This window comes from Enterobacter cloacae complex sp. IR5450 (genome assembly GCF_049238665.1).
Classification (GTDB): Bacteria; Pseudomonadota; Gammaproteobacteria; order Enterobacterales; family Enterobacteriaceae; genus Enterobacter; species Enterobacter hormaechei_C.
In genome coordinates, this window is record NZ_JBMKIC010000010.1 from 57,408 (window position 1) to 114,140 (window position 56,733).

Below are 56,733 nucleotides of genomic sequence, written 5' to 3' on the forward strand. Positions count from 1 at the left end.
ATGATTTTTGTGCTGCTGGTGACCGGGGTCATCATCTGGCGTCCGTATTTTGCGCACTATTTCCCGATTCAGGTAGTGCGTTATGCGCTGCTGATCCACGCGACCTCGGCCATTATTCTGATCCACGCCATTCTGATCCATATGTATATGGCCTTCTGGGTGAAAGGATCGATTAAAGGCATGATTGAAGGGAAGGTGAGCCGCCGCTGGGCGCAAAAACACCATCCGCGCTGGTACCGGGACGTTGAGCGTCTTGAAGCGCAAAAAGAGAGTTCGGAAGGGTTGAAGTAAACCTTGCGCCGTCGGCATTGTCCGGCGGCGCTGCGCTTGTGCTGGCCTGCTTCCCCGTATCAAAATCGCTCTGCAATATACCGGAAGGGATATTTTGTAGGCTTCACTTTGCCGATCTTGCGTTTCGGTAAATCCACTTTGTCTACGTGAATTTCTTTATAGGGGATCTGTGAAAGCAGATGCGAAATAATATTCAGCCGCACCCGTTTTTTATCTTCTGAGCGCGCCACAAACCACGGCGCCCAGGCGGTGTCGGTCGCTTTAAACATCGCGTCACGGGCGAGGGTATATTCATCCCACAGATTAAAAGATTTTATGTCCATTGGAGACAGCTTCCAGATCTTGCGACCATCATTAATGCGATCGCGCAGGCGGCGTTCCTGCTCTTTTGGCGTTACTTCAAGCCAGTATTTCAACAATATGATCCCGGCATCGACCATCGCTTTTTCCATTACCGGCGTTCCATCAAGAAATTTTTCGGTCTGCTCTTCAGTACAGAAACCCATTACTTTTTCCACCCCCGCGCGGTTGTACCAGCTGCGGTCAAAAATAACGATTTCCCCGGCAGAGGGCAGATGAGGAACGTAACGCTGAAAATAGAGCTGACTTTTCTCTTTATCGGTGGGGGCCGGTAACGCAACAACGCGAAACACCCGGGGGCTGACGCGTTCGGTGATGGCTTTGATGACGCCGCCTTTACCGGCGCCGTCTCGCCCTTCAAAAACAATACAGACTTTTAACCCTTTGGCGACCACCCATTGCTGGAGCTTAACCAGTTCAACATGGAGGCGGCGCAGCTCTTGCTCGTACGTTTTGGTTTTGAGCGGCGCGTTTTTAACGACATCATCAACAACACGGGTTTTCTTCTTACTGACCATGGCGGGTCTCCCTATGGGTCCGGTCGCGGGATCGAGGCCGTACTAAGCGTGTAATCGGCCTGAATGAATGGATTAATGTGTCAGAAAGCTGATTTGAACTGGTTCACCATACAAGTTTAATCAATAATGCACGCTGCGTATTTTTTAACAGTGGTCGCGGTATGAAAAAGACAATTTTTTCGTTAGCACTGGCTACCTTTGGTCTGGGGATGGCTGAATTTGGCATCATGGGCGTGCTGACAGAACTGGCCCATGATACGGGCATTTCGATTCCCTCTGCCGGAAATATGATTTCGTTTTACGCTTTTGGCGTGGTGATCGGCGCGCCGATTGTGGCGCTGTTCTCCAGCAAATTTTCGCTGAAAACAACGCTGCTGTTTCTGGTGGCGATGTGCGTCGTTGGTAACACACTCTTTACCTTCTCTGACTCCTACGTGGGGCTGGCGGCGGGGCGCTTAATCTCTGGTTTTCCGCATGGCGCGATTTTCGGCGTGGGGGCGATAATCCTGTCAAAAATCGCACCGCCGGGTAAAGTGACGGTCGCTGTGGCCGGGATGATTGCCGGGATGACCGTTGCCAACCTGCTTGGCGTACCACTCGGGACGTGGCTGGGACATGAATTTAACTGGCGTTACACCTTCTTTTTGATTGCGGTCTTTGACGCGCTGGTGATCCTGTCTGTTCTGCTGTGGGTGCCAGACATTCACGACACGACAACCACCCGGCTGACAGAACAATTCCATTTCCTGAAGAAACCGGAACCGTGGTTGATTTTTGCCGCTACGATGTTTGGCAATGCCGGGGTGTTTGCCTGGTTTAGCTTCGTGAAGCCGTTTATGGTCAACGTGTCAGGCTTTTCCGAGGGCGTGATGACCGCGATCATGATGCTGATGGGGCTGGGCATGGTGCTGGGAAATGTCTTCAGCGGCAAGCTGTCGTCGCGCTTTAGCCCGCTGCGCATTGCTGCCACCACCGACCTGGTGATTGTGGCTTCGCTGCTGGCGTTGTTCGCCTTTGGCGAGCTTAAAACAGCTTCACTGGTAATGGGATTCGTGTGCTGCGCCGGGCTGTTTGCGCTCTCTGCGCCGCTGCAAATACTGCTGCTGCAAAATGCGAAAGGCGGCGAGATGCTGGGGGCCGCAGGCGGACAAATGGCGTTTAACCTCGGCAGCGCAATTGGCGCGTATTTCGGTGGAATGATGATTACGCTCGGCTTTAGCTGGAGTTATGTCACGCTGCCGGCAGCGATCTTATCCTTCTCAGCGATGACCTCTCTGTTGATGTATGGTTATTTATGTGCCAAAAAGCGTCAGGCCAACGCAGGAGCGCTGGCCTGATTCCACATGTTGCCCGCTGGTCGCGGGTGGTGGAGTGGACTACACGAATTTCGCCAGCGGGTCAGCGGCGGCAAAAGCAACCGCTTTGTCTGCTGCTGGCGGGTAAATCAGTTCGTTGGTGATGGCAACTTTGATCTTTTTGCCTTCCTCGCGCACGGATTTAATGCGCTGGTCCCAGCCCTCGGTGTATACCGCGCCCCAGCTACCCAAATCCAGACAGGTAACGTAGTTCACCTGACGGTAAGGGTACGGCTCCACATTTAACAGGCTGGCCGCCGCGTTGTGTCCGGCGAATTTCCCCAACTGGATCGCGTGCTGGCAGGTCATCAGCGCCGTGTTGCCCACATCGTCCGTTTTGGCATGCGCCATATCACCCGTCGCGTAAACCTCCGGATGCGCAGGAACCTGCAATGTGTCGGTGACGATAAGGCGTCCCTGAGTGTCGCGTTCCCCGTCAATTTGCAGGCTGAGGGGGTTAGCTTCTACCCCTGCCGTCCACACTACAGTGGCGCTGGCAATGCGTTCTCCGTTTTTCAGCGTTACGCCGCTGGCATCGATGGCTTCAACTTCACTGTTTAAACGCCATTCAACGCCCAGCGCGCTGCTTGCTTCTTCAATGGTGTTTCTCAGCGCCTCGCTGTAACGCCCGCCAATGGTTGCACCCCTTCCAACTACGATTATATTAGTCTTTGTATTGGCGCCGAAGCGAGTGCGGAGCCGGGCAGGGAGTTCCGTTGCCAGCTCGATGCCGGTAAAGCCGCCGCCACACACGACCACGGTATTACGCTCCGGGGTGGAGGGGCGCGAAACCAGCGAATCAAGATGTTGCTCGAATAACCTGGCGGAGTCGAGTTGGTCGATATCAAAGGCGTATTCAGCCAGACCGGCAACAGGAGGACGTTTAGTCTGGCTACCGGTTGCGAGGATCAGACGTTCCCAGGCGACGTCAGCAATCGCGCCGTTTGAATCGCGATACAAAACGGTTTTAGACGAGGTGTCAATACGTTGTGCTTCGCCCGCAATAAAGGTAATGCCCAGCTCAGCAAACAGTTCGGTCAGAGGTGCGACCATCATCGACACGTTCTCTTCATAAAAGCGTGGGCGAACGCGCAATTCCGCAACAGGGGCCAGCACGGCAATGCTGAGGCTATTGTTACCCTCCAGAGCAGAAAGGCGCGCGGCGCTGACCGCAGCCCACATACCGGAAAACCCACTACCCACAATTAAAATCTGCTTTTTCATACTCGATCCTTTAGTGCGTCAGGCTGTATGTCTGACATAACTGCCACTATACTTGTCGGAGTTAACTACGACAACTTCTTTCTGAGTTAAAAATCGTTATAATGCAGCGAACAATGACCCGGAGTGAGCCATGGCGTTTTACAGTTCTGGTGTGGAATATGGCATTCATAGCCTGATGTGTATGGTGGATGCAAAAGGCAATGAACGTGAGATGAGCGTCCGGGAGATGGCGGCCTTGCAGGGCGTGCCCTACGACTATCTTGGAAAAATCTTCACCCGTTTATCACGCGCGGGGCTGGTCATCAGCACCGAGGGTAAAGGGGGAGGCTTCCGGCTGGCGCGTCCGGCAGAGCTGATCAGCGTGCTGGACGTGGCGCACGCCATCGACGGCGAGAAGAATATGTTTGAGTGTCGGGAAGTGCGTCAGCGCCTGGCGGTGTTTGATGAAACGCCACCTGCCTGGGTCTGTGACGGCCCGTGTGGGGTGCGCTCGGTCATGGACAGCGCGCAGCAGCGGATGGAAGAGGAGTTAGGGCGCCATACTATCCTGGATCTGGCGCGGAAAATGTATCGAAAAGCGCCGGACACGTTCCAGATCGAGGTTCAGGAGTGGATTTCCGATCGCCGTTCGTCCACGTGAAAAGCCGGGCAGGGCAAAGCCGCTACCCGGCCGCCGCGGTTAAGAACGTAAATCAATCACCATACGGCCACGGATCTGGCCCTGTTCCATCTCTTTAAAGATAGCGTTGATATCTTCCAATGGGCGCATCGTGACTTTCGGAACCACCTTACCTTCAGCCGCAAACTGGAAGGCTTCGAGCAGATCCTGACGGGTACCCACCAGAGAGCCCACCACCTGAATCCCATCCAGGACCAGACGTGGAATATCCAGGCTCATCGCTTCCGGCGGCAGGCCAACAGCCACCACGCGGCCTCCGGCGCGAACCGCGTCAACGGCAGAGTTGAAGGCCGCTTTCGCTACTGCCGTCACCACCGCCGCATGCGCACCGCCGGTTTTCTCCTGAATCACTTTTGCCGCATCTTCACTGCGAGAGTTCACGGTTAAGTCTGCGCCCATGCTGGCAGCGAGCTTCAGCTGCTCGTCATTCACGTCAATGGCGATAACCTTCGCATTGAAGACATTTTTGGCGTATTGCAGCGCGAGGTTGCCCAGACCGCCCAGGCCATAGATCGCAATCCACTGGCCGGGTTTGATGTCAGAGACTTTTACCGCTTTGTAGGTGGTGACCCCGGCGCAGGTGATGCTGCTGGCCGCCGCGGAGTCCAGCCCGTCCGGGACTTTAACCGCGTAATCCGCGGTTACGATGCACTCTTCCGCCATGCCGCCGTCAACGGAGTAACCCGCGTTTTTCACGTCACGGCACAGCGTTTCGTTGCCGGTATTACAATATTCACAGTGGCCACAGCCTTCAAAGAACCACGCCACGCTTGCACGGTCGCCTACTTTTAGCGACGTGACGCCAGGACCAATCTCTTTGACGATACCAATCCCTTCGTGGCCGAGGATCACCCCGGTTTTGTCGCCAAAATCGCCATTCTTAACATGGAGATCGGTATGGCACACGCCACAGCACTCCATCTTCAGCAGCGCTTCACCATGTTTAAGCGCGCGTAAGGTTTTCTCTGTAACATTAACCTGATGATCCTGAGTGACAACAGCAGCCTTCATGTGTTTCTCCTTTCATGATGAGTATCTGCATAGCAGGTGTAATACCCATTAAGGATTAATACTTTGACGCTGTAATGCAAGGCAACCGCAACATAATGTCATCATTTAGCTCAGTTTCAGATTAAGAATACGGCGATCCTCTAATAATCAGTAGGGAAAAACACTGACGTAAAAAAGACCCGGCGTAATGACCGCCGGGTACAGGCTTACAGTTGGGCTTCTATCTCCTCAATCTCTTTTCGCCATTGCGCCTGCAACTGCGGTTTTTGATGTTTGGGCTTACGCGCCAAATCTTCTTCCAGCAACGTTTCCAGGGCGACAAGGCGTTCGAGCAGATCGTCTGACGCTGAAGAGGGTGCCTTCAATGCGGCGTTCGATGCCTCAGGTACAGCCGGACCGGCGTCCTCACGCAGGCGCTCAAAGACCGCCTCCGCATCGTGCCATTCGCTCAGCCTGCCGTCCTCAATCAGCCAGAAGCGGTTACAGCACTGGCTAATTAACTGACGATCGTGGCTCACCAGCAGCACTCCGCCTTCAAACTGTTGCAGCGTTTCCGCCAGCGCCTCTTTGCCCTCCATATCCAGGTGGTTGGTCGGTTCATCCAGCATCAGCAGGCTATAACGGGCAAGGGTCAGGCCGACGAACAGCAGGCGCGAACGTTCCCCGCCGCTCAGCGTACTGACTTTTTGCCCGTGCCGCGCCCACGGGAAGCCGGCACTGATGAGCGCCATTTTACGGGTCTGCGGATCTGGCGCGAAAGGCTCCAGCGCATCAAGCAGCGCCGTATCGTCTGGCAACTGATGCAGCGTCTGGTCGTAGTAGCCGGGTGAAACGCGCGGATGACGCTTAAGCCGCTCGTCCGAGATCTCGTCGCGAAAATGTCGCCAGATAAGCTTCAGCAGCGACGATTTTCCGCAGCCGTTACGACCCACAATCGCCACGCGATCGCCGCTCTTCAGCCGCGCGCTGACGAGGGTAAACAGGTCTGGCAGACCCGGCGCCGGGGGGACGCCGAGGTCGGTTATTTCCAGCAGGCGGTCGGCCCGAAGCGCGTCCCCGCGCAGGGTTAAGGTCCACGGGCTTCCCGCCGTCAGTTCCGTCTGGTTTTCTTTAAGCCGTTCGACCTGTTTTTCCATCTGCTTAGCCTTACGGGAGAGATCTTCGTTGTCGTAGACCTTGCCCCAGGTCGCGAGGCGTTTGGCGCTGGCCGTGACGCGGTCGATCTCTTTTTGCTCTGCCTTATGCCGCAGCGCATCGCTTTCGTCTTTCGCCTCCAGCGCCTGACGGGCGGCAGTGCAGGGAAGGGCGAAGTAGTGCAGTGTTTTATCGCGCAGGATCCAGCTGCCGTTGGTTATCGCGTCCAGCAGTTGCCTGTCGTGTGAAACCAGCACAAAGCTGCCGGACCAGCTCTGTAAAAACTGCTCCAGCCACAGCAGGGTCGGCAGGTCGAGGTGGTTGCTCGGTTCGTCCAGAAGCAGCAGATCCGGATCGCTTATCAACGCCCGCGCCAGCAGCAACCGCGTATGCTGACCGCCGCTCAGCGTGGCGGATTGCAGCGCCGTTTCCTGCGTCGTAAAGCCCATTCCGGCCAGCAGTGTCTCGGCCTTCCAGCGAAGACTGTCGCGCTCACCGGTCGGCAGCTGCGCCAGCACCGCATCCAGCATGGTCAGGGGATAAAGGGTCTCCGGCAGATGTTGTTCCACGCGCGCCAGCAGGCAATGTCCAGCCAGTGAAACGGTTCCGGCAGCAGGGGACTGCGTCCCGTCGAGGATTTTCAGCAGCGTACTTTTTCCGCAGCCGTTATCACCCAGCAGGCCAATGCGGTCGCCTTTTTTCAACGTAAAGGAGAGAGAGTCGAAGAGCGTGCCAAACGCGGTATCAACACGTAAAGAATGTGCAGTGAGTAGAGTGCTCATTGTTGCTTACCCAGGAGTTACAGGCATGTTTATGCCTCGTCAAACATCGCTGACGATAACTCAGTAAGCCCGAGAGAAGGGATTTCAAGGGTTAGTGTCTTCGCTCAAGCGGAAGTTATCGCAGCACGATACCGATAACGCTTGAGCTGGTGCGATCACCAAATGTATGTGAAACATTGAAAATTTCACAGTACAGCATAATTGGCCTCCTTATATATTCAGTAGGTTAATGGATGAAGGGAGTGTAGCGGGGGAAAATGGGTTTGGCTAGTGGGAAGTGCCGTATATTCCCCTCACCCTAACCCTCTCCCCAAAGGGGCGAGGGGACTGTCCGGTGCGGTTTTCACCCTCTCCCCTTTGGGGAGAGGGCTGGGTGAGGGGCGATGCTTAAATCGAAGTACGACGATAGCTACGGTATTCCGGCATCCAGAAATTATCATCAATCGCTTGCTGCAACGCATCGGCAGAGGTTTTCACCGCGACGCCTTGCTGCTGCGCCATTTTGCCTACCGCGAAGGCAATTGCGCGGGACACTTTATGAATGTCTTTCAGCTCCGGCAGTACCAGGCCTTCACCGTTATTCACCAGTGGTGAGTGACCTGCCAGCGTTTCGCTCGCGGACATCAGCATTTCGTCGGTGATGCGGGACGCGCCGGAAGCGATCACTCCCAAACCAATACCCGGGAAGATATAGGAGTTATTGCACTGCGCAATGGGGTAGAGCTTGTCCTTCCACACCACCGGATCGAACGGACTGCCGGTCGCGACCAGCGCATTGCCTTCGGTCCAGGCGATGATATCCTGCGGCGTCGCCTCCACGCGTGAGGTCGGGTTCGATAGCGGCATCACGATAGGTCGTTCGCAGTGCTTATGCATCTCGCGAATAATCTCCTCCGTGAAGAGGCCGGTCTGCCCGGATACGCCGATCAGAATATCCGGCTTCACGTTGCGCACCACGTCAAGAAGCGAGAGCACTTCGTTATCCGTATCCCAGTTTTTCAGGTTCTCGCGCTTCTGCACCAGTTTGGTCTGGAACGGGAGCAGGTTTGGCATACCGTCGGTCAGCAGGCCAAAACGGTCCACCATAAAGACGCGGGAGCGGGCGAGCTCTTCGCTTAAGCCTTCGCGCTGGGTCTGGGCAATAATTTGCTCGGCGATGCCGCAGCCCGCGGAGCCTGCACCCAGGAAGACAATTTTCTGATAGCTAAGCTGGCTGCCTGCCGCACGGCTCGCAGCAATCAGCGTACCGACGGTCACTGCCGCAGTGCCCTGAATGTCATCGTTGAACGAGCAGATCTCATCGCGGTAGCGGTTCAGCAGCGGCATGGCGTTTTTCTGTGCGAAGTCTTCGAACTGCAACAGCACGTCCGGCCAGCGGTGCTTCACGGCCTGGATGAAATCATCCACAAACTGATAGTACTCGTCGTCGGTAATGCGCGGGTGACGCCACCCCATGTACAGCGGATCGTTCAGCAGTTGCTGGTTGTTGGTCCCCACGTCCAGGACCACCGGCAGGGTGTAGGCCGGGCTGATCCCGCCGCAGGCGGTGTACAGCGAGAGCTTACCGATGGGAATACCCATCCCGCCAATGCCCTGGTCGCCAAGGCCCAGAATACGTTCGCCATCGGTTACCACGATCACCTTGATGTTGTGGTTCGGCACGTTTTGCAGAATGTCATCCATGTTGTGACGGTTCTGATAAGAGATGAACACGCCGCGGGAACGACGGTAGATCTCCGAGAAGCGTTCACATGCCGCGCCGACGGTTGGGGTGTAAATGACGGGCATCATCTCTTCGAGATGGTTCTGCACCAGGCGGTAGAAGAGGGTTTCGTTGGTGTCCTGGATATTACGCAGGTAGATGTGCTTATCGATTTCGGTTTTAAAACCCTGATACTGGATCCAGGCGCGTTCCGCCTGTTCTTCAATGGTTTCAACCACTTCAGGCAGCAGGCCCAGCAGGTTAAAGCTGCTGCGCTCTTCCATGCTAAAGGCGCTGCCTTTGTTCAGAAGGGGAAACTCCAGTAAAACCGGACCGGCGTAAGGAATATAAAGGGAACGATGTTTTTTCAGTTTGTTGTCCATGTCACTCACTCTTTTTAAGAAGATCCGTCCCTGACACTGCTGTTTGTCATCTTTCTGGCCTGTGCTACGGGGTGCGGTCGGTTGGTATTATAAAGGAGCTGAATATTAATTACCGCAACACATAAACAAAAACACCATCGGGATTACCGATGGTGTTGTGAATATCGTGCCGGAACTTACTTGCCGGAAGGGCGTTTTCTGCCGGTAGCGTGGGTAACCTGCGTTTCGCTACCCTCCTCAATAACCACTTTACGCTTGTTAGAGAGCTTGTAGTTCAGTCCCAGAATGTGGCGTGCCTGACGGTTCGATTTCATTTTAACTCCTCAATCCCGTTGATAGTTTTAAGGACAAGTTTGCTCACGCAAACGAAATGTAACCCCTTAGGTTGCTGATCCAGCTTAGCAGGTTTTTACAAAGGTGCATTTTGCCCGCTGACCACATAGTTGATGGTTTGCTGGTAGATGTCACTGAGGATGTCATTGTCTGTGGCTTCCACCCACTTGGTCAGTTCCATCAAAATGTCATCTTCGGTAACAACACCGTGCTCTGCCTGAAGACCCTGCGCAATCGCGTTAACGAGTTCGGGTTGTGCTGCTGTGGTATGTGCCGGGTAATAAGTAAACATGCTGCCTCCGTGTCGTTGTCTGTTTAATGTTACGGCGTGCAAAATCGTAATTCACATTCAGATTGGCAAATATTTTCGTCGTTGTGGTTCAGATTCGTCCTGGAAATAAAAATATCATCTCTCCTGGCACACAAATAAAATTCAGGGTTTCCAGCGGCGTAAATTTGTCGTTTTTTCATAAGGCATGGGCGTCGGCCAGGAGATCAATTCCACAATGCTGCCCCAGGTGGTCTGTCCATAGCAGAAAGCATTCCCTTCACCTTGCTCATCCGGAAACGTGAGCGGCTTTGGCGCGGTAAACATCTCCCCGCCGGCAGCGGTGAAAGCGGCTATCGCCTTATCAAAATCATCAACATAAACAGCAAAATGCTGGAGGCCAAAGTCGCTGGCGCGGGCGGGCATTCCCTGTTCAGGGCCATGCATTTCGAAAAGTTCAATGCCGGGTCCATGGGGCATAACAAGCATGCGAATGGCGTGAATTTTTGTGCCGGGAAATAATTTTAAGGTGTGCTGCTGGGCGGCCTGATCAATATTATCGGTTTCCGCATCGACAGAATGATATAAAACCTGTGCGCCGAAAGCGCGTTCAAAAAATAGGGTGGCTTTTTCAATGTCGGGCACCGTAATACCGATATGGTCGATGCCCCTTACTGACGATGGCATAGTAAACTCCTGCTATAAAAAATTTAAATATAGCAGGAGATAATCAGGATATTACCACTTCATTTCGCCGGTATTCACTTTGGCACTCAATTCCAGCGAACTGGCTTCCGCCAGATTCGGCCACTGTTTTTTCATCGTGCTAATGACGCCGGTTGACGCTTTATGTGTCATGAGGGCCTGTTCAAACTGATGTAGATAGCGACGGGTAAAGTCCATAGCGCCGGTACCCGCTGGCGGTGTCCCAAGGTAGTGGCCCGGAATAACGTGTTCGGGCTTAAGGGCTGCCATGCTATCCAGCGTCTGCTGCCACTGTTTGCGGCTTTCCGGCGTTTGGGTATCCGCCGTCCAGACGTGAATACCCCACGAGACGCCCGTGCCGCCGAGGATGGTTTTTGCGGATGGGATCCAGACGTACGCCGCATAGCTCTCAGGCTCTTCAATATTCACTCTTTCACCATCAATCATAAAGGTGGTTGAGGCAAGCACTTGCGGCACGTAGAGCTGTGACGGCGCGCCGTCTTTCATCTGTGGCCCCCAGAAGGCGAGCTTCGCGTCTTTTGTGGCCCTGATATGGTCCACCACCTGTTGCGTGGCGACAACTTTGGCATTAGGGAAGGCTTTCACCAGCGGTTGCAGGCCGAAATAGAAATCCGGATCGCCGGAGGTGATCACGATTTTGTTCAGCGTTTTACCGCTGTGGCGAATTTTTTCCACCAGCGCTTCGCCATCTTTCACGCTGAACTGGGCGTCAAACAGTACCGCCTCTTTCGGGCCAGACACCAGCGTGGAAGAAACGGCAAAAATGCCTTTTTCCTGCGGGTTGTACGTATCAACGGTCAACGGCGCGGCAAAGACGGCCGGAGTGAAAAGGGTTGTCAGCAAAGCAAGGTGGGCGATAGTCATGGTCATGTCTCTGTTCTTCAGGAAAGTCTCTATTGTACGGATCTCTTCATTTGCCAGAATTCCTGAAACAGGACATGCTTAGTTTCATAAATCGAGCAAATGGAGGTCAAAATGGATCGCGTTATTGCCGCCCAGGTGTACAACCGCATCTGTGAGCTGGGGAGTTTAAGCGCGGCGGCGCGGGCGCTGGGGATCTCCCGTCCGATGGTGAGCCGTTATCTGGAGCAAATGGAGAAGTGGGCCGGGGCGCGGCTGGTGAACCGCTCCACCCGCAAGCTGACGCTGACGGCGGCGGGGGAGAAGGTCCTGCAAAAGACCCGCACGCTCTCGCAAATTTCTCAGGAAATTGAAGATCAGTCAGTGAAGGATTTACCCTCAGGCACGCTTCGTGTCGCCTGCGCGCACTTTACGGCGATGCATATTATCGTTCCGGTGCTGCCCGATCTGTTGCAGCGTTACCCTCAGCTGCGCATTGAGCTGGATGTTAACAATCATCCGGTAAGTCTGGTGGGCGAGCGAATTGACGTGGCGATCCGCATCACCGATAACCCTGAACCGGGCATGATCGCCCGCCGACTGGGAGAGTGTCGGTCCGTACTTTGCGCCTCGCCGCACTACCTTGCCAGTCGGGGCGTTCCAGAGCAGCTGGAGGATTTATCCCGGCACAACTGCCTGCATTACAGCTTTTTTGCCGGTCAGTCGTGGCGTTTTTTGACGCCAGAAGGGGAGTCGGTCACGACGGCGGTCAGCGGCAATCTCAGCGCCAGTATCTCGTCATTGCTGATGGAGGCGGCGATAAACCACTGTGGTATTGCCATGCTGCCCGAGCGCGAGGCCGACGCGGCGCTACGGCAGGGCAGCCTGGTGCCGGTGCTCGGCGCCTTTACGCCAAAACCGATCGGTATTTTTGGTATTTATCAGTCGCGAGACTATCAGCCTGCGGCGCAGCGTGTGTTCCTGGATGCACTTGCAAACCACCTTGCCACGCGCTCGGACTAGTCTGTCTTCCCTGCAAAATGGATTATGCGTCCTATACTTATCCCTTTGTAAGCCAAAAGGAGAGCAAGAATGACGATTCATAAGCACGGTTCAGCACACTGGTCTGGCGACATCAAACGCGGCAAAGGGACGGTCTCAACAGAGAGTGGCGTCCTTAACCAGCAACCTTACGGCTTTAACACCCGCTTCGAGGGCGAAAAAGGGACTAACCCGGAAGAGCTGATTGGCGCAGCGCACGCGGCCTGTTTCTCTATGGCCCTGTCGCTAATGCTGGGCGAAGCGGGTTATAACGCCGATTCCATCGATACCACGGCGGATGTCTCGCTGGATAAAACCGACAGCGGTTTTGCCATCAGCAAAGTGGCGCTACAAAGCAAGGTGACGGTACCGGGTATCGATCCGCAGCAGTTCGACGGCATTATTCAGAAAGCGAAGGCGGGTTGTCCGGTATCGCAGCTGCTGAAAGCCGAAATCACGCTGGATTACAAACTGAACTGATATCAGGCCGGGCAAATGCCCGGCTAACCTTTCACTGCCGCAGGGAAAACCTCGGCAAGCCACGCAATAAACACTCTCAGGCGATGCGTTAAATGCCGACTCTGGGGATAGACCACGTGAAAAGGATACGCCTTAGGACGCCAGTCGCTCAGGATCTCTACCAGCGCGCCCGTTTCCAGATGCGCTCTCGCAGCATAGCCAAACGTCTGAATAATCCCTAAACCCGCCAGCGCCGCGGCCAGATGTGCGTTGCTTTCATTGACCCCAAGGTGGTGCGGAACGCTGATCTCCAGGGGCTCACCCCGGTCAAGGAAGCGGAACGGAAATGCGCGTCCGGTAACCGGGGAAAGGTAGCTAATCAGCTTATGGCCGTTGCGCAGCTCCTGCGGATAGGCAGGGATGCCGTGAGCTTTAAGATAGCCCGGCGCCGCGCAGGCGATCATCCCGGCATCACCGATATGCCGCGCGATAAGCGAAGAGTCATCCAGCGGGCCGCCGCGGATCACGCAGTCCACGTTTCCGCTGATTAAATCTACCGGACGATCGGCTACCCCCAGGTTAATGCGCAGATCCGGGTAGCGCTGAAAAAAATCCGGCAGCAGGGGGATCAGCACGTCCCGGGCGGTTGAGCCCCCCACGTCAATACGCAAATGGCCTTTGGGCGTGCAGCACGATGCGCGAAAGGCGGTATCAATGTCCTCTATATCAATTAATACCCGTAGCGCTTTCTCGTAGTATTCCATGCCTTCTGCCGTCGTGACCACCCGGCGCGTCGTGCGATGCAGCAGCCGTGTTTCCAGGTGCGCTTCAAGTGATTTTACCAGCTTGCTCAGCGTGGCTATCGGCATGTTCAGGGAGTCTGCCGCTCGGGTAAAGCTTCCGGATTCAACCACCCGCGTAAAGGCGCGCATTGCCATTAGCTGATCCACACAGATCTCCTCTGATTATTTCCTGCTGTGAAAATTCATTTTCATTTTTGCCCGTTTATCGCTAATCCCGCAAGGTCTAAAGTCTGCCTGACGCGGGCAAACGCTCCTCTTTTACATCACAACAAAAGGTTATGAGTATGAATACAACGCTTGCAGGAAAAATCGCTCTGGTGACCGGTGGCAGCACCGGTATTGGTCTCGCAACGGCACAGGAGCTGGCGGCGCAGGGAGCGAAGGTCTATATCACCGGACGTCGTCAGGCCGAACTGGATGCTGCCCGGGCAGACATTGGCGCCGCGGCGGTAGCTATCCGCGCGGACGTCTCCAGAATGGCCGATCTGGATGCGGTTTACGCGCAGATTGCTAAAGAAGAAGGACGACTCGATATTCTGTTCGCCAACGCCGGGGGCGGCGACATGCTGCCGCTGGGCGCTATCACCGAAGAGCAGTTTGACCGGATTTTTGCCACCAACGTGCGCGGCGTGCTGTTCACCGTCCAGAAAGCGCTGCCGCTGCTCTCATCTGGTTCATCCATTATCCTCACCGGGTCGACAGTTTCGATTAAGGGGACGGCGAATTTTAGCGTCTACAGCGCCAGTAAAGCCGCCGTGCGTAACTTTGCCCGCTCCTGGGCGCTGGACTTACAGGGCCGCGGGATACGCGTCAACGTCGTCAGCCCTGGCCCCGTGAAAACGCCCGGTCTTGGCGATCTGGTTCCCGAAGAACAGCGTCAGGGATTATACGATGCGCTGGCGGCCCAGGTACCGCTGGGTCGCCTGGGCGCGCCGGGCGAAGTCGGGAAAGCCGTGGCGTTTCTGGCGTCCGATGCCGCCAGCTTTATTAACGCCACGGAGCTGTTTGTCGATGGCGGGATGGCGCAAATCTAGCGGTTACGCCAGCAGCGTACGTTTCGGCCTTCGGCTGTGGGCTGAAGCGGCTGCGGCCGTTCACATCCCTGCATCGCCAGCGGGCAGCGGTCGCGGAAGTAGCAGCCATCGGGCAGGTGGCGATTACCGGGAAGATCGGTTTTGCGTAATGCCAGATCTTCGTCCAGCGGTTCTCCGGTACGGGGAACGGAGTCAAGCAGCAGCTGCGTATACGGATGCCGCGGCTGACTCAGCACCTGGTCCGCCGGACCCAGCTCCACGATCTGCCCCAGATACATCACTGCCACCCGGTCGCTCATGTGCCGGACCACCGAGACGTTGTGCGAGATCAGTACGTAGGTCAGATTTCGCTGCTGTTGCAGGGCAACCAGCAAATTGAGGATCTGCGCCTGGACAGAAATATCCAGCGCGCTGGTGGGTTCATCCAGCACGATGATGTCCGGATCTGAAGAGAGCGCCCGGGCAATAGCGATGCGCTGGCGCTGTCCGCCCGAAAACGCATGCGGCAGGCGGTCAAGATATTCTGCTCGAATGCCCACCTGCTGCGCCAGCGTCTGAGCCAGCTGACGACGCTCCCGTTCGCTGCGGCGTTGCTGTATCCACACCGGCTCGGTAATGATGCGCCAGACGGGTAAACGCGGATCGAGGGACGAGAGCGGGTCCTGAAATACCATCTGCATACCGCCTGCCGCATTTGCGCGCTGACAGGCACCTGTACTCGGTTTGAGCATGCCCATCAGCAGTTGCGCCAGCGTGCTCTTTCCACAGCCGGATTCCCCCACAACGCCCAGCGTTTCGCCGCGATGGATCCGGAGATCCATGCCGTTGAGGGCGTGTACCTGCTCCGTCACGCGCCCCAGCCAGTTTTTGCGCGCAGGAAAATTCACATGCACGCTATCCAGTTCCAGCAGTACCTCAGACATGGCGTCTCTCCTGTTGTGGGTACCAGCAGGCAGCCTGTTGGCCTTCTGCGCCCGTGGAAATTAAGCGCGGCGTTTCGCTGCATTTCGCCCCGGCAGCAAAACAGCGTTCGCGAAAGGCACATCCGCTCGGGAGGTGGCTGAGGTTAGGCACCGTGCCGGGAATGGCCGGGAGGATCTCGCGCGGTTCACCATTTTCCGGGGCACACCGCAGCAGGCCAATCGAATAGGGGTGTACAGGATGGTGGATCAAAGTCTGCGTGCTGCCGCTTTCGATCACGCTGCCCGCGTACATAACGTACATCCGGTCACAAAGCTGCGACACCACCGCCATATCGTGACTGATAAACAGCACCGACGTCCCGCTGGCGCGCGCTTTGTGTTTCAGTAGCCGCAGCACCTGACGCTGAACGGTCACGTCCAGCGCGGTGGTCGGCTCATCGGCAATGATCAGCTCCGGCTCGCAGGAGAAGGCAAGGGCGATCATCACCCGCTGGCGCATGCCGCCGGAAAGCTCAAACGGATAGCGTTCCATCACCTGTGCCGCATCCGGGATTTGCATCTCGCCCAGCAGGGCGATCGCCTTCTGCTGCGCGTTGCGGCGGGAAAGCGACTGATGCTGGCGGATCACCTCCACCATTTGCCTGCCAATCCGGCGCGTAGGGTTAAGCGCCGTCATCGGCTCCTGAAAAATCATCGCCACCCTGGCGCCGCGCCACTGACGAAGCTGTTTTTCCGACGCGTTCAGGACATCTTCCCCGAGCAAGGTGACCCGGCCATGGTGAACATGGTAACTGCCTTCCGGCAGCAGGCGCATCGCCAGCATCGCGGTGACCGATTTTCCCGAGCCGGATTCGCCCACCACGCCGACAATTTCACCCCGGCCAATCTCCAGCGAGACGTGGTTGAGCGCGTGGACGTCACCGCGAAAAATGGGGAAGCTCAGATGCAAATCTTCAATCGATAATACGGAATCACTCATGACTGCTTCCCTCCTGATTTGGGATCCAGCAGGTCGCGAAGACCATCGCCAAACAGATTAAACCCAACCGCCGTGATCAGAATTGCCGCCCCCGGAAACGCGCAGTACCACCACTGGTCAAGCACGTAGTTACGCCCCACGGCCACCATCGCGCCCCATTCGGCGGTCGGCTGCTGCGCGCCTAATCCAATAAAGCCCAGCGTGGCGGCCATCAGGATGGCGCTGCCGATATCCAGCGACGCCTGTACGATCAGCGGCGGAAGGGCGTTACGCAGAATATGCCAGCTGATCAGGTGCCAGCGCGATGCGCCAAAGGTGCGGGCGGCCTGCACGTAGGTGAACTGGCGCACCAACAGCGTTTGCCCGCGTGCCAGCCGCACGTAAAACGGAATGCGTACAATCGCAATCGCCAGCATCGCGTTAAACAGGCTTGGGCCGAGCGCGGCGGCCAGCGCCATCGTCAACACCAGCGAGGGGATGGAGAGCATAATGTCCATGATACGCATAATGATGGCGTCGCCGCGTCCGCCGAGTACGCCGGACAAACAGCCGAGCAGAGAACCGATGCCGCCCGCAATCACCACCACCGCCAGCCCCGCCGTGATGGACTGCTGGCTGCCCACCAGCACGCGGCTGAACAGATCCCGGCCCACCTCATCGGTGCCAAACCAGTGCTGGGCTGAAGGCGCCTGCAATCGCGCGGTCAGATCCAGCGCATTCGGATCGTGCGGGACTATCCACGGCGAGACCATCATCATCAGCAGCATCACGATCATAATCACCCCGCCGATCAGCGTGAGCGGGCTTTTGCGTAACATCCAGAATAGCTTTGCCCAGTTAATGCGCTGTTTAGCGGTGCTGACAGGGACGGGCGTTTCCTGAGTTAACATCATTCGGCACCTCCGCGCCCGATTCGCGGGTCGATCCACAGATACAGCAGATCCACCACCAGATTGACGAAGACATAGGCCAGCGATACCACGACCGCGAAGCCCATGACGGCAGGGAAGTCCAGCGCCTGAATGGAGGTCACCACCCAGGCTCCCATTCCCGGCCAGGCAAACACGGTTTCGGTAAGGACTGCGCCGTACAGCAGATCGCCCAGCGCCAGCCCGAGCACGGTAATGGAGGGGATCATGGCGTTGGGTAAGGCGTAGCGCAGCACGATGTACCACCCCGGCAACCCGCTCGCGCGGGCGGTACGAATATAATCCTCGCTCAGTTGCTCCAGCATCGCGGAACGTACCTGACGCGCCACAATACCCAGATGCACAAAGGCCAGGGTCAGGGAGGGTAGAATCAGGTGCTGTAGGGCGTTGAAAAACACCTCGCCGTTGCCTTCCAGCAGAGCGTCCAGCAGATAAAAACCGGTAACGTGGGCGGGCGGATCGAGCCAGTCGTCCAGCCTGCCGCCGCCGGGCAGAATTTGCAGTTGCCCGTAGAACAGAACGATAACACCCAGTCCCAGCCAGAAGGCAGGCGTCGAGATGCCCGTCATCGCCATCAGTCGCACCAGGTGATCCAGCCAGCGGTTACGGTACACCGCCGATAAAATGCCCAGCGGCACGCCAATCACCAGGGCCAGCAGCAAAGAGCAGAAGGCCAGTTCCAGCGTGGCGGGGAAAAAGGCTTTCAAATCTTCCGCAACGGGGCGACCGGTGCGAATGGATGTGCCCAGATCGCCATGCGCCAGCGCCTCTACATAGCGGCCAAACTGAATATAGAGCGGTTGATCCAGCCCCAGCTGCTGGCGGATGCCCTGCACGATTTCATCGCTGGCGCGGTCACCGGCCAGCAGGCGGGCCGGATCGCCGGGGATCAGGTGTGAAATAATATAAGTAATAATACAGACACCGGCCACCACCAGGATTAACCCCCAGCAGCGCTGGCGCACAATGCTCCAGAACGTCATACACTTCCCCCCGGCGTGGGCCGTTACTTACTCATGGTGGCGATGTTAAAGACCTGCTCAAGCATCGGATTAAAGGTGAAGCCTTTGACCTCTTTGTTCATCGCCAGCTGATAGTTCTTCTGGAACAGATAAACGTAAGCCGCCTCGTCAATCACCACTTTCTGCGCCTGCTGGTAATCTTTGGTGCGCTCCGCCTGATCGGTGGTTTTCAGTGCCGCCTGCAACAGCGCATCGACCTCTTTGTTCTCATAGAATGAGCGGTTACCCGGCAGCCCTTTTTTGTCCGATTCGAACCAGTAATTCATGAACATGTACGGGTCAGCGAAGTCCGGGCTCCAGTTACCAATCGCAATGTCATAATCACCTTTGCCGACGCGGTCGCGCATGGTGGCGTTCGCCAGTTTCTCGAGCTTGACGTTAATCCCCAGCTTGCCCAGGCTCGCCTGCGTGGAGAGGGCGATAGGCTCCCAGTTCGGGTCGTTATCGGAGTAGAGGAACGTCAGGCTGGCCGGTTTATCGTTGACTTTCTCCAGCGCCGCTTTGGCTTTGGCCTCGTCAAAGCTGTACTGCATGGCGTTCGCATCAAAGCCCCACATGCCCTCCGGGATCGGGCCGCGCATCTGCTTGCCGTTCCTGCTGAGAATGCCTTTCACCATCCCCTGATAATCGGTCGCCCAGGAGACCGCGCGGCGCAAATCCACCTGATCCATCGGAGGCTTACTGTTGTTTAGATAGAGGTAGGTCACCCGCAGGGACGGGTATTCCGCCACGGCCACTTTGCCTTCCTGCTTCAGAGCGGCAAGCTGATCCACCGGCAGGGCGTCGGCGATATCCAGATCGCCACGGGAAAGTTGCAGGCGACGCGAGGCGCTTTCACCGATAATCTTGACCGAGACGCGCTTGAAATGCGGCTTTTCACCCGACCAGTGTGGGTTGGGCACCATCACCAGCTGCTGACCTTTCCGCCAGCTTTTCAGCATAAACGGTCCGGAACCCGCGGTGTTTTGCGCCAGGAAACCGCGTGCGTCGTCGGCGGTATTGGCTTTCAGCACCGCCGGGTTGACGATCGACGCGCCGTCATTGGCCAGCGTGTAGAGGAACGGGGCGAACGGCTGGCTGAGGGTGAATTTCACCGTATGCTCATCCACCGCGTCCACTTTCAAATCTTTCGGGAACGCTTCGGAAGGTCCCTGGTTAATTTTCAGCAGACGTTCAAACGACAGCTTGACCGCTTCGGCGGTCACCGGCGTGCCGTCGGAGAATTTTGCATTATCTGCCAGGGTGAACGTCCACTCTTTCTGGTCGTCAGACGCCTTCCAGCCCGTCGACAGATCGCCTTCCACCTCCGTGGTGCCAGGCTTGTATTTCACCAGACGCTGGTACGAGGGGTAGGTCACCGTCCAGTCGTTGTTATCGATAGTGACCGCCGGATCCAGCGTTTGCGGATCGGCAGCTTTCCCAATCACCAGCATATCTTTTGGCACCGCCGCCAGCGCGAGAGGGGCGCTCAGGGCGAGCGTAGCGGCAATCAGGGTTGTAAGCAGCGTTGTTTTCATGGCGGGGCTCCAGAATTACAGTGAGTGTGTGGTCGGATAACAGGCGAACTGGTCATCTAACAGCGGGTAGCTGGCGGCATTCGGCAGCTCAAAATGCCACCATTCGCTGCTGATGCCCACAAAACCGCCGCCGTACATAACGGCGTTCAGGAGCAGACGATTTCGCTGCGCCTCAGGCGGAACGGAAGGGTGCCAGGCATGAGAACGGTCGTGCATTTCGTCAAAACCGGCGCCCATATCCAGCACGTTGTCGTGTTCATCCATCAGCGTGACGTCAATGGCGGTGCCCCGGCTGTGGTTAGAGCCAATTGCGACATCCACCACGTATTCCGGATTGGGGCAGGCATCCCAGAGTTGCGACTGCGCCTGCTGGGGGCGGTAGGCGTCGTAAACCACCAGCTTCAGACCGGCCAGCGCGGCGATGCCGATCGCTTTCGCCAGCGCGGTGGCGGCATCCGTATGCAACAGGCACGCGGCGTGCTGGTAGATCGGGCGGCCAGTGATGTTATCGGCGGTCGCGTATTTCAGATCGATATGCAGCGTGGGAAAGGTTTTCGCCACATCAATCAGTTGACTCTCTTCAGGCATAGCTCCGCTCCTTTAGCGTTCAAATTGACCAAACTCTTGTTGTAGTTGTCGGTTGATTGCCAGACGTTCCGGCAGCGCATCCCCCAGCGCCTCCACAACGCCCGACAGCAGCAGGTTGAACAGACAGCTCACCGGCGCCAGCGAATCCCAGAAATGGCCGGTATCGGTCTTCACCTGGAGTAAATCAATCGGGTAATCCCGCGCCCACGGGCACCAGATATCGGTGATCAGCGCCATCGCCAGGCCTTTTTCGCTCGCCACGCGGCAGTACTGGCGGGCAATGGCGGAGTAGGCGCGGGTATCCGTCAGCACGATATACGGGTTCGCAAAGCCGGAGTTAAGCGACTCCACCCAGCTACCGGAGAGCCCTTCTGAATAGCTCACCCGCGGGCGCAGATACTCCAGATGGCTGAAGAACGCATTGGCGATCCCGCGCGTGGACTGGATCCCCAGCACGAAAACGGCGTCGGCATGGGTAAGTTGCTGGACCACCTGCCTGAACGTTTCGCTTTGCGCCAGCTGGTAGACATGGGCAATGGCGTCCACCTCCAGCGACAGGGAGTTCTGAAGGCGATCCGACAGCGGCTGTTGCTGCTTCCAGGAGTCGAGACGCTCGTTAATGCCCCAGGGCTGGTGGGGATCGCGCAGGCTTTTTTTGGCGTCGTCCAGGTTGCGGTAGCCCAGCTTGCGCAGAAAGCGTCCGACGGTGATCCCGCTGGTGGCCGTGGCCAGCGCCACGCTCTCTGCCGTTTCAAAGGGGATCTGCCCGACGTGCGCCAGCATCCAGCTTGCCACCCGCTTTTCGCTTGGGGTGAGCTGGCTAAAGGTCGCTTCGATACGGCTCAACACCTCAGGTTTGGTCGTCATACCGCCTCGCTGTTAACTGGCTGTCAAAGGCCGGGTTTCTGTTACCGGATTAACAATGCAGGACGCGTGCCATGTTCACATTGCGGCGAAAACGCGCTGTGCAGCAAAGTTAATGCAATATTTGTTTAACAGGTGATCAACATTTGTGCAGCGTAGTTCACTTTTGGTGCAGTGTGCAGGCTGAAGGGTATCTATTTGGTGAATACGTCAGCCTCTTCACATTTTTTGGTAAGATGAAAGCTCTGGGAAAAAAGAGGGAGCCTTACATGGCGAATTTGCCCTGGCGGGTCAGCGTGCGCCTGATGGCTCTCGCAAAAAAAATAGTGATGGTCATCGGGATCATTGTGCTCGTTCTGCTTTCGGTGCGGGTTTATCTTTCGCAGCAGGGGCCAGCCCTGCATCACTGGCACACCTGGCGGGCTGATGAAATGTCTGTGCAGGAGATGGATAACGCGACCTTCGCAGCGTATGTCGCGCGGGAAAACGCCATCTTCACCGCTCTCGACGCTGAGGTGACGGCGAAAGTCACCCCCGCAGAGCGCACGCCGCTGAACCGTTATTACCGCCAGAGCCTGGTGTGGCCAGGACACTTTTCCCCGGATGCAAACCGGTCGTTCGTGCTGATGCCTGCCGGAAAGCCGCGCGGGGGGGTGGTATTGCTGCACGGTCTGACGGATTCGCCCTACAGCGTCAGGCATCTGGCAGAGAATTATCAACAGCACGGCTTTGTGGCCGTAGTGCCTCGTTTGCCCGGACACGGCACGGCACCGGGCGCGCTGACAGACGTTGACTGGGAGGCGTGGCTGGCGGCAACGCGCCTCGCGGTTCGTGAAGCGACACGCCTGACGGGGAACGATCTCCCCCTGCATCTGGTGGGCTACTCCAACGGCGGGGCGCTGGCGATGAAATATGCCCTCGACGCCCTTGATGCGCCTGCACTGCGTCAACCTGAGCAGATCGTTTTGCTCTCACCGATGATTGGCGTCACGGCGTTTGCGCGCTTTGCCGGATTCGCGGGGCTACCGGCTATGTTACCGGCGTTTGCCAAAGCCGCGTGGCTCAACATTTCGCCAGAATATAATCCTTATAAATACAATTCGTTCCCGGTGAATGCGGCACGTCAGTCCTGGCTGCTTACCCAGGCGCTGCATGAGCAGATAAATCGCGGTGTTCATGATCACAAACTGGCGCAGCTTCCGCCGATACTTGCTTTCCAGTCGGTCATGGATTCAACGGTCAGTACCCGCGCCGTGGTCAGCGGGCTGTTTGACCAGCTTCCGGCAAACGGCAGCGAACTGGTGGTTTTTGATATCAACCAGGCCGGGAGTTTCCGTCCACTGTTCAGGCCATCATCCTGGACGGCGGTGGCTGACCTGCTGCCGGAGGCAAAAAGACGTTACAGTGTCACAATTGTGACCAATGCCAGCCCCGACAGGTTTGATATGGTGGCAAAGAAAACGCCAGCGGGCAGCACCCGGGAAACGGTGATGCCGCTGTCGGTCGCGTATCCGCAGGAGGTTTATTCCCTGTCACATGTTGCCATTCCGTTCCCGCAGGATGACGATCTTTATGGCCGCCATCCTGCGGTGAAAAACCGCTACGGTATCAGCCTCGGGACGATAGCCCTGTGGGGAGAAACATCGGTTCTGAGCGTCGGCAAAGATGCGCTGATGCGCGTGACGTCGAATCCGTTCTACGACTATATGCAGACGCGGATCGACAGCCGTATCGGTGATAATTAAGCCCAACGTGGAATAGATTAGGTCACACCGGGGAACTGTGTTAAACAGTACCGTTCAGGCGTATACCCCATACCGGACCCCGTTTCTGTGCTGACAACTCTCATTTATCGAAGCCAGCTGAGCTTAACCTGCACCTCTGCAGCGTTAAGCGCGCTGGTTGAACAGGCCAGGATCCGTAACACGGAGCAGGGCATCTCAGGCATTCTTCTCTCCCGTGGACGTGACGTTCTGCAAATTCTCGAAGGCACGGAACAGCGCGTCGTCGCGCTTTTTAACTCCATCCGTGCGGATGACCGGCATACCGGCGTAGTGGAACTGATGCGCGATTACGGCCCGCGCAGACGTTTCGAAGACGTGGGAATGCTGCTGTTTGACCTGGACGTTCAGACCCCGAAAGCGGTTCTGGCGTCGGTTCTGCATTACAGCAAGCTGGAAAGCTATCTGACTTCTGAGGATCGGGTCTTCAAATTCATTCAGACCTTTATCACCGGTAAAACCGCTATCCCACCCGCTTCGGACTATGAGCCCGATAAATGGACGCTTTCGCGAGAGCGCGCGCCGTTTGGTAAAGGGTTAGGTCTGCTGGCGGGACAGCCCTGCCAGTTTGCGCTGCAACCCATTGTCGAGCCGTCCGAAGGCAAGATCAGTTCTCTCGAAGCGCTTATACGCGGAAACGACGGCGGCAGCCCGGAGCATTTCTTCCGTAGTCTCGATCGTGAACTGATTTACGAAGTCGACCTGCAAACCAAAGCCTGGACCTTTGCGCTGGCGCAAAAGCTCGGCATCGGCAGCCACAAACTGGCGGTGAACCTGCTGCCAATGTCGCTGGTTAACGTGCCGGGCGCGGTAGAGTTCCTGGTAACGCAGATCAAAAAGCACAATCTACAGCCGGAGCAGGTGATCATTGAAGTCACTGAGAACGAGATGATTTCAGGCTTCAACCAGTTTAACAGCGCGATTAAACAGCTGCGGGCGGAAGGGGTTGGGCTGGCGATAGATGATTTTGGTTCCGGCTATGCTGGTCTTTCGCTGCTCACGCGGTTCCAGCCGGATAAACTCAAAATCGACAGAGAGATCGTCAGCGATATCCACCTGAGCGGGCCCAAGCAGGCGATTGTGAAGTCGATAATCAGCTGCTGCACCGATCTGGAGATTACGCTGGTCGCAGAAGGCATTGAGAAGATAGAAGAGTGGTGCTGGCTTGAATACGCCGGTATTCGCCGCTTCCAGGGCTTTTTGTTCGCCCGCCCGCAGCTCAATGGCGTGGGTGATATCCACTGGCCCCATCGGGTGGGTTAAGCAAATTTTCCCTCGCCATATTTCCCCGACACCCTGCCTGTGCTTAAATAGCTAAACCGGTTTAACATGATTTAGCTAAGAAGGTGATATGGAGACGATCTGGGTACTTGGCGATGCAGTGGTGGATCTGTTGCCCGACGGAGAGGGCAAACTGCTGCAATGTCCTGGCGGCGCACCGGCCAACGTCGCGGTAGGGGTAGCGCGTCTGGGCGGCAGAAGCGCCTTTATAGGCCGGGTGGGCGACGACCCCTTCGGGCGTTTTATGCAAAAAACGCTTGCAGATGAGCAGGTTAATACAAAATGGCTGCGGCTGGACCCGCAGCATCGCACCTCCACGGTGGTGGTGGATCTCGATAACGACGGTGAACGTTCCTTTACCTTTATGGTTCGCCCGAGCGCTGATTTATTCCTCGACTCTGCCGATCTCCCGCCATTCCGCGCCGGGGAGTGGCTGCACGTCTGCTCTATCGCGCTCAGCGCCGAACCCAGCCGTTCCGCGACGTTTCTGGCGATGGCCGCGATCAGACAGGCGGGGGGATTCGTCAGCTTTGACCCCAATATTCGCGCCGATCTCTGGCACGATGAAGTCGAGCTGCGTCAGTGTCTTGAGCGGGCATTAGCCTGTGCAGATGTGGTGAAAATCTCGGAGGAAGAACTGGCGTTCTTAACCGGAAATGCGCAGGTCCATGAGGGGCTGGCGGCGCTGATGCGCACCTGTCCGGCCAGGCTGGTGCTGGTAACGCAGGGAAAAGAGGGCGTCACCGCCTGGCAGGAAGGCGTGTTGACACACTATGCTGCATCACCCGTGGAATGCATTGATACCACTGGCGCGGGGGATGCTTTCGTCGCCGGGCTACTGTTCGGTCTGGCACGTTATGGCCAGGCCCGTCTCTCAGAGGTCATCACGCTGGCGCAGCGCTGTGGGGCGCTGGCGACAACCGCAAAAGGGGCAATGACCGCGCTGCCTTATCATCACGAACTGTAATTCACCTCTCAAGGCCACCATTCGGCGGCCTGAATTGTCGCCTCGATCACACTTACTAAAACGGTTTAGCAAAAAACATTGCCGATCTAAAATTCAACGGTTTAGTATCACCAGCCTAAACCGGTTTAGCAATTTAGCACTTTCACCGATAGTTATTAGGGATGCGACAAAATGTATAAAAAACGCAGACTTGCCGTGATGATAGGCATGCTGGCCGGCAGTACCTCTGTTTTTGCCCAGACGGATATGACCCGTATCGAAGCGCGCCTGGCGGCGCTGGAGCAGCGTTTGCAGGAGGCGGAAACTCGCGCGCAGGTTGCTGAAAAGCGCGCCACGGCAGCGGAACAGAAAACACAGCTGCTGGTGGCTGCGCAGCAGGAAGCGCAAACCTCCACACAGGCGGTGGCGCAACGCACCACGGTGCTGGAAGAAAAAGCCGACCGGACAGGCGGTTTTGAATTTCACGGTTACGCCCGTTCCGGCCTGCTGATGAACGACGCGGCCTCCAGCAGCAAAAGCGGCCCTTATTTGACGCCCGCCGGGGAAACGGGCGGGGCCATCGGGCGTCTGGGGAACGAAGCGGATACCTACGTTGAGCTGAATGTTGAGCACAAACAGACGCTGGAGAATGGCGCGACGACGCGCTTTAAGGCGATGCTGGCCGACGGTCAGAAAACCTATAACGACTGGTCGGCAGACAGCAGCGACCTGAACATTCGTCAGGCCTTTGCCGAGCTGGGCAATTTGCCGGACTTTACCGGCGCGCTGAAGGGCAGCACCTTCTGGGCGGGTAAGCGTTTTGACCGCGACAACTTCGACATTCACTGGCTGGATTCCGACGTGGTATTTCTCGCCGGGACCGGTGGCGGCGTCTACGACGTGAAGTGGAACGATACGCTGCGCAGTAACTTCTCCCTTTATGGCCGTAACTTCGGCAGCGAAGAGGAGATCGACAACAACGTTCAGAACTACATCCTCAGCATGAATCACTTCGCCGGGCCGGTGCAGATGATGGTCAGCGGCTTACGAGCAAAAGATAACGACGACCGTAAGGACAGCAACGGCGATCCGATTAAAACCGACGCGGCCAATAACGGAGTACATGCGCTGGTTGGTCTGCATAACGAGAGCTTCTACGGCCTGCGGGAAGGTTCCGCCAAAACGGCGCTCCTTTACGGCCACGGTCTGGGCGCCGAGGTGAAAAGCATTGGTTCAGACGGCGCGCTGCTGTCAGAAGCCGATACCTGGCGTTTTGCTAGTTACGGTGTCACGCCTCTGGGCGGTGGCTGGCACATTGCGCCCGCCGTGCTGGCGCAAAGCAGTAAGGACCGCTACGTGAAGGGCGACAGCTATGAGTGGATCACGTTCAACACGCGTCTGATCAAAGAGGTGACCCAGAATTTCGCCCTCGCGTTCGAGGGCAGCTATCAGTACATGGATTTAAGCCCGGAAGGCTACAAGGATCGCAATGCGGTTAACGGTAGCTTCTACAAGCTGACCTTCGCCCCGACGTTAAAGGCGGGCAAGATTGGCGATTTCTTCAGCCGTCCGGAGCTGCGCCTGTTCGCCACCTGGATGGACTGGAGCAGCAAGCTGGATAACTACGCCAGCGATGACGCCTTTGGCAGCAGCGGCTTTAACGCGGGCGGGGAATGGAACTTTGGGGTGCAGATGGAAACCTGGTTTTAACCCTTCACGCTCCCGCATCGCGGGGGCGTTTCGAACACCATAAAAAGAGGTCAGGAAGAGGTATCTATGGATTTTAATCATATTGCGCGCGAGCTTATTCCGCTGCTCGGTGGCAAAGAGAACATTGCCAGCGCGGCACACTGCGCCACGCGCCTTCGTCTGGTGCTGGTCGACGATGCGCTTGCCGACCAGCAGGCTATCGGCAAGGTTGAAGGCGTGAAAGGCTGTTTTCGCAACGCCGGGCAGATGCAGGTGATCTTCGGCACCGGGGTGGTGAATAAGGTTTACGCCGCGTTTATTCAGGCGGCAGGAATTAGCGAGTCCAGTAAATCGGAAGCGGCCGATATTGCGGCCCGCAAGCTGAACCCGTTCCAGCGTATCGCGCGTCTGCTCTCCAACATCTTCGTGCCGATTATCCCGGCGATCGTGGCCTCGGGTCTGCTGATGGGCCTGCTGGGGATGGTTAAAACCTACGGCTGGGTTAATCCGGATAACGCGCTCTATATCATGCTGGATATGTGCAGCTCGGCGGCGTTTATTATTCTGCCGTTCCTGATTGGCTTCACCGCCGCGCGGGAGTTTGGCGGCAACCCGTATCTGGGGGCAACGCTCGGCGGCATCCTGACTCATCCGGCGCTGACCAACGCCTGGGGCGTAGCGTCCGGCTTCCACACCATGAACTTCTTCGGTCTTGAAATCGCCATGATTGGCTATCAGGGAACCGTCTTCCCGGTGCTGCTGGCGGTGTGGTTTATGAGCATTGTGGAAAAACAGCTGCGCCGGGCAATACCGGATGCGTTAGATCTGATCCTGACGCCGTTCCTGACCGTCATTATCTCCGGCTTTATCGCGCTGTTGATTATTGGCCCGGCGGGACGCGCGTTGGGCGACGGGATCTCCTTCATTCTTAGCACCCTGATTGCCCACGCGGGCTGGCTGGCCGGGCTGTTGTTTGGTGGGCTCTATTCGGTGATTGTCATTACCGGCATTCACCACAGCTTCCACGCTATTGAGGCCGGACTGCTGGGTAATCCGTCGATTGGCGTTAACTTCCTGCTGCCGATCTGGGCGATGGCGAACGTGGCGCAGGGCGGGGCGTGTCTGGCGGTGTGGTTCAAAACCCGCGATGCTAAAATCAAAGCCATTACCTTACCGTCGGCGTTTTCCGCGATGCTGGGCATCACCGAAGCGGCAATTTTTGGCATCAACCTGCGTTTTGTGAAGCCGTTTATCGCGGCGCTGATCGGTGGTGCGGCGGGCGGTGCCTGGGTGGTGTCGGTGCATGTCTACATGACCGCCGTTGGCCTGACCGCGATTCCCGGTATGGCTATCGTTCAGGCCAGCTCGCTGCTCAACTATATTATCGGCATGGTGATTGCCTTTGGCGTGGCGTTCACCGTCTCTCTGCTGCTGAAATATAAGACGGACTCTGAATAATGACCTTACCTTCCCGCTGGCCTGCCGTGTTGCAGGCCGTGATGCAAGGCCAGCCGCGTGCGCTGGCGGACAGCCACTATCCGCAATGGCATCCCGCGCCGGTGACGGGGCTGATGAACGATCCGAACGGCTTTATCTGGTTTGCCGGACGCTATCATCTGTTTTATCAGTGGAACCCGCTGGGCTGCGATCATCGCTACAAGTGCTGGGGACACTGGAGCTCAGCAGATCTGGTGCACTGGCAGCACGAGCCAATGGCGCTGATGCCTGACGAAGAGTATGACCGCAACGGCTGTTACTCCGGCAGCGCCGTGGATAACAACGGCGTGCTGACCCTGTGCTATACCGGCAACGTTAAGTTTGACGATGGCGGCCGCACCGCCTGGCAGTGTCTGGCGGTGCAAAATGACGACGGCACGTTTGCCAAACTGGGACCGGTGTTGCCTCTGCCGGACGGGTATACCGGGCACGTCCGCGATCCGAAAGTGTGGCGCCATGACGGGCAGTGGTACATGGTGCTCGGGGCGCAGGATCGGTATAAGCGCGGCAAGGTGCTGCTGTTTACGTCAGCCGATTTACACACCTGGGCGCCCTGCGGCGAAATCGCCGGTCACGGCGTCAACGGACTCACGGACGCGGGCTATATGTGGGAGTGCCCGGATCTGTTTGCGCTTGATGGCACACACGTCTTGATCTGCTGCCCGCAGGGGCTGGCGCGCGAACCGCATCGCTATCTCAACACCTATCCGGCCGTCTGGATGAGCGGGGCCTTTGATTATCAAACGCCTGCATTTACGCACGGCGAGCTGCATGAGCTTGACGCCGGATTCGAATTTTACGCGCCGCAAACCACGGTGGCAGAAGATGGCCGCCGCCTCCTCATCGGCTGGATGGGCGTGCCGGACGGCGAAGAGATGCTCCAGCCTACGCGGGCGCACGGCTGGATCCACCAGATGACCTGTCCTCGCGAGCTGCGCTACCGCGACGGTAAGCTCTGGCAGACCCCGGTCCGTGAGCTGGAAACGCTGCGCGAGGATGAACACCACTGGCAGGGACGCGCCAGCGATGCCCCGGTGCTGGCGGGAGCGCGTCTTGAGTTCGAACTGAGCGCCTCGTGCGCGAACGTGGATTTTGCCGGCGCGTTGCGACTGATTGTGGATGATGCGGGGATCCGTCTGGAACGCGCCAGTCTGAAAACCGCAGACACGCTGACCCGCTACTGGCAGGGCACTGTTCATCATTTACGCGTGCTGTGTGACCGTTCCAGCGTCGAAATTTTCATCAATCACGGTGAAGGCGTCATGAGCAGCCGCTATTTTCCTGACCATCCGGCCCAGGTACGCTTCGAAGGTGCGTCCGACATCACATTACGCTACTGGTCGCTGCGCAGCTGCATGATAGAATAGAGGTTTTGGCAGCCGGATCTAAGTCGTTGTGAGAAAAACAAAACGCGTCACCATTAAAGATATCGCGGAGCTCGCGGGGGTATCAAAAGCCACCGCCAGCCTGGTGCTGAACGGCCGCAGCAAAGAGCTTCGGGTGGCGGAGGAGACACGCGAGCGCGTGCTGGCGATTGCCAAAGAACATCATTATCAGCCCAGTATTCACGCCCGTTCGCTGCGAGACAACCGCAGCCACACCATTGGTCTGGTGGTGCCGGAAATCACCAACTACGGGTTTGCCGTTTTTTCTCATGAGCTGGAGACCCTCTGCCGCGAGGCGGGTGTTCAGCTGCTGATCTCCTGTAGCGATGAAAATCCGGGCCAGGAGACGGTGGTGGTCAATAACATGGTGGCCCGCCAGGTGGACGGGCTGATTGTCGCCTCCAGCATGCTCAACGACGCGGACTATCAAAAGCTGAGCGAACAGTTGCCCGTTGTGCTTTTTGACCGTCATATGAACGACAGTACTCTGCCGCTGGTCCTCACCGATTCAGTTACCCCAACCGCCACACTGGTGGCCGACATCGCGCGCCAGCATCCGGATGAGTTCTACTTCCTCGGCGGCCAGCCGCGGCTTTCCCCGACGCGTGACCGTCTGGAAGGGTTTAAGCAGGGGCTGCGTGACGCTGGCGTCGAGTTACGTCCGGAATGGATCATTCATGGTAATTACCATCCGAGCTCCGGCTACGAAATGTTTGCCGAGCTTTGCGCACGCCTGGGCCGCCCGCCAAAAGCCCTTTTTACCGCCGCCTGCGGTCTGCTGGAAGGGGTGTTGCGCTATATGGGGCAACATAATCTGCTGCAAAGCGATATGCGTCTGGCCAGCTTTGACGATCACTATCTCTATGATTCTCTGACCATTCCTGTCGATACCGTTCGTCAGGATAACCGCCAGCTCGCCTGGCACTGCTTTGATCTGATTGGCAAACTGATTGAAGGGGAAACGCCGGAGCCGATCCAGCGTAAGCTGGATGCCACCCTGCAACGGCGATACAAGGCCGTGGAGTGACAGGGTAACGTATGAGGGGTACATCTATAACTTTAATTAATTAAAGATCGGATTCAGCCGATAACCAAAGGGAAATTATATCCCTGAGGTGTGTTATGTCGTTGAAAAAATCATCCCTGATTATCCTGTTTTCCCTGCTTTTCTTCTTTGTGGCCAGCACTACCACCAGCGTTGGGCTCATCATTAAAAGTAATACTTCGCTGGATAATGTGAACAAAGAAATTCAGGTTGTCCTGTCCATTATTGATCCCATTAACCACAGCCGAACCCTGCGCGTCAGGGTTATGGAGTATGTGAAAATGGTGGAAGCGGGGGACGCTACCGACCCGTCTGCGAAACTGGCCTCGGTTAAAGAGGCGCTGACCAAAGCCGATAGTGCATTTTCGGCTTTTATGGCCTCGCCGCGTTTGCAGGACGAAGCCCCGCTGGTCACTGCCTACCAGCAAGCGTGGCAAAATTACCGTAACCAGGGACTGGCACCGCTGATTGCCGCTGCCGCCGCTCACGATGTGTCGCGGTTCAACGCTCTTATTCCCGTGGTGTCTCAACTCGATCGCCAATATGAAATTGTGCTCGATCAGGTTCTCTCCGTTCACCAGAAGTACGCCAAAACGCTGAACGAGGAGGCGAGCCATAATTTTGTGTCGGGTCTGGTTATTATCGCCAGCATTGCGGTGCTGTTCGTGGTGGTGATCTTCGCCGTCAGCCTGCTGATGAAACGCGTGGTCTTTGCGCCGGTGAACCTGGCGCGCGAGCACTGTCGCCAGATTGCGGCCGGGAAGCTGGACGTACCGGTACCGATCAAGCGTGATTCCGGGAATGAAATCGATCACCTGATGTCCTCGATGGAGCAGATGCGCCAGGCGCTGCTCTCCACCATTTCTCAGGTGCGCGATGCCAGCCACACCGTGACGCATGCAGCGCAGGAAATTGCCTCCGGCAATATCGACCTGGCCTCCCGTACCGAGCAACAGGCTTCGGCCCTGACCCAGACGGCCGCCAGCATGGAAGAGCTGAGCGCGACGGTGGCGAATAACACCGACAACGTTTTCCAGGCCGGTAAGCTGGTGCAGGATGCCGTGAAAAATGCCCATACCGGTGAAGCGGTAACCCGTGAAGTCATCGAAACGATGAATACTATCGCGTCCAATTCGAAGCGTATTGAGGACATCACCAGCGTCATCAACAGCATTGCTTTCCAGACTAATATTCTGGCGCTAAACGCGGCCGTTGAAGCGGCGCGTGCTGGCGCGCAGGGGCGAGGATTTGCCGTGGTAGCAAGTGAAGTGCGCACACTGGCCCAGAAAAGCGCGGTGGCGGCGAAGGATATCGAAAGCCTCATCGCCCAGTCTGTTTCCAGCGTGAAAAACGGTGCGGAACTGGTGAATCGTTCGGGAGAGGTGATTGATTCTATTATCAGCTCTGTGAATAAAGTGCATGCGCTGATGGAACAGATTTCGGTTGCCTCAGAAGAGCAGAGCCGCGGGATTGGTCAGGTTGGGCAGGCCGTAACGGAGATGGACGGTGTGACCCAGCAGAACGCGGCGCTGGTGCAGCAATCCGCCGCCGCCGCCGCCTCGCTGGAGGAGCAGGCGCAGCAGCTTTCCCAGAGTATCTCACGCTTTAGTTTGCCTGCTACGGCGTGATGTTCAGAGAGGCTCCCGAGGGAGCCTTTTTAATGTTTGTATTCAGCCGCTGCACAATCTCCTTCAGCCAATACTGTTATCCATACAGCGCCGCTATCACATAAATTTTCTCTTTCCCCGGCAATATTTCTGTTTCTCATCCGTCTACCTCATCAGAGACCATAATCATTCAACATAAACGAGGCACACATCAGAAATTTTGATATGCATGGAAAAGGTCACGGGCGTGGCTTGGGCCGCCATCGTATGGGTAAGGGCATCGTGATTGGCGCAGTCCTGTTCGTGGTGCTTGGCCTGCTGGTCATGTCCCTGTGGAACGCGTTGCTCCCGGCCATCCTGGGGGTTAAAGCCATTGGCTTCTGGCAGGCGCTGGGGATCCTGCTGCTGAGCCGCATTCTTTTCGGTGGGCTGGGTTTCCGTCCCGGTATGTTCGGTGCGCACCGCCGTATGCACGAACAATGGATGAATATGAGCCCCGAACAACGTGAGGCCTTCATTCAGCAGCGTCGGGCGGGATTTGGGCGCCATGGTCATTGCCGATGGCACGATGGCCGGGATGAAAAACGAGATGATAACGGTGCGAAAGCGCCGGAAGCCGAGTGAGCGATATGAAAGCCGGTGAGGCGGGGGAATCATTACTGATCTCGGCACTCAATGCCTGCCGCACGCGGCTAAAAGCCTTCATTCGCGGAAGGACTGCGGTTCGTGATGATGTCGATGATATTCTTCAGGAAGTGACCTGGCAGTTGATGAAAGTGGAACAACCGGTCGAGAACGTCGCCGCCTGGCTGTTTCGCGCCGCACGAAATGAGATGATCGACCAGGCGCGAAAAAAGCACGAGGTTTCACTGCCGGCGTACCTGACAGCAGATGACGAGGACTTTCCGGAGCAGGAGATTGCAGAAACGTTATTCGGCGTACCGCAAACGCCGGAGGAGGAGTATCTCAACATGCTGCTATGGGAAGAGTTGGGGCAAGCCCTGTCGGAACTGCCGCCACCTCAGCGCGAGGTGTTTGAAAAAACGGAATTTGAGGGCTACAGCATGAAGGTGCTGGCAGAGGAAACAGGCGACAGTGTGCAGGCGTTATTATCCCGCAAACACAAAGCCGTGCGATTTTTGCGTAGTCGCCTCAAGGATATTTATGAAGCGTTGACAGGGCAATAAACTTCGACCACTCTGAAAAACAATATTTTAGAGGGGTCGTTATGCTTCAACGGTTAGCAAAGAAAAAGGTGCTGTTACTCTCTGCTCTGATGGTTTCGGGGCTGGTCAGCGCAGAGGAGTCGCTTCCGGATGTGGTGAAGCACTTCAGTGAACAGCAGGACATCAAGATCATTAAGAAAATTGACGCCCCCGGCGGCGCGCCAGCGTGGCTGGGGCAATATCAGGACATGGGCGTGACGCTCTTTCTGACCCCTGACGGAAAGCACGTCGTGTCTGGCTATCTGTATGATGAGAAGGGAACCAACCTCAGCGAGGCCTTTTTCCAGAAAGAGATCTACGCCCCGATGGGCCGCGAGATGTGGAAAAAGCTCAATGCGGCGCATCCCCTGAAGGAGGGCGCGGAGAGTGCCCCGCGCAAAGTCTTCGTCTTTGCCGACCCGTACTGCCCGTACTGCAAGCAGTTCTGGGCTGAAGCGCAGCCGTGGGTGAAGGCTGGCAAGGTCCAGCTCAACACGCTGCTGGTTGCGTTTCTTAACCCGAACAGCGGGCGTAACGCCTCCGCGATCCTGAATGCGAAAGATCCGGTGTCGGCCTGGAAAGCGTACGAGCTGTCCGGCGGTAAAAAGCTGCCGAAACCTGAAGGAGCGGCGTCCCGGGAAACCGTTGAGATCCTGCAAAATCACCAGACGCTCATGGACAGTCTTGGCGCGAATGCCACACCGGCTATTTATTACCTGAATGAGCAAAACGAACTGCAACAGGTCGTGGGTATGCCAGACGCAAAACAGCTTGAGGCAATGTTCGGACCGAAGCCGTAAAAAGAAAGGCAGAAACTGGACGTTTCTGCCTTTATTCAGTCAACTACCCCAGCGTCCCCGGAGGTAATTTACTGCTTCCTGCGTCTGCGGCTGGTTAAGATAGTCTTCACGGAACAGGATGGTGCCCTTAACGTCTGGCAGTGAATCATTGAGGTCGAGCTGTTTTTTCAGCTCCGGTACGCCGCCGTTCACCGTCCAGTCCGGTTCGTTTCTGGAAGGCGCGCCCACTTTGTAGAACGCGATCCCGATATACAGACGGGTGTGGGTCGGTTTCACCACGTCAGCCCACCATTTTGTCAGCACATCGTAACGTGCCGCGTCGCGGGCGAAGGGCCAGTAGATCTGCGGCGCAATGTAATCCAGTAATCCCTGCTGTACCCATTTGCGCGTGTCAGCGTAGGATTCATCATAGGCTGCGGCGCCGCGCGTGTCCGAGCCTGCCGGGTCGAAGGAGCGATTGCGCCAGACCCCCGCCGGGCTGACGCCAAATTCGACCTCAGGTTTAGCCTGCTTGATCGCCCTGGAGACCTGCACAATCAACTGCTGCGTATTGTGTCGACGCCAGTCCGCTTTTGACGAAAATCCTTCGCCATAGCGCCTGAAGGTCCAGGCATCATTCAGGGGGGAGCCCGGCGTCTCGGTGTAAAAATAGTCATCGAACTGAACGCCGTCGACAGGGTAATGATTTACCACTTCCATCACCACCTGGGTTATCCAGCCCCGCACCTCGGGAATGCCCGGGTCGAGAACAAAACGATCCCCCGAGGTGCGGATCCACTCCGGATGCAGGACGTACACGCTCGAAGGATGAAGCGACGAGGTGCGGTTAAGCGCGGCGATGGTCGACGGCTTCGTGTTGGTGGAAACGCGGTATGGGTTAAACCAGGCATGAACCTTCATCCCACGCTTGTGCGCTTCAGCCAGCATAAACTGAAGCGGATCGTAACCGGGATCTTCCCCGATAGTCCCCGTCAGGGTATCTGACCAGGGCAGTATTTTAGAAGCCCACAGCGCCGTACTGTCCGGTTTTACCTGAAAGAAGACGGTGTTGATCCCAAGATTTTTCAGCTTATCGAGCTTGTCCGTCAACGCCCGCTGTTGCTGGGCGATGCGCTGGTCCGCGCTACGGCCATTCACCGATGAAACGGGAGGCCAGTCGAGACGGGAGACGGTCGCCAGCCAGATCCCGCGCATGGGTTCGTTAGTCTGCTGTACAGGTTTCGCCTGCGGCAGCGGGATTACGAGTGATTTAGGTGGTTTGGAAGTGCAACTTACCATTAAAAGCGCGCAGCCAAGCAGCGCGCCAGTCCGTTTTACGTGTCGCATCATTTGCGTGTTAGCTCCTGGGTGTCCGGCTATCCGTCCAGGGATTAAACGCCGGTTCGTCCTGCTCCCCGTTACCGTCATCGTGAAGGGAGTCGAGGTAGAGGGCTTCAACTTCCGCCCGCGCCCATGGGGTGCGGCGCAGGAACTTCAGACTCGATTTAACACTCGGGTCCTTGCGAAAACAGTTGATTTTGATTCGGTTGCCCAGTTCATTCCAGCCATATCGCGCAACCAGCGCGTTAACCTGCATTTCGAGCGTTACGCCATGCAAAGGATCGTTGGAAACATGTGCTGTCATAGGCGTCCGGTAGTCTCATTTTTTATGGGGATGTGATAAACGCTCAAAGGTTACAAGAAAGCAGGGGACGCGGCAATTTCAGCGTGAGGTTCTTCACCCGTGAAGGGTGAAGAAGATTTTCCGGTTAACGCTATTTTTTAAACAGTTCAGGTGCCCACGGCGTTGGGTCTACCTCCATAAAGGGCGCACGCTCAAAGCGGTACTTCAGCGCCCAGGGCACCGTACAGTCGAAAATCGTTTTGCAGGTGATCCCGTTGCCACGAATGGAGGGGCTGTAGTCCGGCGCCTGAGACGGATCGAGCTGGTGTCCGCGGATCCCCGGCAGATGGGTGATGCTGACATCGCCCTGCATACGGGTCGTCATCGCCCACAAGATGTCGTCGCTGTCGAAAATATCCACATCTTCGTCGACGAGAATAATGTTTTTAAGCTCGGAATAGGTGGCTAACGCAATGAGAGCCGCCTGACCCTGACGCCCTTCGTCAGAGGGCTGGCGTTTTTTCACCTGCAATATGCCAAGGAACTTGCCGCCGCCAGCGGTATGCGCATAGACGTTTTGCAGAAAACCGGGAATGGCTTCTTCCACCGCATTACGGATGCTGGCCTCCGTTGGCAAACCGGCCAGCGTGGTGTGCTCTTCGCCCGGTCCTACCAGGGTTTGCAGGATCGCCTGATGACGCATCGTGACGGCCTTCACTTTGATTACCGGTAAGGAGGGGTTAGCCTCCCCGCAGTAGCCGGGAAATTCCGGCATCGCGTGCCCGGTGTGGGTATGCTGATCTTCTTCTACGCGCACGCCCGGCAGCAGTTCGCCTTCGATGATAATTTCCGCACGCGCAATCGCTTTTTCATTTACGGCCACACCCTGCACCAGCTCGACGGGGGTCTGACGTAACGCACCGGCGACACCCAGTTCGTTGTAGCCGAAGGGCGTGGTAGGGGCTTCGAAACAGGCGCCAATATAGATAGCGGGATCGAGACCCATATTGATCGTGACCGGCAACGGTTTACCCGCCTCCTCGGCTTTCTTACGGAACACTTCAATATGGCGGCCCGCGGCAAGAAACATGGAGAGCTCATCGCGCTCCTGAACGCAGAGACGGTGAATAGTGACATCGGTCAGTGAGGCATCTTCCGGATCGCTTGCCAGCACCAGCCCCAGACAGAAGAACGGACCGGCATCTATCGGCGTGTTGGTCGGTGCCGGAAGCAATTTACGCAGATCGAAGTCCGGATTGTCGGCATAAAACACCTGTTCCTGACACGGCGCCTGGGCCGCCGGGACGACAACGGGAGCAATCGGGTTTTTCACGGCCTGGCCGACATGTTTTGCCAGTTCAGAGGGTTCGCAGCCCAACAGGAGCGCCGCCCGCTCGCGGCTGGCGTGCATTCCGACCAGAATACGGGAGTCGGGGTATCCCTTAATAGCGTTAAACATCATCGCCGGGCCAATGCGCGTCGGACGTTTTACCGTGCCGCCAGCACCAATATGCCGGTACACACCCGCCAGCTCCGCGTCAGGATCGACCGGATGGCTGGTTTCAAGGTATTGACCTTCATGGCGTTTTAGCAGTTCGATAGCACTTCTGAGATCGTTGATGTGGTTTTCCATATTTTTCCCCCCTCGGATGAATGCATCCATTCTTAACCGGACGAAGAGGGCTATCAATTGCATCATTTATGCTATTTTAATATGAATTTTATTATCAATAATAAAGGCATGGTATGCAGTTTCGACTGATGCGCAATTTTATCGTGGTGGCGGAAGAGCTTCACATGCATCGAGCGGCGGAGCGCCTTAACATGGCGCAGCCCGCGCTGAGTCAGCAGATAAAAACGCTTGAAGATCGTCTGGGGGTAATGCTCTTTAGCCGGGCGAATCGTCGCCTGACGCTGACGCCAGCCGGTGAGGCGTTTCTCAGTAAAGCCAGAGTCGCGATTTTAATGACCGATCAGGCGATTCTGGATGCCAGACAGACGGCCAGAGGAGAACAGGGCGTGCTGAATCTCGGATGTGTTTCAAGTGCGATATTCGACAGTAAGCTGCCCGCCGCGCTGCGGCTTTTACATGAGAAATGGCCCGCCATCAGCCTTTCCATGATGACGGGAAATGTGCAAACCCTTTATACCGGCGTGCAAAGCAACCAGCTGGATGTGGCCATTATTCGTGCCCCGTTACCGCTGCTGCCTGACGATCTGCAAAGCCGTCCTTTCACAACGGAAAAAGCCGTGCTGGCCTTACCTCGTCAACACAGCCTGGCGGGCTCCGCCGCGCTGACGCTTGCGTCGGTGAAAGAGGAGAAGTGGATCGCCCTGCGCGACCCGGAGGGGATGGGGCTGGAGCAATATTTCTACGATGCCTGCCACAGCGCGGGCATACAGCCTGACGTTGTGCAAAATGCCACCGATGTCCCCACGGTGATAAGCCTCGTCTCGGCAGGGTTTGGCATCGCCATGCTGCCGGCTTCAGCGAAGGCGATATGCGTACAAAACGTCGTCTTTGTGAATATTCTTGACCGACTCCGGGAGAGCGAGCTGACGCTGGTTTGCCACCGGATTATTCGCTCTGAGGTGCTGAAAAAATTGATGAGTATCCTCGATCATACCTGACGTCCGGCGGCCTGAAGAAGCTGTTCTCGCAGCCAGCGGTTAGCCGGATCCTGGCTGTTTTTCGGGTGCCAGTACATACCGATGACGATCGGCGGGAGATCCAGCGGCGGCGGAAAAATATCAAGCGTTTGCGTAAACCGTAGCAACATGCGTCTGGGTAAGGTGCAGAGCAAATCGGTACCGGCAACAATCGCAGGCGCCATCGCATAGCTTTGCGTCGACATCACTACGTTACGCTGGTGGCCAAGCCCCGCCAGATGCTGATCGACAAAGCCCGCGAACGGGTCGCCCTCGGATGAAACCACCAGGTGGGAAAGGCTACAATAGCTATCCAGATCCATCGGACCCGTACCGCGCGGATGGCCTTTTCGCTGGGCTGTGGCATATTCATCGTCAAACAGCTTGCGTCTGACCCATGCATCGTGCGCCACCGCGTTAACGTCGACATAAATATCCACATTGCCATTTTCCATCTGCGCTGGCAGCAGTTGGGTTTCCGGGAGCGCAAAACGCAGGCGGATACCTGGCGCCGCACTGCTAATCTGATTCTGCAACTCTGCCCCCAGCATCAGCGCCGGGTTCTCGTGCAAGGCAATCACAAAGGTGCGGTTGCTGTTCTGCGCGTTAAACGTGGTGGGTTCAAGCATCGCCGATATACCCTGCAAAACCGTCGCGACCTGCGGCCTTAACGCCTCGGCGCGCGGCGTCGGTAACACCCCACGTCCGTGTGGGGAAGGGACAAACAGCGGCTCACCAAACAACACGCGCAGGCGCGCAAGGCGGGCAGACATCGCCGGCTGGCTGATGCCCAGCCGCGCGGCGGCATGGGTGATATTCTGGTCCCTGAGTAACGCATCCAGCGTCAGGATCAGGTCCATATCCATATCGGAGGGGGACATCTTATTTTGCGTCACGGTTGGTATAGGTCACCGGAACCCACGCGTAGCCGTCCCACTCACCTTTCGTCACATAGCCGATCCCGGGGAAAGGCAGATGTGGCGCCGCAATCAGCGCTTTATTTTTCACAAACTCAGCGAAAGCAGCGTTGCGCACCCGGGCGGCGCCGTCCTGATCCTCATCGTAAGCAATCGTCACGTTGGGCTGTGGGAACTGAACCGCGGCAACGTGAATGATGTCGCCGACAAAAGTCATTTTTTCACCTTTGCTCTCCAGCGTGTAGAACGCGGAGCCTGGAGTGTGACCCGGGTGAACCGTACCGCTGATGCCCGGCAGAAGCTGTTCCGTGCCGGAGAAGGTCGTCACTTTTCCGGCATCCAGATAGGGCTTTAAGGTCTTGTGCGCGACGTCGAAGTAGTTCTGGTCATAGCCAGACTTTTTCTGGTTCTCGTCGTTAAAGAAGAAATCGATATCCGGTTTGCCGACATACACCTGCGCGCGGGTAAACACGCGCTGACCGTCTTTAACCAGGCCGCCAGCGTGATCGGAGTGCGCATGGGTGATCAGAATATCGGTAATATCTTCGGGTTTGATGCCCTGGGTCGCCAGGCTTTCAATCAGCCGCCCGCCTTTGCCGGGGCCAAACAGCTGACCGGAACCGGTATCCACCAGAATTTTGTGGCCGGGGATGGCGATATAGAACGCGTTAATCGACGCTTCCACCGGATTGGCCTGGAAGTTTTTAGCCAGTAACGCATCGGTATTTTCCGCCGTCGTCCGGCGCAGTAAGGCGTGCAGATCCTGCGGCACGCTGCCGTCCGTAAAGGCGGTGACAATCGTATCGCCAACCTGAACGCTGTAGCCGCCAGCCTGCTGTTTCACCACATGCTGCGGAACGCTGGCCACCGCGTGGATAGCGGGAAAGAATAAAACCGAACCGGCCAACAGGGTTGATATCGCAAGTTTTTTCACAGTAAACATGATGGGCTCCTCAATAGTAAGTTCATCATAGTTCAACTGCGATTTTTGAGAACCGCCGGGAAGTGAATGTGACCTATCCATGGAATGGATAGGTCTGAGAGGATGCTTTACAGCACGCCGGTACCGCCGTCAGAGCACCACACTTGCCCGGAGGCGTATGAGCAGGTATCGGAGGCAAACAATACATACAGCGGTGCGATTTCAACCGGCTGGCCCGGTCTGCCCAGGGGCGTATCTTCCCCGAACTTCTGAACTTTGGACTGCGGCTGGCCGCCGCTGGACTGAAGAGGCGTCCAGTATGGACCTGGCGCGACGGCATTCACCCGAATTCCACGCGGTCCCAGCTGCTGGGCCAGAGACTTGGTAAAGGCTACGTTACAGGCTTTGGTCTGCGCATAGTCCACCAGGATCGCGCTCGGTTTAAACGCCTGAACGGAAGTGGTGTTAATGATCACGGCGCCTTCCTGCAAATGGCGTAGCGCAGCTTTGGTGATCCAGAAGGGGGCATAGACGTTGGTCTTAAACGTCGCGTCAAAATCTGCCGTGGTGAGATCGTCGATAGATTCACAGTACTGCTGGCGTCCGGCGTTATTCACCAGAATATCCAGGCCGCCCAGTTCGGCAACGGCTTTTTCCACCAGCGTGTCGCAGAACGACTCCACGCGAATGTCGCCCGGAATGGCGACCGCTTTACGGCCTTCAGCCTGAATCAGCGCAATGACCGATGCCGCATCGGACTCCTCTTCCGGCAGATAGCCAATAGCGACATCTGCGCCTTCACGGGCATAGGCGATCGCTACCGCGCGACCAATTCCGGAATCACCGCCGGTAATCAGCGCTTTTTTTCCTGCCAGTTTTCCTGACCCGATATAACTTGTTTCACCATGATCCGGTATTGGCTTCATTTCCGATGCCAGCCCGGGGGCCCTTTGCGGTTGTTCAGCAAACGGTGGACGAGGGTAATGCAGCGTGTGATTATTTCCTGTAGACATACCGGCCTCCTTAATAGTGAATTCCAAGATTAGTCGTTAATTAAACGTAAGCGGGCAAAATTGACAAATTCAGACAAATCTATCTTCCGGTAGCGGATATAAAATATTTTCTCAAGCCAGCATGTAATACCAGAAAAGGGCGACCTCATCTTTTTCCGGCAGGGCGTTGTAAAGATAGCGATCGTAACCGCCGAGAATAAACCCATAGTGACGATAAAAAAGACAGGCAGAAACATTAACGTTCTGCGTCTCCAGCCGTAAACCGGGCGCATTGAGGCTTCGCGCCCAGACGTGGGTGGCGGACATCAGCTTGTGCGCCGCGCCCGTACGACGCTTTGAACGCTCCACGGCAATGTAATCCACCGATATAAATTTATTCCAGTTGCAGGACGCGGTAATAAAACCGGCGATTTCACCGTCATCCGTTTCGGCGATAAGAAATATTGAATCCGGATTAACACAATGATTTTCCAGCGTCTGGAGATCCAGTTCATAGGTTTTAAGATAAGGTTCGGTCAGCGCCTCGATATGCAAATCACCATTGAGAAAAGGTTCTCTGGCAATCTCATCGACCGTAAAAGAAAAATCACAGCATTCAAGACGGGCGAGGTCGGTGCTTAATCCTTTTCGAATATGCATAGTATTCCTTAAGTGGGAGTTATAAATAGATAATAGACGAAGCGGCATACTCTGCTGGCATAACACTCTGTAGATCCTGGTCTAAGCTTGTATTTCGTTCCGCGTAAAATGTGGTCATTCGAGGACAATGAATGGAATTCAGAACATGTCGCAGGCACTGGGGTGCTGAGTTTATTTCCGATGACGTTGTACGTTTTCGCGTCTGGGCAGAAGGGCAAAAAGATCTCACGTTGCGTTTAACCGATACCGACATTCCCATGGCGGCGGTGGGCGACGGCTGGTTTCAGATTGACGTGCCCGGCGTCAGGCACGGTACGACGTATCAGTTTGTTTTACAGGATGGAATGGCGGTGCCGGACCCGGCCTCGCGCGCGCAGCAGGCTGACGTCAATGGCCCGTCGGTGGTGATCGACCCGCGTCGCAGCCTGCCCGCTCAGCGCGAATGGCAAGGACGACCGTGGGAAGAGACGGTGATCTACGAGCTGCATATCGGCACCTTCACCGGGGAAGGAACCTTCAGGGCGGCCATCGACAAACTGCTTTATCTGGCCGAACTGGGTATTACGCAACTGGAAGTGATGCCCGTGTCCCAGTTCGGGGGCGCGCGCGGATGGGGGTATGACGGTGTACTGCTGTATGCCCCGCACTCGGCTTATGGTACACCGGATGATTTTCATGCCTTCATTGATGCCGCCCACGCGCTCGGGCTTTCCGTGGTGCTGGATATCGTACTCAACCACTTTGGCCCGGAAGGGAACTACCTGCCGTTGCTCTCGCCGGCGTTTTTCCATCAGGATCGTATGACCCCGTGGGGCAACGGTATTGCCTATGAGGTTGAAGCTGTCCGGCAATACATCGCTGAGGCGCCGTTATTCTGGCTCTCGGAGTATCATCTTGACGGTCTGCGCTTCGACGCCATCGACCAGATCCATGACGACGCTGAGACCCATATTCTTCCCGAGATAGCGCAACGGATCCGCGACGCCTTTCCGGATCGGCATATCCATCTGACCACCGAAGACAGTCGCAACGTGATTTTCCTGCATCCGCGTGATGAGCATGGTCAGACGCCGCTTTTCACCGCCGAATGGAATGATGATTTTCACAACGCCGCTCATGTCTTCGCGACGGGAGAATCACACGCCTACTATCAGGATTTTGCCTTTGAGCCGGAGAAAAAACTGGCGCGGGCGCTGGCAGAAGGCTTTGTCTACCAGGGGGAAATCTCGCTTCAGACCGGAAAATCGCGCGGGGTAGAGTGTCGCGAGCAACCACCACAGTTTTTTGTCGATTTTATTCAGAATCACGACCAGGTCGGCAACCGTGCCCAGGGGGAGAGGCTTATCTCTCTGGCTGGGGCGGATAAAACGCGCGTGCTGTTCGCGGCGCTGCTCCTGTCGCCCCATATTCCGCTGCTGTTTATGGGCGAGGAGTATGGCGAAACGCATCCGTTCCTCTTTTTCACCGACTTCCACGGCGACCTGGCGAAAGCGGTGCGGGAAGGGCGCGCGAAAGAGTTTACCGGCCATGCCGGGCACGATGAAACCGTACCGGACCCCAATGACGTAAATACCTTTATGCGGTCGAAGCTTGACTGGAACAAGGCAGACACGGAGGAAGGCAGGGCGTGGCTGCACGTCACGCGCGAGCTGATTGTGCTGCGTCAGCGCTTTATCGTCCCGTTACTGAAACAGCGGGGCACCGTGGAGGGTAACGTCCTGCAAACGGCGCTCGGCATGGTTGCCGTGAGCTGGCGTTTTCCGTCCGGCACGTTGTCGCTGGCGCTGAATATCGGCAAAAAGCCGCTCGCCTTACCGGACCTGCCCGGAAAAACGATCTTTAGCTGGCCGGAGGCAGCCGAAAACCTGCCGCCGAACAGCATTGTTGTTCGCTTTGCTGATGGAGAAGCAGCGCTATGATCCCTTCCTCTACTTACCGAATTCAGTTTCGCAACGGCATGACCTTTGACCGCGTTGCAGACCTGATTCCGTATATGAAAGACCTCGGTATCAGCCATCTTTACGCGTCGCCTGTTTTCACCGCAACCACGAATTCCACCCACGGATATGACGTGACCGACCCCAACGAAATTGACCCGGCGATTGGCGGGCGGGAAGGGTTTGACCGCATGGCGGCGGCGCTGAAACAGGCGGGGATGGGGCTGATTCTGGATATCGTTCCTAACCATATGTCGACCTCGCTGGAAAACCGCTGGTGGCGCGATGTTATCGAACATGGCGGGCAGAGCCGCTATGCGGCGTATTTTGATATCGACTGGTCCCGACCGCTGACGTTGCCGTTTCTTGGCGACACCTTTGAAGCCGAGCTGGAGAGGGGGACTATCACTTTAAAACGTGACAGTGTCACAAACAGCGCAGCGCTGGTTTACTATGATACCGCCTATCCGCTTAATCCCGGCACGTATGCCGAAGGCAAGAGCATCGCTGAGATCCACGAGGCGCAAAGCTGGCGGCTGATGTCCTGGCGTGAAGCGCCGAAACAGCTTTCATGGCGTCGCTTTTTTGAAATCACCGGGCTGGTCGGCGTGCGGGTAGAGGATGAGGCGGTATTCGCAGATACGCACCACCTGATCCTTGAGCTTGTCCACGCCGGGGTTGTCGACGGCCTGCGCATTGACCATGTGGACGGGCTTGCCGATCCGCTGGGCTATTTGCAGCGACTGCGTGCGGCTACCGGACCGGATTGCTACATCACGGTGGAAAAAATCCTCGCCAAAGGGGAACAGCTTCCTCCGGAGTGGCCCATCTCAGGTACTACGGGTTATGAGTTTATCGCCTCCCTGGCGGAAGTGCTGGTGGATGATACCAACCTCTCGCGGCTGGAGATGCTCTACGACGAGACGCTGGGTACGACCGTGGACAGGCAGGCGGAACTTCGCAACGCCAAAGGGCTGATGACCGATCGTAATTTTGAGGGTGAATTTACCACGTTGCTCAAAATAGCCAGCGAGCTGGCCGGGCATAACGGCGCCGAAGTGGAGCATGATGATATCCGCCATGCCCTGCGTGAGCTGCTTATCGCGTTTCCGGTGTATCGCACCTACGGCACCGCTGAGGGACTGACGCCACCGGATGTGGCGCTGCTCAGCCGTGTGGTCGCCAGCGTCAACGCCTCTGAACCCGCTCTGAGCCTGATCGTGCGTATTCTTACCGGCGATCTGCCGGAGCATGACCACGCGCTGGCCTCGCTTTTCCGCACCCGTTTTCAGCAACTGACCGGGCCGCTGATGGCGAAATCGGTAGAGGATACGCTGTTCTTCCGCCATAACCTGGAGCTGGCCCTGAACGAAGTCGGCGCCGACCCGACGCCGCGCGCGTTTTCACTTTCCCGTTTTCATCAGGAGATGCGCATTCGACTTGCCCGCCAGCCCGATGCGCTGCTGGGAACTTCCACCCACGACACCAAACGCGGCGAGGATGCGCGGGCGCGACTATACACGCTGACGGAAGCGCCAGATCTGTGGGGAGAAAATCTGGCGCGCTGGCGGCAGATGAACCAGACGCAGGTCCGATTCCTAAACGACGGCACCGCGCCGAACGCCGCCGACACCTGGATGATCTTCCAGGCGCTGGCGGGCGTCTGGCCAGCAACCCTGTCGCCTGAGGATCGTGATGGCCTTAAGTCACTGGAAGAGCGTTTCCTCGGCTTTATCGAGAAAGCCCTGCGCGAGGCCAAGCAGCGTACCGACTGGATCGACAGCAACGAAGGTTACGAGAGCGTGGTCCTGGACTACGTGCGCCATCTGCTTTCCCCGGATAACACCCTGTTCCTGCGTGATTTCAGTGCCGCACTCCAGCCGTTTATTCGGGCTGGGTTAATGAACAGCCTGAGCCAGACGGTGATCAAGCTGACTGCGCCTGGCGTACCGGACATCTACCAGGGCAGCGAGGGGCTTAACTTCAGCCTCGTCGACCCGGATAACCGCCGCGAACCGGATTTCGTCGCACTGGCGGAAAACCTCAGCGTAGCGGATGGCACCGTTTTTAACGATGCGCAACGCTGGCGAGACGGCAGCGTGAAGCAGTACGTTACCGCCACGCTGTTACGGCTTCGGCCACATTACCCCGCACTTTTCCGCTACGGCGACTGGCTGCCGCTGAAGGTAACCGGTGAGCGGGAGGAGAATCTGATCGTTTATGCCCGCATAAAAGATGACGAGGCGCTGATCGTCGCCGTGCCGCGTCTGGTGTTTGACGTCACCGACAATGCGATGCTGTGGGCCAACACTATCGTGGCCATACCCCAGGAGCTGGCCGGGAAGCACTACCGGGATCTGTTTACCGGTGAGCGTCGCCTTCTGCCAGAGACGCTGGATTTAACGTCTGAAAAGGGATGTTTGTTGGTTCTGCTTACCTGCGACTAATCGAGGAGAACAAAAATGCCAAAGGATACAACGTTTGAAATTCGGGCCGGTCATGGCCAGCAGTTGGGCGCAAATTATGACGGGAAAGGGGTAAACTTCGCCCTGTTTTCCGCCCACGCGGAGCGGGTGGAGCTGTGTCTGTTTGATCCTTCGGGAAAAACAGAAATCGCCCGCCTGGAACTGCCGGAATATACCCATGAGGTCTGGCACGGCTATGTGCCGGATCTGAAACCGGGGGCGCTGTATGGCTACCGTGTGTATGGCCCCTACGATCCGGAGAACGGTCACCGTTTTAACCCCAATAAGCTGCTTATTGACCCCTATGCCCGTGAACTGGTGGGTGACATTGAGTGGAACGATGCCCACTTCGGCTATGAGCTGGGACACGATGAGCTGGATCTCAGTTTTGACACGCGAGACAGCGCGCCATTTACGCCCAAATGTAAGGTCATCGACCCCAATGCCGTTGACTGGCAGGACTCACGCCGGCCCGATATCCCGTGGCCGCATACCGTGGTCTATGAAAGCCACGTAAAAGGCTTTACCCAGCTTAACCCGGCTATTCCGCCTGAACTGCGCGGTACGTTTGAGGGAATGGGGCATAAAGCCTCGGTGGAGTACATCAAAAGCCTCGGCATTACCTCGGTCGAGCTGCTACCGGTTCACTGGTTCCCTGACGATCAGCACCTGCTCGATCGCGGCCTGAAAAACTTCTGGGGCTATAACTCGCTCGGTTTCTTTGCGCCAGCGTCCCGCTATTACGGCCCGGCGGGCATCCAGGGTTTCCGCGACATGGTGCGTGCCTATCATGACGCGGGCATCGAGGTGATCCTCGACGTGGTCTATAACCACACGGCGGAGGGCAACGAGCTGGGACCAACCCTGTCGTTTAAGGGGATTGATAACTTCTGTTATTACCGCACCATGCCGGATCAGCACCGGTATTACATCAACGACACCGGCACCGGGAACACCGTTAATACTTCGCACCCGCGCGTGTTGCAGATGGTCATGGACTCCCTGCGCTACTGGGCGGAGTCGATGCAGATTGACGGTTTCCGCTTTGACCTCGGGACCATTCTCGGACGTGAGCCAGAGGGGTTCGATCCGCGCGGCGGCTTCTTTGATGCCGTGACCCAGGATCCGGTGCTGTCGAAGCTGAAGCTCATCGGTGAGCCGTGGGATATCGGCCCCGGCGGGTATCAGGTGGGGGGCTTCCCACCTGGCTGGGGTGAGTGGAACGACAAATACCGCGATACGGTACGTGAATACTGGAAGGGGGATAACGTTTCTAACGATTTTGCCGCCCGTCTGTTAGGGTCCGGTGATTTGTACGATCTGCGCGGGCGTCGTCCGTGGGCCAGCGTCAATTTTATCACCGCGCATGACGGCTTCACGCTGAACGACCTGGTATCGTACAACGAGAAACATAACGCCGATAACGGGGAAGATAATAACGACGGACATAACGATAACCGTTCGTATAACTACGGCGAGGAAGGGCCGACGGAAAACCCGGATATCATTGCCACCCGCGAGCGGCAAAAGCGCAACTTCCTCACCACGCTCTTCTTCTCGCACGGCACGCCGATGCTGCTGGCAGGCGATGAGTTTGGCCGGACGCAAAAGGGCAATAATAACGGCTATTGTCAGGACAGCGAGATCTCCTGGGTAAACTGGGAAGGACTCACTGAAAACGACGAGAAGCTGCGCGACTTTACCCGTCGGTTGATTGCCCTGCGCGCGACGCAGCCGCTGCTGCGACGTGAGAACTGGCGCGACGGGCTGGAGATCCGCTGGTTTAACGCCGGCGGCGGACCGCAGCAGTCGGAACAGTGGGACGAGGGTTCCACCCTTGGTCTTGCCATCAGCCGTCCTGATCTTGAGCAGGAAGAGGGCGTCTGGCAAGACGTGCTGATGCTGTTTAACCCGTTTGAAGGTACGGTGCCATTCCAGATCCCGCAGTTTGGCGAAGGGGGTTGGGTGCTCGAACTCTCGACGTCGGAGGATGCCCCCACGGGGGAAATCATCACTGAATCTGTCGATTACGAGCTGGCCGGGCGGAGTATCACCCTGTTCCGCCGTCCTTAAAGCGAAGCCGCCGCGCGTGCGGCGGTATCATACAGGGAGGAGATCGCGCGGAGTAACTGCGCGGTCTCGCCAATCGACGCGCCCGGAATACCGCTTTCCGCATGAATGTTGATCAGGCAGGCCTCCCGCACCTCCCGGTACTTCATGCACAGCGCTTTTCCCTCCTCCGTAGTGGAGAAAAAAAGCTCTTTTCCCGCTTTCTCGCTGGTGACGTAGCCCGCCTTGACCAGCTTTTTCAGCGCATACGTCACCACGTGGGTATCTTCCACGTTCAGCACAAAGCAGATGTCAGCCAGCTTTTTCTTACGGTTGCGGTGATTCACGTGGTGCAGAAGCGAAACATCAAAGGCCCCCATATCCGGTTCACCCGCTGCGGTCATGCAGCGCACCATCCATTTGTTAAACGCATTGCTGGTCATGATCAGCGCATATTCCAGCTCTGATAATTCAGCACACCGCTCTGAGACGAGATGACGGGAGGAGACGATTCGCCCGTCCGCAATATCGTCGTGGTTTAACGCTGTCGTCTTTTTCTTTACTGTCATAACGATCCTTCCCCCGAAATGTAAACCCGTCGATAAAATAAGAACATTTTATTGATAAATTGTTTACATGTTTTTGACGTTCAGATATAGCTTTTTAGTGCAGGTTCTGTGGAGCCTCACGCAAAACACAACATCGCGCGCCGTAATGCACCGGCTTCGCTCTGCTGCGAAGTATAAAAAATAGCCGTCGGCGCGCAACGCTCACTTTGGATAGGGTAACGTTTATGGACAGTTCTACACTGTTGCCACTTATCGGGATTCCGGTGGTGGTTATTGGTTTTGCACTGCGTTTCAACCCGCTGCTGGTTGTCGTGGTGGCGGGCCTGGCGACGGGCCTGCTGGTTGGCATGGATTTCGGTATGCTGCTGGAAACCTTTGGCGAAAAGTTCGTGAATAGCCGATCGCTTGCCACCTTCATTCTGATCCTGCCGGTGATTGGCCTATTAGAGTATTACGGGCTGAAAGAACGCGCCCAGGCCTGGGTCGCGAAGATCGCCAGCGCCACCTCGGCGCGTATCCTGATGCTCTACTTTGTTGCCCGCGAAGGGACGGCTGCGCTGGGCCTGATGTCGCTTGGCGGCCACGCGCAAACGGTGCGTCCGCTGCTGGCACCGATGGCGGAAGGGGCAGCTCTGAATGAATACGGGGAACTGCCGCAGACTATCCGCGACAAAATCAAAGCCCATGCCGCCGCGTGTGACAATATCGCGGTTTTCTTTGGGGAAGATATTTTTATCGCCTTTGGCGCGGTACTGCTGATTGATGCGTTCCTGAAAGAGAACGGGATCGAGGGGATCGAACCGCTGCATATCGGCCTGTGGGCCATTCCGACCGCCATTGCGGCACTGATCATCCATATGACGCGTCTGCTACGCCTCGATGCCAGCATTCGTCGCGACGTGATGGCCTGGAAAGCAGAGCAGGGTACGCAGGAGATCGCACCATGATGACCCTCATCACTATTAACCGTGTGTACTACCTGATCGGCTTCGTCGTGATGCTGCTGGTTGTGATGACCCTTCGCGATCGCGCTAACCCGAAACGCTATACCACGGCGCTGTTCTGGTTTCTGTTTGGCGGGATCTTCCTGTTTGGCGATCTGATGGTGCAGGAGCTGGGTAAGTCCCTGGCGTATCGCATTATTGGCGGCGCCGTTATCGTGATTGCGCTGCTGGCCGGTTTCGGGCTGGTCGGGAAGGGGCGTTATAAAATGTCCACCGAGGAGGAGCGCGTTGCCTCGTCGAACCGACTGAAAAACTGGCTGTTTTTACCGGCACTGATGATCCCCGTGGTAACGGTCATCGGGACGCTATTTCTGAAAGGCGTGTCGATTGGCGGTGTTTATCTGCTCGACCAGAAACAGCTTACGCTGGCGGCGCTGTGCGTGGCCTGTGTGGCAGCTATCCTCACCGGCTGGTGGCTGACAAAAGGTACGCCGCTGCATGCGGTTCGTCAGTCGCGTCGGCTGGTCGATACCATTGGCTGGGCGGTGATCCTGCCGCAGATGCTCGCCATGCTCGGCGGGGTGTTTGTGGTGGCGAATACCGGCGAATCGGTACAAAAGGTGGTCAGCCTGTTTGTGAACCCGGACAGCCGCTTCATGCTGGTGGTCATTTATTGCGTGGGGATGGCGCTGTTTACCATGATCATGGGTAACGCCTTCGCAGCCTTCCCGGTGTTAAGCGCCGGTATCGCTCTGCCATTCCTGATTAATGTCCATCACGGTAACCCGGCGCCGCTGCTGGCTATCGGTATGTACGCTGGCTATTGCGGCACGCTGATGACGCCGATGGCCGCCAACTTCAACATTGTGCCCGCCGCGCTACTGGAGCTAAAAGACAAATATCAGGTTATCAAGATCCAGATCCCGACCGCGTTAACCCTGCTGGTGGTAAACGTGTTCTTAATGTATTTCCTCGTGTTTCGCTAAGGAGCTGCAATGGAATTAACGCAACATCAGGCTGACGCCTTCGCCAGAATGCCGTTGACCTATTTACGTCAGGAATACCCGAACCACATTATGCATCTGCTCAACGATGACGGCGACGTTCTGCCGCCTCGCGAGCTGCACCCGATCTTTTACGGCTGTTTTGACTGGCACTCTGCGGTGCACGGCTACTGGCTGCTGCTGCGCTGCCTGCGTCTCTGGCCCGAACTGCCGTGCCGGGAAGAGATCATCACTCTGTTCGAAGAACACCTGACCAACGAGAAGGTGGCGAAGGAGTTGGCCTATTTTACCGCGCCGTTCCGCGCGTCGTTTGAGCGGCCTTATGGCTACGGCTGGCTGCTGGCGCTGGCGCAGGAGCTGAAGCAATCGTCACTGCCGCAGGCGGAGCGCTGGTACCAGACGCTGCAACCGTTAACGCTGGATATTCGCCAGCGGCTGGTGGATTACCTCAGCAAGCTTACCTATCCGATCCGCGTCGGGACGCACTACAACACGGCGTTTGCGCTCGCGCTGGGGCTGGATTATGCCCGGGCGGTGAACGATGACACGCTTGAGCGCGCCATCCTGGACGCGGCAACGCGGTTTTACCTCGCGGACACGCAATATCCTGCGCATTATGAGCCGGGTGGCGACGAGTATATCTCCGGAGCGCTGACCGAGGCCCTGCTGATGAGTAAGGTGGTGGAGGATTTCCCGGCCTGGTTCGATGCGTTTCTGCCTGAAGTGGGCGCCGTTTCTGCGCTGATGAACCCGGCAGAGGTGAGCGACCGCACCGACCCGAAAATCGCGCATCTGGACGGTCTCAACCTCAGCCGCGCCTGGTGTATGAAGCACATTGCCCGTGCCCTGCCGGAAAATCATCACGCCCGGAAGCCATTACACGATGCCGTTGCGCGCCATCTCTCGGCAAGCGTGGAGCATGTTGTCGGCAGCCACTACAGCGGCGGGCACTGGCTGGCGAGTTTTGCGCTACTGGCGCTGGAGTAGCGCTTAGTTATATTTTCGTGCTCATCCTGTTTCCGCAGGATGAGTGATTTTACGCAACCGACTCGCGCTGACGACGACCGCTACCGCAGAAGCCGCGGCGGCGACCCACAGTGCAACATGAATTGACCTTTCATCTGCGGCCAGCAGAACGGCCACGGCGGCGGCGCCCAGACACTGCCCGAACGTGCGCATAATGGATAAAACACCGGATGCATAGCTCGCATGCTCACGAATAACGTTGGAGAGCATTTCCCGGTTATTGGGACTCTGAAAGCAGCCAAACCCCATGCCGCATACCAGACTCCGCAGGCAGATATCCCACATTGTAGGGCGGTCGGGTAATGTCGCAAGAAGGATCAAACCCACGACAAAAATCACCAGCCCCAGGGTGGATATCGCCGGGGCTGAAATCGTGTCCGCCCACCGGCCTGCATGCGGCGCAATCAGTACGATCCCCAGCGGCCACGGCGTAAACAGCAGGGCAGACAACACCGGACTGTAGCCGTATTCGCTCTGAAACAGGAAAGGCAGTGCAATAAAAGTGATCCCCTGGCTGACAAAAGCAATCATTGACGTGAAGGCCGCGAGGGTAAAACGTTCATTTTTAAACATCGTCGGCGGCAGCAAGGGGTTATCCGTGCGGCGGATCTGCCAGATAAACGCCATGCCGCTCAGCGCAGCGAGCACCGTCCAGCAAAGACTGCCGGGGTGATAAGTAGCCTCCTGGAGGCTGTTCGCCGCCATGATCGTCGACCCCAGCAGCAGCGCCGACAATATGGCGCCCGGGGTGTCGAAGGGCGCTTGCTTTCGAACCGCATCCTGCGGCAGCGCTTTGACCGCCAGCAGTAAGGCGAGGGTGCCGGGAACCACGTTTATCGCAAACAGCCATTGCCAGCTCAGGGTGTGAAGGATCGTCCCACCCAATACCGGCCCGATAGCGGAGCTGGAGGCGATGAGCAGAGCGTGCAACCCCAGAATGCGGCCAAGTAATCGCCCGGGAAATACGGATCGCAGGATTGCGGGGGCAATACTCAGCGTCGCCGCGCCGCCGATCCCCTGAAGCACGCGCATACCGATGAGCACTTCGGGCGTCTTCGCCAGCGCGCAACCCAGCGATGTCAGGGTAAAGGTTGTCAGACCTGCCAGAAAAACGGGGCGATAACCCAGGCGGGCCGCAAGCGCCGCGAATATCGCCAGCGACATCGCGGCCGCCAGCAGATACCCGTTGGCGAACCAGACGGCAATACTGGCAGGTACCTGCATCTCCTGAGCCATGGAGGGCAGGGCAATGTTGATCATGGTGCCATCAAACACGCCCATTAAGGTGGTGGTCATAATTGCGGCCATCACCCGTGCGCGCGCCGGGCCAGGCAGTCCTTCGTCGCCGGGTTGACTGGAAAAGAGCATCATCATGTTGTCCTCTGAGAAGAGTGTATGGATGACAAAACTATAAAGATGGCTTTTACAGGGCGGAAGGCGCACCATTTGCACTTTATCGTTGCATGAAACGCCTTATCTGAATGAACAGGAATGAGCGCTATGACCGATCCTGATTTTAATTTACTGATTGCACTCGACATATTGCTGAGCGAAGCGAGTGTCGCAGGTGCAGCACGTCGTCTGAACCTCAGCACCTCGGCCATGAGCCGGACATTAAGCAGGTTACGCGACGTTACAGGCGACCCGATCCTGGTGCGCGCCGGACGTAACATGGTACTAACCCCGTGGGCCGAAGCGACCCGGGATCGCGCCAGACGTGCAGTGCACGAGGCGAGGGCGGTATTGCAGCCCTCAACTGAAACGTTCAGCGCGCGAAGTCTGGCGCGTCTTTTTACCATCAGGGCAAACGATGGTTTTGTGGTGGCGTTTGGGCCTGCGCTTATAGCGGCTGTGGCCGACGCCGCGCCGGACGTCTGTATACGCTTTGCGCCTAAGCCGGAAAAAACGTCGCGCTATCTTCGGGAAGGGCTGGTTGATCTGGAGATTGGCGTCCAGAGCAATATGGGGCCTGAAATACGGCTGCAACGACTGTTTGAGGATCGGTTTGTGGGCGTCGTGCGTAAGGGACACCCGCTGGCTAAGCAGGCAGAAATAGGCGTGAAGGATTATGTCGCCTGGGGCCATGTGGTAGCGTCACCCGAGGGCGCGTTGCACGGTTCCGTTGACGATGCGCTGGCCGAACTGGGGACAAAACGTAAAATCGCCAGCGTCGTACCGGGATTTCCGACGGCACTGTCCGTGGCGCTGGAATCGGATCTTATCACCATGATACCCGCGCTCTATTTACTCAATCAGCAGGTAACGGACCAGGTACATCTGTTCGAGCTGCCGTTCAAAAGCCGTCGTATTACGGTTTCACAGATGTGGCACCCAAGAATGGAACGCGATCCTGGTCACCGCTGGTTGAGAGAGCAAATTCTTGCGATATGTGGTGTGGAGAGGTCAGACATGATTAAGGGCTCTGTATAGCGATTGCTATACACGCCGCTTATGCTATGCTTGTAAAGCAATTGCTATGCAAGAGGTATACCCATGAAATCAGATGTTCAACTCAATCTCAGAGCCAAAGAATCCCAGCGGGCGCTTATCGATGCCGCCGCAGAGATCCTCCATAAATCACGTACAGACTTCATTCTGGAGATGGCCTGTCAGGCAGCCGAGAATGTTATCCTCGATCGACGTGTATTCAATTTTAACGATGAACAGTACGCAGAGTTCATTGACATGCTCGATGCCCCGGTCGCGGACGATCCTGCCATAGAAAAACTGCTGGCAAGGAAACCGCAGTGGGGCGTGTAACAGCACCAGAGCCCTTATCCAGCGTCCATCAACTGGGGGAGTTCGTCAGCGGAGAGGCCGTGCTTGACGAATGGCTAAAACAAAGAGGTCTGAAAAACCAGGCGCTCGGCGCAGCCCGAACGTTTGTCATTTGTAAAACGGGCACGAAGCAGGTCGCGGGATTTTACTCACTGGGTACCGGCAGCGTTAACCATACGCAAGCGACAGGTAATCTGCGGCGTAACATGCCGGATCCCATTCCCGTGATTATACTTGCCCGTCTGGCTGTTGATGTCTCGTTATGCGGAAACGGGTTGGGAGCCGATTTACTCCACGATGCGGTTTTACGCTGTTATCGGGTAGCTGAGAATATTGGGGTGCGGGCGATCATGGTTCATGCACTCACTGAGGAAGCCAAAGCGTTTTATATCCACCATGGTTTTAAAGCCTCGCAGACTCAGGAACGGACACTGTTTCTCCGGCTTCCTCAGTAGAGGCAAAGGAAAGGGTGGGATGCGATGGGCTTATCTGATGAGTGATAGGATTCATAGTATTTCATTTAACTATTCTGGGTTTACGGGTGCTACATAACTAAATCTATAATCAAAAAATTTTGCAATATCCTGTATTAAAATAACTTTATTCATGAAACAATCAAAATCACACAGTTATGAACTCAGTTTGAGTTCATAACTGTGTGAAAATCGGGCCATAATTTATACAAAATTGCGATTGTTTGTTCATGAGCCTGCTTTTCTGATTTCGTGATTAATATCACATTTTTATTTAGGCCCGCTTATCGCTCAAAGCGGCCATATCAAATGGATGCATGACAGGATTGGTTAGTAGCAGGAAGAGGACGTTTGGGCATCTGGCCCACATGAACAGCGCGTCTTTGTCCGGAGCATTTGCTGATGTTGGTGACGCCTTTGAAATGCAGCGTGAACCACAGCATGGCCTGCCATTGAATACCTGCTGATTTCTAAACAACTTTATGAGGTTCGATCTGGCGGAAGAGGGCAGAAGGACGTTAAGAAAAGTGACGACTCCACTTCCCAATAAAACGGCAACCAATAATGCTGCATATGTAATCGAAGGAATCTCCCTCGTTTCTTCGTGATAGTGCCAGCATCCACGCCAGCAATGTGTTGGCCATCATCATGGCTATCTTGCCAGGAAAAGCGATAAGTAATTCTCGTTTCTGGTGACATGAAATGTGTAAAAATCACTTTTGCCGAATGAGAGTTACCGCGAGT

At 56.6% G+C, this 56,733-nt stretch carries 53 protein-coding genes and 1 pseudogene (1 of these 54 cut by a window edge); 27 read left to right on the forward strand and 27 right to left on the reverse strand.

The genetic code is table 11. The annotated features are described in order from the left end of the window. Nucleotides 1–291, forward strand: partial view of a formate dehydrogenase-N subunit gamma gene (gene fdnI / locus ACOTYB_RS10465; protein WP_003857050.1) — the final stretch only. Its footprint begins 366 nt before the window's first position; only the last 291 of its 657 coding nucleotides appear in the window; its start codon lies beyond the left edge, outside the window; its stop codon occupies nt 289–291. Between the two features lie 59 nt (nt 292–350). Here fdnI and ppk2 read toward each other — a convergent pair whose 3' ends face one another. Further along, nucleotides 351–1,169 (reverse strand): polyphosphate kinase 2, encoded by an 819-nt coding sequence (ppk2, locus tag ACOTYB_RS10470; protein WP_023314186.1) that lies wholly within the window; start codon nt 1,167–1,169, stop codon nt 351–353. Nucleotides 1,170–1,330: 161 nt separating this feature from the next. Here ppk2 and araJ point away from each other — a divergent pair, with 161 nt between their 5' ends. Continuing rightward, entirely contained in the window at nt 1,331–2,506 is a 1,176-nt protein-coding gene (gene araJ, locus ACOTYB_RS10475) for an MFS transporter AraJ (RefSeq protein ID WP_003857053.1), read from the forward strand. Between the two features lie 39 nt (nt 2,507–2,545). Here the strand turns inward: araJ and ACOTYB_RS10480 are convergent, their stop codons facing one another. Then, nucleotides 2,546–3,748 carry an NAD(P)/FAD-dependent oxidoreductase gene (locus tag ACOTYB_RS10480; RefSeq protein ID WP_409248856.1) on the reverse strand — a complete coding sequence of 401 codons (1,203 nt, stop codon included), beginning with the start codon at nt 3,746–3,748 and terminating at the stop codon, nt 2,546–2,548. Between the two features lie 130 nt (nt 3,749–3,878). On the opposite strand from ACOTYB_RS10480, the gene ACOTYB_RS10485 reads away from it, so the two are divergent. Then, nucleotides 3,879–4,388 (forward strand): RrF2 family transcriptional regulator, encoded by a 510-nt coding sequence (locus tag ACOTYB_RS10485; protein WP_015570482.1) that lies wholly within the window; start codon nt 3,879–3,881, stop codon nt 4,386–4,388. Between the two features lie 39 nt (nt 4,389–4,427). Here ACOTYB_RS10485 and adhP read toward each other — a convergent pair whose 3' ends face one another. The 7 genes from adhP to ACOTYB_RS10520 form a co-directional block, all read right to left on the reverse strand. Further along, the gene (gene adhP, locus ACOTYB_RS10490; protein ID WP_023314184.1) at nt 4,428–5,438 is read right to left on the reverse strand and encodes an alcohol dehydrogenase AdhP; all 1,011 of its coding nucleotides are present in this window, start codon (nt 5,436–5,438) and stop codon (nt 4,428–4,430) included. Nucleotides 5,439–5,644: 206 nt separating this feature from the next. Beyond that, nucleotides 5,645–7,354, reverse strand: a complete 1,710-nt coding sequence (locus tag ACOTYB_RS10495; RefSeq protein WP_045346224.1) for an ABC-F family ATP-binding cassette domain-containing protein — start codon at nt 7,352–7,354, stop codon at nt 5,645–5,647. A gap of 387 nt (nt 7,355–7,741) precedes the next feature. Beyond that, nucleotides 7,742–9,439: an NAD-dependent malic enzyme gene (locus ACOTYB_RS10500; RefSeq protein ID WP_003857058.1), complete on the reverse strand. Its 1,698-nt coding sequence runs from the start codon at nt 9,437–9,439 to the stop codon at nt 7,742–7,744. Between the two features lie 176 nt (nt 9,440–9,615). Continuing rightward, on the reverse strand, nt 9,616–9,753 hold the full coding sequence (sra, locus tag ACOTYB_RS10505) for a stationary-phase-induced ribosome-associated protein (protein ID WP_003857059.1): 138 nt from the start codon (nt 9,751–9,753) through the stop codon (nt 9,616–9,618). A gap of 95 nt (nt 9,754–9,848) precedes the next feature. Further along, the gene (gene bdm, locus ACOTYB_RS10510) at nt 9,849–10,064 is read right to left on the reverse strand and encodes a biofilm-dependent modulation protein (protein WP_003857061.1); all 216 of its coding nucleotides are present in this window, start codon (nt 10,062–10,064) and stop codon (nt 9,849–9,851) included. Nucleotides 10,065–10,205: 141 nt separating this feature from the next. Next, on the reverse strand, nt 10,206–10,727 hold the full coding sequence (locus ACOTYB_RS10515; RefSeq protein ID WP_220153844.1) for a VOC family protein: 522 nt from the start codon (nt 10,725–10,727) through the stop codon (nt 10,206–10,208). Between the two features lie 51 nt (nt 10,728–10,778). Next, a complete protein-coding gene (locus tag ACOTYB_RS10520; protein ID WP_220153874.1) occupies nt 10,779–11,630 on the reverse strand; it encodes a Vmh family MBL fold metallo-hydrolase in 852 nt (283 codons plus the stop codon). Between the two features lie 111 nt (nt 11,631–11,741). Between ACOTYB_RS10520 and ACOTYB_RS10525 the strand changes: the two genes are divergently transcribed. Further along, nucleotides 11,742–12,629 (forward strand): LysR family transcriptional regulator, encoded by an 888-nt coding sequence (locus ACOTYB_RS10525; protein WP_023314180.1) that lies wholly within the window; start codon nt 11,742–11,744, stop codon nt 12,627–12,629. Between the two features lie 69 nt (nt 12,630–12,698). Then, nucleotides 12,699–13,127 carry an OsmC family protein gene (locus ACOTYB_RS10530; protein WP_045894417.1) on the forward strand — a complete coding sequence of 143 codons (429 nt, stop codon included), beginning with the start codon at nt 12,699–12,701 and terminating at the stop codon, nt 13,125–13,127. 23 nt (nt 13,128–13,150) lie between these two features. Here ACOTYB_RS10530 and ACOTYB_RS10535 read toward each other — a convergent pair whose 3' ends face one another. Beyond that, nucleotides 13,151–14,056, reverse strand: coding sequence for a LysR family transcriptional regulator (locus ACOTYB_RS10535; RefSeq protein WP_023324676.1), 906 nt, complete (start codon nt 14,054–14,056; stop codon nt 13,151–13,153). Between the two features lie 137 nt (nt 14,057–14,193). Here ACOTYB_RS10535 and ACOTYB_RS10540 point away from each other — a divergent pair, with 137 nt between their 5' ends. After that, nucleotides 14,194–14,943, forward strand: coding sequence for an SDR family oxidoreductase (locus tag ACOTYB_RS10540; protein ID WP_003857073.1), 750 nt, complete (start codon nt 14,194–14,196; stop codon nt 14,941–14,943). Here ACOTYB_RS10540 and ACOTYB_RS10545 read toward each other — a convergent pair. The 8 genes and pseudogenes from ACOTYB_RS10545 to ACOTYB_RS10580 form a co-directional block, all read right to left on the reverse strand. Beyond that, complete coding sequence (locus tag ACOTYB_RS10545; protein ID WP_366917885.1) at nt 14,897–15,007, reverse strand: hypothetical protein; 111 nt, start codon at nt 15,005–15,007, stop codon at nt 14,897–14,899. The genes ACOTYB_RS10540 and ACOTYB_RS10545 overlap by 47 nt on opposite strands. Continuing rightward, nucleotides 14,964–15,866: pseudogene (locus ACOTYB_RS10550) on the reverse strand (oligopeptide/dipeptide ABC transporter ATP-binding protein); the annotation flags it as partial. The pseudogene ACOTYB_RS10550 and the gene ACOTYB_RS10545, both read right to left, overlap by 44 nt. Then, the gene (locus tag ACOTYB_RS10555; protein ID WP_409248858.1) at nt 15,859–16,845 is read right to left on the reverse strand and encodes an ABC transporter ATP-binding protein; all 987 of its coding nucleotides are present in this window, start codon (nt 16,843–16,845) and stop codon (nt 15,859–15,861) included. The pseudogene ACOTYB_RS10550 and the gene ACOTYB_RS10555, both read right to left, overlap by 8 nt. Continuing rightward, entirely contained in the window at nt 16,842–17,738 is an 897-nt protein-coding gene (gene ddpC, locus ACOTYB_RS10560; RefSeq protein WP_003857076.1) for a D,D-dipeptide ABC transporter permease, read from the reverse strand. Before ddpC ends, ACOTYB_RS10555 begins: the two co-directional genes overlap by 4 nt. Continuing rightward, on the reverse strand, nt 17,735–18,757 hold the full coding sequence (locus ACOTYB_RS10565) for an ABC transporter permease (protein WP_409248859.1): 1,023 nt from the start codon (nt 18,755–18,757) through the stop codon (nt 17,735–17,737). The genes ddpC and ACOTYB_RS10565 overlap by 4 nt, the downstream gene beginning before the upstream one ends. 23 nt (nt 18,758–18,780) lie before the next feature. Next, nucleotides 18,781–20,313 carry an ABC transporter substrate-binding protein gene (locus ACOTYB_RS10570; protein WP_409248860.1) on the reverse strand — a complete coding sequence of 511 codons (1,533 nt, stop codon included), beginning with the start codon at nt 20,311–20,313 and terminating at the stop codon, nt 18,781–18,783. Nucleotides 20,314–20,328: 15 nt separating this feature from the next. Continuing rightward, on the reverse strand, nt 20,329–20,901 hold the full coding sequence (ddpX, locus tag ACOTYB_RS10575) for a D-alanyl-D-alanine dipeptidase (RefSeq protein WP_003857079.1): 573 nt from the start codon (nt 20,899–20,901) through the stop codon (nt 20,329–20,331). Nucleotides 20,902–20,913: 12 nt separating this feature from the next. Beyond that, the gene (locus ACOTYB_RS10580; RefSeq protein WP_022651219.1) at nt 20,914–21,768 is read right to left on the reverse strand and encodes a MurR/RpiR family transcriptional regulator; all 855 of its coding nucleotides are present in this window, start codon (nt 21,766–21,768) and stop codon (nt 20,914–20,916) included. Nucleotides 21,769–22,034: 266 nt separating this feature from the next. On the opposite strand from ACOTYB_RS10580, the gene ACOTYB_RS10585 reads away from it, so the two are divergent. From ACOTYB_RS10585 to dsbG, 11 genes are all read left to right on the forward strand, one after another. Beyond that, the gene (locus ACOTYB_RS10585) at nt 22,035–23,510 is read left to right on the forward strand and encodes an alpha/beta hydrolase (protein WP_126524904.1); all 1,476 of its coding nucleotides are present in this window, start codon (nt 22,035–22,037) and stop codon (nt 23,508–23,510) included. Between the two features lie 87 nt (nt 23,511–23,597). Beyond that, nucleotides 23,598–24,809, forward strand: a complete 1,212-nt coding sequence (locus tag ACOTYB_RS10590; RefSeq protein WP_003857082.1) for a diguanylate phosphodiesterase — start codon at nt 23,598–23,600, stop codon at nt 24,807–24,809. A gap of 88 nt (nt 24,810–24,897) precedes the next feature. Further along, on the forward strand, nt 24,898–25,794 hold the full coding sequence (locus tag ACOTYB_RS10595) for an aminoimidazole riboside kinase (RefSeq protein WP_003857083.1): 897 nt from the start codon (nt 24,898–24,900) through the stop codon (nt 25,792–25,794). A gap of 171 nt (nt 25,795–25,965) precedes the next feature. Further along, nucleotides 25,966–27,483: a carbohydrate porin gene (locus ACOTYB_RS10600; protein WP_003857084.1), complete on the forward strand. Its 1,518-nt coding sequence runs from the start codon at nt 25,966–25,968 to the stop codon at nt 27,481–27,483. Nucleotides 27,484–27,549: 66 nt separating this feature from the next. Continuing rightward, nucleotides 27,550–28,920 carry a sucrose-specific PTS transporter subunit IIBC gene (locus ACOTYB_RS10605; RefSeq protein WP_421765804.1) on the forward strand — a complete coding sequence of 457 codons (1,371 nt, stop codon included), beginning with the start codon at nt 27,550–27,552 and terminating at the stop codon, nt 28,918–28,920. After that, nucleotides 28,920–30,326 (forward strand): sucrose-6-phosphate hydrolase, encoded by a 1,407-nt coding sequence (locus ACOTYB_RS10610; protein WP_409248861.1) that lies wholly within the window; start codon nt 28,920–28,922, stop codon nt 30,324–30,326. Before ACOTYB_RS10605 ends, ACOTYB_RS10610 begins: the two co-directional genes overlap by 1 nt. A gap of 28 nt (nt 30,327–30,354) precedes the next feature. Next, entirely contained in the window at nt 30,355–31,371 is a 1,017-nt protein-coding gene (locus ACOTYB_RS10615; protein ID WP_048244109.1) for a LacI family DNA-binding transcriptional regulator, read from the forward strand. Nucleotides 31,372–31,466: 95 nt separating this feature from the next. Next, nucleotides 31,467–33,017: a methyl-accepting chemotaxis protein gene (locus ACOTYB_RS10620; RefSeq protein WP_220153842.1), complete on the forward strand. Its 1,551-nt coding sequence runs from the start codon at nt 31,467–31,469 to the stop codon at nt 33,015–33,017. 189 nt (nt 33,018–33,206) lie between these two features. Further along, nucleotides 33,207–33,620, forward strand: a complete 414-nt coding sequence (locus tag ACOTYB_RS10625) for a hypothetical protein (protein ID WP_015570500.1) — start codon at nt 33,207–33,209, stop codon at nt 33,618–33,620. Next, the gene (locus tag ACOTYB_RS10630) at nt 33,617–34,183 is read left to right on the forward strand and encodes an RNA polymerase sigma factor (protein WP_250018382.1); all 567 of its coding nucleotides are present in this window, start codon (nt 33,617–33,619) and stop codon (nt 34,181–34,183) included. The genes ACOTYB_RS10625 and ACOTYB_RS10630 overlap by 4 nt, the downstream gene beginning before the upstream one ends. A gap of 41 nt (nt 34,184–34,224) precedes the next feature. Next, entirely contained in the window at nt 34,225–35,001 is a 777-nt protein-coding gene (gene dsbG, locus ACOTYB_RS10635; RefSeq protein WP_110115468.1) for a thiol:disulfide interchange protein DsbG, read from the forward strand. Between the two features lie 39 nt (nt 35,002–35,040). Here dsbG and ACOTYB_RS10640 read toward each other — a convergent pair whose 3' ends face one another. From ACOTYB_RS10640 to ACOTYB_RS10650, 3 genes are all read right to left on the reverse strand, one after another. Continuing rightward, nucleotides 35,041–36,330: a glycoside hydrolase family 10 protein gene (locus ACOTYB_RS10640; RefSeq protein ID WP_409248862.1), complete on the reverse strand. Its 1,290-nt coding sequence runs from the start codon at nt 36,328–36,330 to the stop codon at nt 35,041–35,043. A gap of 7 nt (nt 36,331–36,337) precedes the next feature. Next, complete coding sequence (locus tag ACOTYB_RS10645) at nt 36,338–36,625, reverse strand: VF530 family DNA-binding protein (RefSeq protein WP_003857097.1); 288 nt, start codon at nt 36,623–36,625, stop codon at nt 36,338–36,340. Nucleotides 36,626–36,755: 130 nt separating this feature from the next. After that, nucleotides 36,756–38,237 carry a UbiD family decarboxylase gene (locus ACOTYB_RS10650; RefSeq protein ID WP_061856103.1) on the reverse strand — a complete coding sequence of 494 codons (1,482 nt, stop codon included), beginning with the start codon at nt 38,235–38,237 and terminating at the stop codon, nt 36,756–36,758. Nucleotides 38,238–38,350: 113 nt separating this feature from the next. Between ACOTYB_RS10650 and ACOTYB_RS10655 the strand changes: the two genes are divergently transcribed. Next, nucleotides 38,351–39,235, forward strand: coding sequence for a LysR substrate-binding domain-containing protein (locus ACOTYB_RS10655; RefSeq protein ID WP_045342960.1), 885 nt, complete (start codon nt 38,351–38,353; stop codon nt 39,233–39,235). On the opposite strand, the gene ACOTYB_RS10660 is transcribed toward ACOTYB_RS10655, so the two are convergent. The 4 genes from ACOTYB_RS10660 to ACOTYB_RS10675 all read right to left on the reverse strand — a co-directional run bounded on the left by ACOTYB_RS10660 (nt 39,226) and on the right by ACOTYB_RS10675 (nt 42,744). Continuing rightward, nucleotides 39,226–40,134, reverse strand: coding sequence for a LysR family transcriptional regulator (locus tag ACOTYB_RS10660; protein WP_126542370.1), 909 nt, complete (start codon nt 40,132–40,134; stop codon nt 39,226–39,228). The genes ACOTYB_RS10655 and ACOTYB_RS10660 overlap by 10 nt on opposite strands. 1 nt (nt 40,135) lies before the next feature. Then, on the reverse strand, nt 40,136–41,113 hold the full coding sequence (locus ACOTYB_RS10665) for an MBL fold metallo-hydrolase (RefSeq protein WP_409248865.1): 978 nt from the start codon (nt 41,111–41,113) through the stop codon (nt 40,136–40,138). Nucleotides 41,114–41,220: 107 nt separating this feature from the next. Further along, entirely contained in the window at nt 41,221–42,105 is an 885-nt protein-coding gene (locus ACOTYB_RS10670; protein ID WP_022651207.1) for an SDR family oxidoreductase, read from the reverse strand. A gap of 111 nt (nt 42,106–42,216) precedes the next feature. After that, nucleotides 42,217–42,744, reverse strand: a complete 528-nt coding sequence (locus tag ACOTYB_RS10675; RefSeq protein ID WP_003857109.1) for a GNAT family N-acetyltransferase — start codon at nt 42,742–42,744, stop codon at nt 42,217–42,219. Nucleotides 42,745–42,875: 131 nt separating this feature from the next. Here ACOTYB_RS10675 and treZ point away from each other — a divergent pair, with 131 nt between their 5' ends. Genes treZ through glgX form a run of 3 tightly spaced genes read left to right on the forward strand, consistent with a single transcriptional unit; the run spans nt 42,876 to nt 49,219 of the window. Then, nucleotides 42,876–44,663: a malto-oligosyltrehalose trehalohydrolase gene (treZ, locus tag ACOTYB_RS10680; RefSeq protein WP_220316894.1), complete on the forward strand. Its 1,788-nt coding sequence runs from the start codon at nt 42,876–42,878 to the stop codon at nt 44,661–44,663. Continuing rightward, nucleotides 44,660–47,128 carry a malto-oligosyltrehalose synthase gene (gene treY / locus ACOTYB_RS10685; protein WP_048244093.1) on the forward strand — a complete coding sequence of 823 codons (2,469 nt, stop codon included), beginning with the start codon at nt 44,660–44,662 and terminating at the stop codon, nt 47,126–47,128. The genes treZ and treY overlap by 4 nt, the downstream gene beginning before the upstream one ends. A 15-nt stretch (nt 47,129–47,143) precedes the next feature. Further along, a complete protein-coding gene (glgX, locus tag ACOTYB_RS10690; protein ID WP_003857116.1) occupies nt 47,144–49,219 on the forward strand; it encodes a glycogen debranching protein GlgX in 2,076 nt (691 codons plus the stop codon). Here glgX and ACOTYB_RS10695 read toward each other — a convergent pair. Beyond that, entirely contained in the window at nt 49,216–49,764 is a 549-nt protein-coding gene (locus ACOTYB_RS10695; RefSeq protein ID WP_003857118.1) for a winged helix DNA-binding protein, read from the reverse strand. The two genes, glgX and ACOTYB_RS10695, sit on opposite strands and share 4 nt — an antisense overlap. Before the next feature lie 224 nt (nt 49,765–49,988). On the opposite strand from ACOTYB_RS10695, the gene ACOTYB_RS10700 reads away from it, so the two are divergent. From ACOTYB_RS10700 to ACOTYB_RS10710, 3 genes are read left to right on the forward strand one after another with little or no spacing between them, the layout of a single operon-like run. Beyond that, nucleotides 49,989–50,711 carry a DUF969 domain-containing protein gene (locus tag ACOTYB_RS10700; RefSeq protein WP_003857121.1) on the forward strand — a complete coding sequence of 241 codons (723 nt, stop codon included), beginning with the start codon at nt 49,989–49,991 and terminating at the stop codon, nt 50,709–50,711. Then, a complete protein-coding gene (locus ACOTYB_RS10705) occupies nt 50,708–51,694 on the forward strand; it encodes a DUF979 domain-containing protein (RefSeq protein WP_003857123.1) in 987 nt (328 codons plus the stop codon). The genes ACOTYB_RS10700 and ACOTYB_RS10705 overlap by 4 nt, the downstream gene beginning before the upstream one ends. Nucleotides 51,695–51,703: 9 nt before the next feature. Then, complete coding sequence (locus ACOTYB_RS10710; protein ID WP_126524895.1) at nt 51,704–52,699, forward strand: DUF2891 domain-containing protein; 996 nt, start codon at nt 51,704–51,706, stop codon at nt 52,697–52,699. 21 nt (nt 52,700–52,720) lie between these two features. Here the strand turns inward: ACOTYB_RS10710 and ACOTYB_RS10715 are convergent, their stop codons facing one another. Next, the gene (locus ACOTYB_RS10715; protein ID WP_063401776.1) at nt 52,721–54,109 is read right to left on the reverse strand and encodes an MFS transporter; all 1,389 of its coding nucleotides are present in this window, start codon (nt 54,107–54,109) and stop codon (nt 52,721–52,723) included. Nucleotides 54,110–54,238: 129 nt separating this feature from the next. Between ACOTYB_RS10715 and ACOTYB_RS10720 the strand changes: the two genes are divergently transcribed. The 3 genes from ACOTYB_RS10720 (at nt 54,239) to ACOTYB_RS10730 (ending at nt 55,971) form a co-directional block, all read left to right on the forward strand. Next, nucleotides 54,239–55,168 (forward strand): LysR family transcriptional regulator, encoded by a 930-nt coding sequence (locus ACOTYB_RS10720; protein WP_126524894.1) that lies wholly within the window; start codon nt 54,239–54,241, stop codon nt 55,166–55,168. A 63-nt stretch (nt 55,169–55,231) separates the two neighbouring features. Continuing rightward, on the forward strand, nt 55,232–55,498 hold the full coding sequence (locus tag ACOTYB_RS10725; protein ID WP_045336276.1) for a DUF1778 domain-containing protein: 267 nt from the start codon (nt 55,232–55,234) through the stop codon (nt 55,496–55,498). Further along, entirely contained in the window at nt 55,486–55,971 is a 486-nt protein-coding gene (locus ACOTYB_RS10730) for a GNAT family N-acetyltransferase (protein ID WP_409248866.1), read from the forward strand. Before ACOTYB_RS10725 ends, ACOTYB_RS10730 begins: the two co-directional genes overlap by 13 nt. Nucleotides 55,972–56,733 lie beyond the last annotated feature (762 nt).

What these genes read in the sequence shown, in the direction of transcription:
- ppk2 (WP_023314186.1), bottom strand. Translation starts at nt 1,169, where the DNA reads ATGGTCAGTAAGAAGAAAACCCGTGTTGTTGATGATGTCGTTAAAAAC.
- araJ (WP_003857053.1), top strand. Translation starts at nt 1,331, where the DNA reads ATGAAAAAGACAATTTTTTCGTTAGCACTGGCTACCTTTGGTCTGGGG.
- ACOTYB_RS10480 (WP_409248856.1), bottom strand. Translation starts at nt 3,748, where the DNA reads ATGAAAAAGCAGATTTTAATTGTGGGTAGTGGGTTTTCCGGTATGTGG.
- ACOTYB_RS10485 (WP_015570482.1), top strand. Translation starts at nt 3,879, where the DNA reads ATGGCGTTTTACAGTTCTGGTGTGGAATATGGCATTCATAGCCTGATG.
- adhP (WP_023314184.1), bottom strand. Translation starts at nt 5,438, where the DNA reads ATGAAGGCTGCTGTTGTCACTCAGGATCATCAGGTTAATGTTACAGAG.
- ACOTYB_RS10495 (WP_045346224.1), bottom strand. Translation starts at nt 7,354, where the DNA reads ATGAGCACTCTACTCACTGCACATTCTTTACGTGTTGATACCGCGTTT.
- ACOTYB_RS10500 (WP_003857058.1), bottom strand. Translation starts at nt 9,439, where the DNA reads ATGGACAACAAACTGAAAAAACATCGTTCCCTTTATATTCCTTACGCC.
- sra (WP_003857059.1), bottom strand. Translation starts at nt 9,753, where the DNA reads ATGAAATCGAACCGTCAGGCACGCCACATTCTGGGACTGAACTACAAG.
- bdm (WP_003857061.1), bottom strand. Translation starts at nt 10,064, where the DNA reads ATGTTTACTTATTACCCGGCACATACCACAGCAGCACAACCCGAACTC.
- ACOTYB_RS10515 (WP_220153844.1), bottom strand. Translation starts at nt 10,727, where the DNA reads ATGCCATCGTCAGTAAGGGGCATCGACCATATCGGTATTACGGTGCCC.
- ACOTYB_RS10520 (WP_220153874.1), bottom strand. Translation starts at nt 11,630, where the DNA reads ATGACTATCGCCCACCTTGCTTTGCTGACAACCCTTTTCACTCCGGCC.
- ACOTYB_RS10525 (WP_023314180.1), top strand. Translation starts at nt 11,742, where the DNA reads ATGGATCGCGTTATTGCCGCCCAGGTGTACAACCGCATCTGTGAGCTG.
- ACOTYB_RS10530 (WP_045894417.1), top strand. Translation starts at nt 12,699, where the DNA reads ATGACGATTCATAAGCACGGTTCAGCACACTGGTCTGGCGACATCAAA.
- ACOTYB_RS10540 (WP_003857073.1), top strand. Translation starts at nt 14,194, where the DNA reads ATGAATACAACGCTTGCAGGAAAAATCGCTCTGGTGACCGGTGGCAGC.
- ACOTYB_RS10555 (WP_409248858.1), bottom strand. Translation starts at nt 16,845, where the DNA reads ATGAGTGATTCCGTATTATCGATTGAAGATTTGCATCTGAGCTTCCCC.
- ddpC (WP_003857076.1), bottom strand. Translation starts at nt 17,738, where the DNA reads ATGATGTTAACTCAGGAAACGCCCGTCCCTGTCAGCACCGCTAAACAG.
- ACOTYB_RS10565 (WP_409248859.1), bottom strand. Translation starts at nt 18,757, where the DNA reads ATGACGTTCTGGAGCATTGTGCGCCAGCGCTGCTGGGGGTTAATCCTG.
- ACOTYB_RS10570 (WP_409248860.1), bottom strand. Translation starts at nt 20,313, where the DNA reads ATGAAAACAACGCTGCTTACAACCCTGATTGCCGCTACGCTCGCCCTG.
- ddpX (WP_003857079.1), bottom strand. Translation starts at nt 20,901, where the DNA reads ATGCCTGAAGAGAGTCAACTGATTGATGTGGCGAAAACCTTTCCCACG.
- ACOTYB_RS10580 (WP_022651219.1), bottom strand. Translation starts at nt 21,768, where the DNA reads ATGACGACCAAACCTGAGGTGTTGAGCCGTATCGAAGCGACCTTTAGC.
- ACOTYB_RS10585 (WP_126524904.1), top strand. Translation starts at nt 22,035, where the DNA reads ATGGCGAATTTGCCCTGGCGGGTCAGCGTGCGCCTGATGGCTCTCGCA.
- ACOTYB_RS10595 (WP_003857083.1), top strand. Translation starts at nt 24,898, where the DNA reads ATGGAGACGATCTGGGTACTTGGCGATGCAGTGGTGGATCTGTTGCCC.
- ACOTYB_RS10600 (WP_003857084.1), top strand. Translation starts at nt 25,966, where the DNA reads ATGTATAAAAAACGCAGACTTGCCGTGATGATAGGCATGCTGGCCGGC.
- ACOTYB_RS10605 (WP_421765804.1), top strand. Translation starts at nt 27,550, where the DNA reads ATGGATTTTAATCATATTGCGCGCGAGCTTATTCCGCTGCTCGGTGGC.
- ACOTYB_RS10610 (WP_409248861.1), top strand. Translation starts at nt 28,920, where the DNA reads ATGACCTTACCTTCCCGCTGGCCTGCCGTGTTGCAGGCCGTGATGCAA.
- ACOTYB_RS10620 (WP_220153842.1), top strand. Translation starts at nt 31,467, where the DNA reads ATGTCGTTGAAAAAATCATCCCTGATTATCCTGTTTTCCCTGCTTTTC.
- dsbG (WP_110115468.1), top strand. Translation starts at nt 34,225, where the DNA reads ATGCTTCAACGGTTAGCAAAGAAAAAGGTGCTGTTACTCTCTGCTCTG.
- ACOTYB_RS10640 (WP_409248862.1), bottom strand. Translation starts at nt 36,330, where the DNA reads ATGATGCGACACGTAAAACGGACTGGCGCGCTGCTTGGCTGCGCGCTT.
- ACOTYB_RS10645 (WP_003857097.1), bottom strand. Translation starts at nt 36,625, where the DNA reads ATGACAGCACATGTTTCCAACGATCCTTTGCATGGCGTAACGCTCGAA.
- ACOTYB_RS10650 (WP_061856103.1), bottom strand. Translation starts at nt 38,237, where the DNA reads ATGGAAAACCACATCAACGATCTCAGAAGTGCTATCGAACTGCTAAAA.
- ACOTYB_RS10655 (WP_045342960.1), top strand. Translation starts at nt 38,351, where the DNA reads ATGCAGTTTCGACTGATGCGCAATTTTATCGTGGTGGCGGAAGAGCTT.
- ACOTYB_RS10660 (WP_126542370.1), bottom strand. Translation starts at nt 40,134, where the DNA reads ATGTCCCCCTCCGATATGGATATGGACCTGATCCTGACGCTGGATGCG.
- ACOTYB_RS10665 (WP_409248865.1), bottom strand. Translation starts at nt 41,113, where the DNA reads ATGTTTACTGTGAAAAAACTTGCGATATCAACCCTGTTGGCCGGTTCG.
- ACOTYB_RS10670 (WP_022651207.1), bottom strand. Translation starts at nt 42,105, where the DNA reads ATGTCTACAGGAAATAATCACACGCTGCATTACCCTCGTCCACCGTTT.
- ACOTYB_RS10675 (WP_003857109.1), bottom strand. Translation starts at nt 42,744, where the DNA reads ATGCATATTCGAAAAGGATTAAGCACCGACCTCGCCCGTCTTGAATGC.
- treZ (WP_220316894.1), top strand. Translation starts at nt 42,876, where the DNA reads ATGGAATTCAGAACATGTCGCAGGCACTGGGGTGCTGAGTTTATTTCC.
- treY (WP_048244093.1), top strand. Translation starts at nt 44,660, where the DNA reads ATGATCCCTTCCTCTACTTACCGAATTCAGTTTCGCAACGGCATGACC.
- glgX (WP_003857116.1), top strand. Translation starts at nt 47,144, where the DNA reads ATGCCAAAGGATACAACGTTTGAAATTCGGGCCGGTCATGGCCAGCAG.
- ACOTYB_RS10695 (WP_003857118.1), bottom strand. Translation starts at nt 49,764, where the DNA reads ATGACAGTAAAGAAAAAGACGACAGCGTTAAACCACGACGATATTGCG.
- ACOTYB_RS10700 (WP_003857121.1), top strand. Translation starts at nt 49,989, where the DNA reads ATGGACAGTTCTACACTGTTGCCACTTATCGGGATTCCGGTGGTGGTT.
- ACOTYB_RS10705 (WP_003857123.1), top strand. Translation starts at nt 50,708, where the DNA reads ATGATGACCCTCATCACTATTAACCGTGTGTACTACCTGATCGGCTTC.
- ACOTYB_RS10710 (WP_126524895.1), top strand. Translation starts at nt 51,704, where the DNA reads ATGGAATTAACGCAACATCAGGCTGACGCCTTCGCCAGAATGCCGTTG.
- ACOTYB_RS10715 (WP_063401776.1), bottom strand. Translation starts at nt 54,109, where the DNA reads ATGATGCTCTTTTCCAGTCAACCCGGCGACGAAGGACTGCCTGGCCCG.
- ACOTYB_RS10720 (WP_126524894.1), top strand. Translation starts at nt 54,239, where the DNA reads ATGACCGATCCTGATTTTAATTTACTGATTGCACTCGACATATTGCTG.
- ACOTYB_RS10725 (WP_045336276.1), top strand. Translation starts at nt 55,232, where the DNA reads ATGAAATCAGATGTTCAACTCAATCTCAGAGCCAAAGAATCCCAGCGG.